The organism is Actinoplanes sp. NPDC051405 (assembly GCF_055586185.1).
Genome location: NZ_JBVJIR010000003.1, coordinates 131,882 through 186,595 on the forward strand (window position 1 = coordinate 131,882; position 54,714 = coordinate 186,595).

A 54,714-nucleotide genomic window follows, 5' to 3' on the forward strand; every position below is an offset into this window, starting at 1 on the left:
CCCGCACAGCCGGCCTCGTGGCGAGGGGGAGGCCCCCCCCCCCCCCCCCACCCACCCCCCCACCCCCCCCCCCCCACCCCCCCACCCCCCCCCCCCCCCACCCCCCCCCCCCCCCCCCCCCCCCCCCCCAAAACCTGTGCTGGCCGCGCTGGGGGATTTGCTTCAGGCTGCTAGGCGCAGGTCGGCCTGGTCTGCTTGGCGGCGGATTGTGCGCCAGCGGGATGCGCTGATTCCCAGTTGCGCCGCCAGGTCGGCCTCGGTGATTTCCGGATGGGCGGCCTTGATCTTCGCGGCTGCTTCCAGGGTCTGGGCCGGGGTTCGGCGGGGCTTGGCCGAAGGCTTCGCGGCCTTGGTTGATGCCGTGACCCTGCTCTGGCGGGTCAGGGCGGGGGCGAAGTCGGAGACTTCGGCGCCGCGGGTTTTCGGCAGGGTCTTTCGCGGCAGGGCTGCGGCTACTTCGGCCAGGGCTGCCGTTGTCGTGGGGCCGCGGCGGGCGTTGGCGGCCGTGGGCACGGGGATCAGGCCGGGCACGCTCAGGCTGTCGTCGCGGCCATCGTTCGGGGCCACGTGAGTGGCGGCCACGTGACTGGCGGCCACGTGGGTGCCGGCCGGGGGAGTTGTTGGCCGGGTGGTTGTTGCTCGGGCTTCGGTTTCGAGGGCGGTTATGCGGCCGGCCAGTTCGACGAGGCAGATGCTGGCTACGACGATCAGGCCGTCCACTGACAGCGGCAGGAGGTAGGGGGAGGCGCCCGTTTCGCCGTAGCGGGCTGCTACGCCGGCCATGTGCCAGTAGGAGACCCAGGCCGCGATGCCCGCGATGGTTGCCGTGGCGATCAGGCGGGCGAAGGCCAGGGAGCGGCGGTGGACCGGGACCCGCGAGATCAGCTCGACCGTCAGCAGCAGGGCCAGCGGCGGCCAGGCGGCGATCGCCTGGCTGATCGGGTTGTCCAGGGCGTGCAGAATGTTCGCGACCACGGAGGCCGCGACGCCCAGGACCAGGGTCGCTCGCACGGCCCAGCGGACACGGCGAAGTTGCGGGAGTACCACCGGACGCTCCTTGCCAGCTCGAAACGAAGAACCGGGACCCGTGCGGGACCCGGCCGATCATCCTGTCGCGTCGATGTTTCGGTACGGCATCGATGAGCGCAACCCGATAGACCGCGTCGCGTTCGTGTCAGGAGCGATGCGAACGTGTGACGCGGCCTATCGGCGTGTCAGTTTGACTTCTTTTCGACCTGGCCCCGCAGCTTGATGAACTCCTTCTTGGCGTCGCTCAGCGAGGTGAAGTACCAGAACACCAGGCCGGAGCTGCCCTCGTCCGCCCAGCCGCACATCGACAGGGGTGCCCCACCGGCGTTGCCCTTGGCGCACTTGGCCACGCCGCCGAGCGGTCCGGCCGGGATGCTCGCCACACCGGTCAGGTTCAGCTCGGAGACCCCCGGCCCGGTGAAGGCGCTGTCCAGCTCCTTCTTCGGGTTCGGCACCAGCGTCTTGGCCGCCACCACCACGACGATGTCCTGCTTCGCCGGCGTGCCGTAGAGCGCACCGACGGTCTGGGTGGCGCCGGGCACCAGCGCGAGACTGCTCTCGAGCTGCTCGACCCGGTCCGCGAAGGCCGGGTCGGTCACCTTGGGCCGGCCGCCGAGCGTCTTCGGCTCGACGATGCTGATGGTGGCCGTGGGCGTCACCGGCTCGGTCGGCCGGGTCGGCCGGGTCGGCTGGGTCGTCGGGGCGGCCGAGGAGATGGCGTCGGCGATGCCCTCGGCGGTGTTCCGGCCGGCCAGATAGACGGCGGTGCCGCCACCGACGCAGAGGACCAGCACCAGCGCGATCGACACCAGGGTGATCGGCAGCGCCCGTGACTTCTTCTTCGGCGGCGGGAAGCCGGGCTGCGGATAGCCGGGCTGGGGGTAGCCCGGCTGCTGGTAGCCGGACTGGGCGTACTCCGGCTGGTTGTAGTCGACCTGGGTGTAATCCGGCGGGGGGTACGACGGCGGCCCGTAGGCCGGCTGCGGGGGATAACCCGGCTGCGGAGGCACGGAGGCGGGCACGTCGGGGTTCGGCTGGCCCGGGTACGGCTGGCCGGGATACCCCGGCTGGCCCGGGTACGGCTGACCCGAGCCCGGCGGACTGGACCAGGGCTGCTCACCACCCGGCGGCTGCCCCGGATAGGCCTGCCCGGAGTAGGGCTGCCCGGACTGCGGCTGGCCCGGATAACCCTGCCCAGGCTGGGGCTGGCCGGGCTGCGGCTGGCCTGGATAGGCCTGCCCAGGCTGCGGTTGGCCGGGGTAGGGCTGTCCGGGCTGGGACTGGCCAGGGTAGGGCTGGCCCGAGTAGGGCTGGTTCGGCGGCTGCGACATCAACGCTCCATCGATCGGGCTACAGCACGTCGGAGCCTAGTCGCCGGCCGGGGCCGGTGGTCATCGGCGTACCGGCTGGTTGCCGCTGGTACGGAAGACGTCCCCGCGCCAAGGGGCAGGCACGGGGACGTCGGTTCCGTCACGGACAGCGCGTCAGGCGGGCACGCTCGCCACGCCCGGCGGCAGGAAACGCTTGCCGGTCACGCGTTCCGAGGTGCCGCTTCGGTCCAGGTACGGCGTCACGCCGCCCAGGTGGAACGGCCAGCCGGCGCCCAGCAGCATGCACAGGTCGATGTCCTGTGCCTCGGCCACGACGCCCTCGTCCAGCATCAGCCGGATCTCCTGCGCCAGCGCGTCCAGCGCCTGGCGGCGTACCTCGTCGCCGGTCAGCGGGGCGGAACCGCCCTCGACCAGCTTGACCACCTCGGGGTTGATCTCGTCGTCGACCATCAGCGGCAGGCCGGCGTCGACGATCTTGCGGAGGTTGGGGCTGTCGCCGAAGCGGTCCGGGAAGGCCCGGTGCAGCGTCTCGCCCACGTGCAGCCCGACCGCCGGGCCGACGAGCTGCAGCAGCGCGATCGGGCGCATCGGCAGGCCCAGCGGGTCCAGCGCCGTGTCGACCACGTCCAGCGGGGTGCCGGCGTCGATCGCGTTGAAGACCTCGCTGGTGAAGCGGGTCAGCAGCCGGTTGACCACGAACGCCGGGGCGTCCTTGACCAGCACCGACGACTTGCGCAGCTCCTTGCCGACGGCGAACGCCGTGGCCAGGGTCGCGTCGTCGGTGCGCTCGCCCTTGATGATCTCGAGCAGCGGCAGCACCGCGACCGGGTTGAAGAAGTGGAAGCCGACGACCCGTTCGGGGTGCTCGAGGTCGGCCGCCATCTCGGTCACCGACAGCGAGGACGTGTTGGTCGCCAGAATCGCCTCAGGGGTGACGATCTTCTCCAGCTCGGCCCAGATCTGCTTCTTCAGGTCGAGGTTCTCGAAGACGGCCTCGATCACGAAGTCGGCGTCGGCGAAGACGGACTTGTCGACCGAGCCGCTGACCAGGCCGCGCAGCTTGGCCGCGGTGCCCTCGTCCATCCGGCCCTTGCCGACCATCTTGTCGATCTGGCCGCGGACGTAGTCGACGCCCTTGTCCACCCGGCTCTGGTCCAGGTCGGTCATGACGACCGGCACCTGCAGGCGCCGGGCGAACAGCAGGGCCAGCTGCGAGGCCATCAGACCGGCGCCGACGATGCCGACCTTGGTGACCTTGCGGGCCAGCGACTTGTCCGGCACGCCCACCGGGCGCTTGGCGCGGCGCTGCACCAGGTCGAACGCGTACAGGCTGGCGCGCGACTCGTCGCCCATGATCAGGTCGGCGAGCACCTGGGTCTCGGCGGCAGTGCCGTCCTCGAACGAGGCGTCCTTGGCCAGCGCGAGCAGCTCGAGGGCCTTGTTGGCCGACGGGACCGCGCCGTGCAGGCGCTCGTCGAGCTGCTGCTTGGCGAAGAAGAGCACGCCCTCCCACATGTCCTTGTCGACTTCGGGGCGCTGAGGCGTGACCTCGCCCTTGACGACGCCGGTGGCCCACTCCAGCGAGCGCTCGAGGAAGTCGGCGGCCTCGAAGAGCTCGTCGGCGATGCCCAGCTCGCGGGCCTGCTTGGGCCGGAGCACCTTCTGGGTCAGCGGGTTCTGCAGGATCACCTGGGCCGCGCCCGGTACGCCGATCAGGTTGGGCAGCAGCTGGCTGCCGCCCCAGCCGGGGATCAGGCCGATGGCGACCTCGGGCAGGCCCAGCGCCGCGGCCCCGGTCGACACCGTGCGGTAGTGGCAGTGCAGCGAGACCTCGAGGCCACCGCCGAGTGCCGCGCCGTTGATGAACGCGAACGTCGGGATGCTGCTGCTCCTGAGCCGGGCGAAGACCGCGTGCCCCAGCTCGCCGAGGGCGACAGCCTGCTCCCGCTGAGTGATGAACGGCATGCCGGTGATGTCGGCGCCGACGCAGAAGATGTACGGCTTGCCGGTCAGCGCGATGAACGCCGGCTCGGCCTCGGTGGCCTTGGTGATCGCCTCGTCGAGCGAGCGCAGCCCGGCCGGGCCGAAGCTGTTCGGCTTCTTGTAGTCCAGGCCGTTGTCGAGGGTGATCAGCGCGGCGGGCTTGTCCAGCCCCGGCACTTTCACGAGACGCAGCAGCGCCTTGGTCACGACCTCGTTCGGGTAGTCAGGCAGAGCCGTGGTCACTTGTCCGCACCTTCCCAGTGGGGGTTCTCCCAGATCACAGTGCCGCCCATGCCGATGCCGATGCACATGGCGTTGATGCCGTACCGCACCTCGGGGTGCTCGGTGAAGTGCCGGGCCAGCTGGGTCATCAGCCGCACGCCGGAGCTGGCCAGCGGGTGGCCGATGGCGATCGCGCCGCCCCACGGGTTGACCCGCGGGTCGTCGTCGGCGATGCCGAAGTGGTCGAGGAACGCCAGGACCTGCACGGCGAAGGCCTCGTTGAGCTCGAACAGGCCGATGTCGTCGATGGTCAGGCCGGCCAGGCGCAGTGCCTTCTCCGTGGACGGGATCGGGCCGTACCCCATGACCTCGGGCTCGACGCCGACGAAGCCGTAGCTGACCAGCCGCATGGCGACCGGCAGGCCCAGCTCGCGGGCGGTGTCCTCGCTGGCCAGCAGGGCCGCGGTGGCGCCGTCGTTGAGGCCGGCCGCGTTGCCCGCGGTGACCTTGCCGTGCGGGCGGAACGGCGTCTTGAGAGTCGCCAGCTTGGCCATCGAGGTCTCCCGCGGCGCCTCGTCGGCGGTGGCCAGGCCCCAGCCCTGCTCGGCGTCGCGCACGGCCACCGGGACCAGGTCGGGCTGCAGCTTGCCGTTCGCGTACGCCTTGGCGGTCTTCTCCTGCGAGGCCAGGCCGAACGCGTCGGCCCGCTCCTTGGTGATGCCCGGCAGCCGGTCGTGCAGGTTTTCCGCGGTGGCCCCCATGACCAGGGCGGACGGATCGACGAGCTTCTCGGCCAGGATCCGCGGGTTGGGGTCGACGCCCTCGCCCATCGGGTGCCGGCCCATGTGCTCGACGCCGCCGGCGATCGCGACGTCGTAGGCGCCCATGGCGATGCCGCCGGCGACGTTGGTCACCGCGGTCATGGCACCGGCGCACATCCGGTCGATGGCGTAGCCGGGCACGGTCTTGGGCAGCCCGGACAGCAGCGCGGCGGTCCGGCCGATGGTCAGGCCCTGGTCGCCGATCTGCGTGGTGGCGGCGATGGCCACCTCGTCCACCCGCTCGGGCGGCAGCTGCGGATTGCGCCGCATCAACTCGCGGATGCAGCGGATCACCAGATCGTCGGCGCGGGTCTCGGCATACATGCCGCCCGCCTTGCCGAACGGGGTGCGGACGCCGTCGACGAAGACGACCTCACGGCTTACTCGGGGCACAACAAGCCTCCTTGCAGGCGGGGACTCCATGCTACTCGCCGGTAACATTGTTGCCTACCCGGCTCCTGCTTTGAAGCTATGTGAGAGACAAATCAATTTCACGCGGTCGCCTGGGACCCAGGAACAAGAGCAAGATCAATTTCCGGTCGTGCCTGGTTGCATGGTGCTGACCGTCGCTCCCGCCGAGACCGGTCGCTGCGCTCCCTGCCAGGTGCGGGACCACTCACCCTCGCCCGCGCAGCGGGCACCCCCCGGCTACGCCTCCACCTCACGCGCCCGCGCGAAGCCTCGCCTCACGCCTCGCCTCGGCGGGGAGATCTTGGTAGAGAATGGCCGCCATAGGGGCCGATTTTTACCAAGATCTGCTGATTGTCCCCGTTGCAGAGCCTGCCGGGTTGAGACGGGGAGTAGGCGCCGCGGGGACTGGTCGCCACGGCACGTAAGCACGCCTACAGGTGATACAGGGCACTTCTGGCGATTGCCGGCTGCTTGCAAGGCGAAAAACGCCTGCCGCGACCGGCAAGCGGTCGCGGCAGGCGATGTGTGGATCAGTCGGTCGGCGGCGGTGGGGCGACCGGGGGCGGCTCCGGGAGGACCTTGGCGATGCCGTCGGCGATCAGGCCCACCTGCCAGTTCCGGGCGCCGAAGCCACGCAGCGTGTCCGCCACCGTCTGCGGTGTCACGTCCTGCGGCGGTGACCACGCCAGCCGGCGGATGAAGTCCGGGCTGATCAGGTTCTCCGGGGGCAGGGTGTGTGCTTCGGCCGTACCGATCACGACCTGCCGGCAGCGCTGCAACCGGGCCGCCGCGACCGGGTCCCGCTCGGCCCAGCGGTGCGGCGGGGGCGGGCCGTCGACCGGCACGTTCACCGGTAGCTCGTCGTCCGGCAGGGCGCGGGCCGCGTCCAGGGCGTCCAGCCACACCCGGGCCAGCCGGCGCACCGACCGGCCGCCGAAGCCCGGCAGGGCCAGCAGCGCGCGTTCGTCCTTCGGGTCAAGCTCGGCCGCGGCGATGATCGCCGAGTCGGGCAGCACCCGGCCCGGTGCCGAGTCACGGCGGGCCGCCACACCGTCGCGGGCGTACCAGAGGGCGCGGACCCGGGACTGGGCGCGGGCGCCGCGGACCCGGTGGATGCCGGAGGTGCGCCGCCACGGGTCGGGCCGGCTGCGCGGCGGCCGGTCTGCGCTGGCCACCAGGGCCGCGAACTCCTCGGCGGCCCACGCCGACTTGCCCTGCCGCTCCAGCTCGGCGGCCAGCAGATCACGCAGGTCGGTGAGCAGCTCGACGTCCAGGGCGGCGTACGTCAGCCAGGACTCGGGCAGCGGCCGGGTCGACCAGTCCGCCGCCGAATGGTGCTTCTCCAGCGAGTAGCCGAGCAGCTGCTCGGTGAGCGCGGCCAGCCCGACCCGCTCGAAACCGGCCAGCCGGGCGGCCAGCTCGGTGTCGAACAGCCGGCGCGGCTTCATCCCCACCTCGGCCAGGCAGGCCAGATCCTGGCTGGCCGCGTGCAGCACCCACTCGGTCTCGGCCAGAGCCTCGTCCAGGGTGCGCAGGTCGTCCAGTGGCATCGGATCGATCAGCACCGTGCCGGCACCGGCCCGGCGCAACTGCACCAGGTAGGCCTTCTGGGTGTAGCGGTAGCCGGACGCGCGCTCGGCGTCGACCGCCACCGGGCCGGAGCCCGCGGTCATCCGCGCGACCACTTCGGCCAGCTCAGCGGCGGTCTCGACCGGCCGGGGCGTGCCGTCGCGGGGTGCGGTGAGGGGAACGGAAGTGCGGGCAGGTTCGCTCTCGGGACCGCCAGACATCGGGTCGGGCGGCACGGCGTGCGGTCCGTCCCCTGCTTGGTCCGGCGCGTCCCGACGGCGCAGGGGTGCTTCGTCGGTCACTCCGTAACCGTACGGGGGTACCGCCCCCGGTGTGCGCAGCCGGGTCCCGGCGCGTCGGGCCTCGATCCACTCGGGCCTGTTTCAAGAAAGCCCGCGCACGCCCGTCCGCGGACCCCTTCCCGTCCGTACTAGACACCGGAGCGTCGATACTCGGGAGGCCCGCGCCGCATGACGACCGCCTACGACCCCTTCGGGGTGCCGGGCCCGCGCCGGCCACCGCAGGATCCGCTGCTCAGCCTGCCCGACCACCCCTCGGGCGAATGGGCCACCGCGCACCGGCCCGAGCCCCGGTTCGGTCATCCGCGCCCGGCGAGCCGGTTCGGTGCGCCGTACCTGCCGTCGCCGGACGGCGCGGCCGCGTACCCCGTGGTGGCCGATCCGGCGACCGAGCCGGCCGTGCTCAACGGCCGCGGCCGCAGCCGCCTGATGACGATGCTCCTGGTCCTGGTGCTGCTCCTGGTCGCCGGCTGGCAGGCCTGGCAGCTCGACCGGGTGGACAGCCGGCTCGGCGCCAGCGCGGAGCAACTGGCCGGCGCGCTGCAACGCCAGGACCAGCTCACCGAGCGGGCGGACAAGCTCGAGCAGAAGCTCGCCGCGGTCTTCGACCCCGAGGCGATCTCGTCGTCGGTGCTGCCGAGCGTCTTCCGGGTCCGGGCCGGCAACTTCACCGGTACGGCGTTCTCGGTCGGCGACAAGGCGGCGGAAGGCCAGGCCAACCTGCTGACGAACTTCCACGTGGTCGAGTCGGTCTGGAACTCCGGCGCCCGCAAGGTCTTCCTGGAACGCGGCAAGGACGAGGTGACCGCGACCATCGTCAAGGTCAGCAAGGGCAACGACCTGGCCCTGCTGCGCGCCAACCGCAAGATCGCCGGGCTGGAGACCGCGCCGGCCACGGTCAAACCGGGTCAGCAGGTGGTGGTGGTCGGCGCACCGCTGGGCCTGGAGGACACGGTGACGACCGGGGTGGTGAGCGCGTACCGGCCGGACGACTCGGAAGGCCCGACGATCCAGTTCGACGCCCCGATCAACCCGGGCAACTCCGGCGGTCCGGTGGTGAACAGCGCGGACGAGGTGATCGGGCTGGCCACGGCCAAGGCCCGGGACGCGGAAGGCATCGGCCTGGCCGTCCCGATCAAGACCGCCTGCGACACCTTCAAGGTCTGTTAGTTCGCGCCCGCTCGTTGGCGGTTGCCGAGGGCGGTCACGCCGGGTGGGGGCAGGCCGGCGGTGGAGGCGAGCATGGTGCACCAGCCCTGCAGGTGGGCGCCCAGGTCTTCCGAGGTCGGGGTCCAGGAGGCGCGGATCTCCAGGTCGGCTGTCGGGGCCGGGCCGGCCAGCTCGCCGAAGCGGGTCGACGTCGTCTGGGTGATCGTGCCGCCGATCGCCGTGTACGCCGCCGCGTGCTGCTCCAGACCGTCGGTGAGCCAGGTCCACGCCACCGCCGGCAGCAGCGGGTCGCCGGCCATGTCCGACTCCAGTTCCGCCGTGATCAGCGTGACCAGCCGCAGGTTGCCCTGCCAGGCGTCGTGACCGGCCGGGTCGTGCAGCAGGATCAGCCGGCCGCTGGCCACCTCGTCACCGTCGCGCAGGACGGTGGCGCTCAGGGCGAAGCCGTACGGGGCCAGCCGCTGCGGCGCCGCGATCTCCTCGAGCAGGATCTCCTCGCGGGGCGCGGCAGCCCGCAGCCCGGTGACGGCGCGGGTGAACGCCTCGGGTGCGGCGGACGTGGGACCCATGCCTCGAAGCCTATGCCGATCACCGCGGTACCGGCCCGCGCGGCGCGCCGCACGACGCCGTTCACTCACGTGGCACGATGTCGCGGGTGACCACGATCCTCGAAGATTCGGCGTTCGTCCGGGCCTGCCGCGGCCTGCCGGTGCCGCACACGCCCGTCTGGTTCATGCGACAAGCGGGCCGCTCGCTGCCCGAATATCGCAAGATCCGCGCGGGGGTCGGGATGCTGGAGTCCTGCCGCCGGCCCGATCTGGTCACCGAGATCACCCTGCAACCGGTACGCCGGCACGGCGTCGACGCCGCGATCCTGTTCAGCGACATCGTGGTGCCGCTGGCGGCGGCCGGCGTCGACCTGGACATCGTGGCCGGCACCGGCCCGGTGGTGGCCGAGCCGATCCGGACGGCCGCGGACGTGGCCCGGCTGCGCCCGCTGGAGCCGGCCGATGTCGGCTACGTCGACGAGGCCGTGCGCCTGCTGGTGCCCGAGCTCGGCCCGATCCCGCTGATCGGGTTCGCCGGGGCACCTTTCACCCTGGCCAGCTACCTGATCGAGGGCGGACCGTCCCGGACGTACCTGAAGACCAAGGCCATGATGTACGGCGAGCCGGACCTCTGGCACGCCCTGCTGGCTCGGCTGGCCGACATCACGCTGGCGTTCCTGCGGGTCCAGGCCGGGGCCGGGGTGAGCGCGGTCCAGCTCTTCGACTCGTGGGCGGGCGCGCTGTCCGAGGCTGACTATCGCCGGTATGTGCTGCCGCACTCGGCGAAGGTGCTGAGTGGGCTGGCCGACGCGGGGGTGCCGCGGATCCACTTCGGGGTGGGCACGGCGGTGCTGCTGCGGGCGATGGGCGAGGCCGGCGCGGACGTGGTCGGGGTGGACTGGCGGACCCCGCTGGACGAGGCGACGACGCTGATCGGGGCGGACAAAGCGGTCCAGGGCAACCTGGACCCGGCGATCCTGTTCGCGCCGTGGGAGGTGGTGGAGCGCGAGGCCCGCCGGGTGCTGACCGAGGGCAAGGCGGCTCCGGGCCACATCTTCAACCTCGGCCACGGCGTCATGCCGGAAACCGACCCCGACGTCCTCACCCGCCTCGTCGAGCTGATCCATACGGACTGAGCCTCGGCGAAGGTGCGTGCCGTGCCTGTCACATCGAAGTACCCCGGTGGCCGCGGAGCATCGTGACCTGACAATGTTGGTTCCGTGCGGAAGCGGGTTGCGGTCGTCGGCGGCGGGATCGCCGGGCTGGCTGCTGCCGTGCGGATCCGGGACCGGGCGCCCGCTGATACCGAGATCATCATTTACGAGCAGTCCGGGCGGCTCGGTGGCAAGTTGCGCACCGGGGAGCTGGCCGGCAGCACCGTCGAGCGGGGGGCCGAGTCCTTCCTGATCGGCGGGCCCGATGGTGGCGAGTCCGCGGCCGTGCGGTTCGTGCGGCGGCTCGGGCTGGGTGATCGCATCGTGCACCCGTCCGCCATTCCGGCTGCCCTGGCGATCGGTGGCGTGTTGCAGCCGGTGCCCAAGGGGACGCTGGTCGGCGTACCCGGGGATCTGAGCCTGCTCGGCGCGGTCGCGCGGCCGGCCGCCGGCCTGGACCGCGACGAGGGCCGTCCGCTGCTTGATCCTGGCGCCGACGTCGCCGTGGGTGCACTGGTCCGGGCCCGGTTCGGTGACGAGGTCGCCGACCGGCTGGTCGACCCGATGCTGGGCGGCGTGTACGCCGGCCGCGCGGACCGCCTCTCCCTGGCCACCACCATGCCCGCCCTGGCCCGCACCGCCCGCACCGAGCACACCCTGACCGCTGCCGTGCGCGCCGCTCAGGCCGCCGCCGCGCGCGTGCCCGGCCGGCCGGTCTTCGGCGCGGTCGACGGCGGGATGACCCAGCTGGTCGCCGCCGCGGCGGCCGCCACCGGCGCGCGGATCAGCCTGGGCCTGCCGGTCCGCGAGATCGCCCGCACCCCGCACGGCTGGCGGCTGCTGCTGGGCCCGGTCCCGGCGCCGCAGACCGACGATGTCGACGCCGTCGTGCTCGCCGTGCCGGCCAGGCCCGCCGCCCGCATGCTCGCCGGGGTGGACCTGTCCGCCGCCGCCGAGATCGAGGCGCTCGACTACGCCGGCGTCGCGCTGATCGCCATGGCGCTGCCGCCCGGCACGCCGCTGCCCGACCTGTCCGGCTTCCTGGTGCCGCCGACCGAGGGCACCCTGGTCAAGGCGGCCACGTTCTTCACCCACAAGTGGGCGCACCTGCGCCGCGAGGGCGGTCCGGTGATCATCCGGGCCTCGCTGGGCCGGGCCGGCGAGGAGCAGCGGCTGCAGCCGCCCGATCCCGTGCTGGCCGCGACCGCCCATGCCGAGCTGGGCCGGCTGCTCGGCGGCGAGCTGCCGCCGCCGGTGGAGACGTGGGTGCAACGCTGGGGTGGCGGCCTGCCGCAGTACGCCCCGGGGCATCTCGACCGGGTGGCCCGGGCCCGGGCGGCGCTCAGCGACCGGCCCGGCCTGGTGCTGGCCGGCGCCGCGTACGACGGGGTGGGCATTCCGGCCTGTGTGGCCAGCGGCGAGAGCGCCGCCGACGACGTCCTGAAACACCTGGAGGAGCGATGACCGCCTGCACCGAGCATCACCGAGCGAGTGCGGCCGACGGCCGCGACTGCGAGGGCCAGAAGGGCATCGCAAAGGAGGCACAGCGATGACCGATCAGCCGCAGACCAATGCCGCGCGGGTCAAGGAACTGAACGCGACGATCCGTTACACCATGTGGTCGGTCTTCAAGGTCGCGTCGCCGCTGCCGGCCCTGCGCGAGGACCTGGCCGGCGAGGTCGACGCGCTGTTCGAGCAGCTGCTCGGCAAGGACGTGGTGGTGCGCGGCACGTACGACGTGGCCGGCCTGCGCGCCGACGCCGACATCATGGTGTGGTGGCACTCGGAGTCGCCGGACGCGCTGCAGGAGGCGTACGGGCTCTTCCGCCGGACGGCGCTGGGCCGCCACCTGGCACCGGTCTGGTCCCAGATGGCGCTGCACCGCCCGGCCGAGTTCAACAAGAGCCACCTGCCGGCGTTCCTGGCCGGCGAGGAGGCCCGCCCGTACATCTGCGTGTACCCGTTCGTCCGGTCCTACGAGTGGTACCTGCTGCCCGACGAGGAGCGGCGTTTCATGCTGGCCGAGCACGGCAAGATGGCCCGCGGTTACCCGGACGTGCGGGCCAACACGGTTGCCTCGTTCGCGCTGGGTGACTACGAGTGGATGCTGGCGTTCGAGGCCGACGAGCTGCACCGCATCGTCGACCTGATGCGTGACCTGCGCGCGTCGACCGCGCGCCGGCACGTCCGCGAGGAAGTGCCGTTCTACACCGGTCGCCGCCGTTCCGTCACCGAGCTCGTGGCTGCCCTGCCCTGAGACCTCTTCATGGGTACGTGGGGGATGCCGTCCTCCAGATACTCGGGTCCGGTCGGCACGAAGCCGAAGCGGCTGTAGAAGCCGGTGAGATACGCCTGCGCCTCCAGCGTGCTCGGCCGGTTGCCGATCACCTCGAGCGCGTGGGTCATCAGCCTGCTCGCGTAGCCGCCCTGGCGCGCGTTCGCGGCGGTCACCACGCGGCCGATCCGCTCGGTGCCGCCGTCGTCGAGGATTCGCAGGTAGGCCAGGATCTCGTCGCCCCGGGCCAGCCACACGTGGCGGGTGCCGGGCTCGTCGTCGCGCCCGTCCAGCTCCGGGTACGGGCATTTCTGCTCCACCACGAACACGTCGACGCGCAGCTTCAGGATCGCGTACAGGGTGGTGGCGTCGAGGTCGCGGAACGACGCCACCCGGATCTCGTCTCGGGGCTCCGGATGCATGAGTCGGATTTTAGGCGTCACCGGAACGCACCCTCACGCGTTGGTGCAGGAGGAGCCGTGCACTCTGGAGGCGAGAATGATCAAGCGAAGCAAGCTCTTCGGCGACAAGACCCGGGTGACGTTCTGCCTGCCCAAGGACGCCCCGGCCGGGCCGGTGAGCGTGGTGGGCACGTTCAACGACTGGGAACCGGGCCTGCACGAGCTCAAGGACCGGCGGGACGGCACCCGGACGGTCACCGTGCGGCTGGAGCCGGGTCATTACCGCTTCCGGTATCTCGCCAGCGACGGGGTGTGGCTGGACGATGAGCACGCCGACGCGGTCGGGCCGCACGGCAGTGAAATTGTGCTCTGACGTTTCGTTCGGCTGCGCCCGGGCAAGCCTTTCCGGAATAGTTGACGCTACAAGCAACTACGGAAGGGGCTTTTGTGGCTAACGTGAAGCTCGCAGTCGTGTACTACTCCTCGACCGGCACGGTCCACGCCATGGCGGAGCGGATCGCCCAGGCGGGGGAGAAAGCGGGCGCCGAGGTGCGCCTGCGTCAGGTGGCGGAGCTCGCGCCGCAGGAGGCCATCGCCTCGAACGCGGCGTGGAGCCAGCACTTCGACCGCACCAAGGACGAGCCCAAGGCGACCGCCGACGACATCGTCTGGGCGGACGCCGTGCTGTTCGGCACGCCCACCCGGTACGGCAACGTGGCCAGCCAGCTCAAGCAGTTCCTGGACACGCTGGGGCCGCAGTGGGGGCAGGGCCTGCTCGCCGACAAGGCGTACGCCGGCTTCACCGCCTCGATGACCGCGCACGGCGGCCAGGAGTCGACGCTGCTCGCGCTGTACAACACGATCCACCACTTCGGCGGCGTGGTTGTCGCCCCGGGTTACACCGATCCGCTGAAGTTCGCGGACGGCAACCCGTACGGCGTCTCGCACGTCACCGGTGGCAACAACGACAACCCGCTGGGTGACTCCGAGAACGCCGCCCTCGACCACCTGGCCCAGCGCATCGTCAAGATCGCCGGCAAGCTCAAGGACTGACGACACCCGTACCGGTTACAGCCCTTACGTCCGCGGCCGTGACTTGGCACACTGTGCGGCGTGAAAAAGTTCGAGGCTGATCTGACCAACGCCGTATGGCGCCGCAGCGGCGGTACCGCGCAGCCGGGTGCCGCCGCCGTGGAGGTCGCCCTGCTGGACGGTGGCGTCGCCGTCCGTGACTCCCGTAAGCCCGACGGCGACGTGCTCTTCTTCACGCCGGACGAATGGGACGCTTTCGTCGGCGGCGCCAAGGACGGCGAGTTCGACCTGTAGCGTGGCCTGGACGGACATTCCTCGGTATCCGGATATCAACCTGAAAAGGGTTCATTTCTGGGTAGCCTGCCGGTATGACCATTCACGAGAGTTCTGACCTGCTCAAAAAGGTGGAGCGGTACGAGGCCGCCGTGCATGAGCTCGAGGCAGCCCACGAGGACGTCAAGGACGTGCTCATGGAGTCCATCCTGTTCGCCCGCTGGCAGCAGCTCGGCACTCAGCTCGGTTTCTCCGCGGTCGACCCGGCCAAGCAGCGCGAGGAACCGAACCGTGACCTCCAGCAGCTGAACCAGCAGATCTCCGCCATGAGTGAGTCCTGGGCCCATTGACGGCGGCGATGTGACCTCCGCCGCCTGGGTCCCTCTCGGCTCCGGGGCGGCGGAGGCGCTAGCGTGGCGCCATGGTCGACACCCAGTACGAAGAGCTGCTGCGCCGGGTCCTCGAGACCGGCATCCCGAAGGCGGACCGCACCGGCACCGGCACGGTCAGCCTCTTCGGTGAGCGACTGCGCTACGACCTGTCCCAGGGCTTCCCGCTGATCACCACCAAGCGGGTGCATTTCAAGTCGGTCGCGGTCGAGCTGCTCTGGTTCCTGCGCGGCGACAGCAACACCCAATGGCTGCGCGAGCGCGGCGTGACCATCTGGGACGAGTGGGCCGACGAGAACGGCGAGCTGGGACCGGTCTACGGCAAGCAGTGGCGGTCCTGGCCCACCCCGGACGGTGGCCACGTCGACCAGATCAGCGAGCTGCTCGCCACGCTGCGCCGCGACCCCGACTCGCGCCGCATGATCGTCTCGGCCTGGAACGTCTCCGAGCTGCCCGAGATGGCCCTCGCGCCGTGCCACGCGCTGTTCCAGTTCTACGTCGCCGACGGCCGGCTCTCCTGCCAGCTCTACCAGCGCAGCGCCGACATGTTCCTGGGCGTGCCGTTCAACATTGCCAGCTACGCGCTGCTGACGCAGATGATCGCGGCGCAGACCGGGCTGATCCCCGGCGACTTCATCTGGGTGGGCGGCGACTGCCACATCTACGCCAACCACGTCGAGCAGGTGCGCGAGCAGCTCAGCCGGCCCGCGTACCCGTTCCCGAAGCTGGAGATCGCGCCGGCGGAGTCGCTCTTCGACTACACCTACGAGCACTTCTCGGTGGTCGACTACCAGCACCACCCGGCTCTGCGCGCGCCGGTCGCGGTATGACCGACTGCACCGGAGCGAGCGTGCCAGTGCAGGGCCAGGAGGGCATGCCGGGGGAAGGCTCAGTATGACGATCCACATGATCTGGGCCGAGGCGCGTGGTGGCGTCATCGGCGCCAAGGGGGCGATCCCCTGGCACGTGCCCGGCGAGCAGAAAATTTTCCGGGAGCGCACGATGGGCGCGACCGTGGTGATGGGCCGGGCCACCTGGGATTCGCTGCCGGAGCGCTTCCGGCCGCTGCCCGGCCGGCGCAACGTGGTGCTGACCCGGCAATCGGGCTGGGCGGCCGCGGGCGCCGAGACCTTCGGCTCGGTCGGCGAGCTGCTGCGGGTCCACGACGACTTCTGGGTGATGGGCGGGGCGGCGGTCTACACCGCGCTGCTGCCGCACGCCGGGCACATCGTGCGGACCCGCATCGACCTCGCCGTCGAGGGGGACACCTTCGCCCCTCGGCTGGGGCCGGAATGGCAGCTCACCGCCGGTGCCGACACCAGGACATCGAACACCGGCGTGCATTACACCGTGGAGGAGCTCACTTCGGGTCGAGCTTGATCGACAGGCTGTTCACGCAATGCCGCGTGTTCTTGGCCGTCATCATCTCGCCGCGGAAGACGTGGCCCAGGTGGCTGCCGCAGCGGGCGCACTGGATCTCGGTGCGGACCATGCCGAGGCTGCGGTCCTCGATCTCCTTGATCGCGCCCGGGATGGCGTCGTCGAAGGACGGCCAGCCGCAGTGCGAGTCGAACTTGGTGTCACTCGGGTACAGGGCGGCGCCGCAGGCCCGGCACTCGTAGGTGCCCTCGGTCTTGGTGTCGACGTACTCGCCGCGCCAGGCCGGCTCGGTGGCGCCCTGGCGCAGCACCCGGAACTCGTCGGGGCTCAGGCGGACCCGCCACTCTTCTTCGGTGGTGGGCAGGGTGGTCTTGTCAGTTGCCATGCTCCAAAGGTACGTCGGTACGGCAGCGGCGCACCGCCAGTGCGCCGACGGGCCGGGCCGCAGCCGTTGAACGGTCATGGATGCGACCCGTTTCAGCCCCACCTGGCAGCAGGCCCTCGCCCGTGGCATGTACCTCGGCGTGCTGGGCGCGGTGGTGGGAGTGTCGGCCGGTCTCCTCGCCACGATGGTGGCCCTCGCCTGGACCGCGGCCGCCGCGCCACCGGCCTGGGTGTGGCCGGTGCTGGCGTTCGGTCCGCCGCTGGCCGGGGCGCTGGCCGGGGTGCTGTTGCGGCCGCGGCTGGGCACCGAGATCGACGCCGGCGGCATCCGGACCGTGACGCCGTTCGGCGCGGGGGTGCAGCCGTGGAGCCGGGTCGTGGATCTGCGGGCCGAGCGCCGTGGCGCCCGCACGGTCGTCTCCGTCTACCTGGAGTCCGGCGCCAGCGTGCAGTTGCAGGCGCCGTACAGCGGTGAGCTGTTCGCCGCCGATCCGCAGTTCGAGCTCAAGCTCTTCGCGCTGTCCCACCTGTGGCGCAGTCACCGCTTCGGTGGCCTGCCGAGCTGAGCCCGTTCACCTATTCGGTGGGGACTCGCCGGAGGGGCAATGCCACCAAATCCGGCATTAGCCGCTAAGCTCCCACCGGACCAAGACGGACTTACCGCAACAGAACGGATTCCCTTCATGAGTTTGACGCGCCGGTTGGCCGCTGGACTGCCCGCGGCCGGCGTCACCGTCCTCGCCGCTCTGGCCCTCACCGGGGCCCCGGCCGCCGCGACGGGCGACGAGTCCGCCGCTCGCGCCAAGCAGCCGGCCGTGATGACCACGCCGTGTTCCGAGGTGCAGCGTGGCGACAAGTGCGACTACGGCTACACCGACGACGAGAAGCCGGGCGACAACACGCCGGGCGACACCGGTGCCACGCCGGACGACAACGGCACCGGGCCCACCCGCGGCAGCGGTGGCTACGGCGGCGAGAGCCCGACGCCGTCGCCGAGCCCCTCGACGCCGACCGCCAGCGTCGACACCGTCCCGCCGGGCGGCGAGAGCCCGGCCACCTCGCCGGCGCCGAGCCGGAGCACCCCGGGCGGCGTCAGCGCGGGCGGCACGCTCCCGCTGACCGGCGCGCCGATGGGTCTCACCATCGCGCTCGGCGGCCTGATGGTCGCGGGCGGCGCGGCCGCCGTGTACTACGGCCGGCGTCGTCGCAGCGCCTGAGCAGCGCCAACTGCCTCGTAAGGCCGTCCCCGGGAACATCCGGGGGCGGCCTTCGCCGTTGCGGGCTTAAGGTCTTGGCATGGCATCGTCGAAGTCACCCGCCGTCGAGGTCGAGGTCGCCGGCCGGCCGGTACGGCTGAGCAGTCCCGACAAGGTCGTCTTCCCGCAGCGGTGCTACACCAAGCGGGACGTCTTCGAGTACTACCTGGCGGTCGGTGACGGCATCATGCGCGCGCTCGACCACCGCCCGACGACACTGCAACGCTTCCCCGACGGCATCGAGGGGGAGATGTTCTTCCAGAAGCGGATCTCCACCCGCGGCGTACCGGCCTGGGTCGAGAGCGCCACGATCACCTTCCCGAGCGGGCGTACGGCCGACGAGCTCTGCCCCGCCGACCTCGCGCACGTCGCCTGGGCCGCGCAGATGGGCACCATCGTCTTCCACCCCTGGCCGGTGCGGGCCGCGTCCCCGGACCAGCCGGACGAACTGCGCATCGACCTGGACCCGCAGCCGGGCACCGACTTCGGCGACGTGATCACCACCGCCGGGGTGGTGCACGAGGTCCTGGATGAACTGGGCTGGACCGGCTACCCGAAGACCTCCGGCGGCCGGGGTGTGCACGTGTACGTGCGGATCGCCCCGACCCACTCCTTCGTGGACGTGCGCCGGGCGGCGATCGCGCTGGCCCGCGAGGTGGAGCGCCGCAGCCCGGAGCGGATCACCACGGCGTGGTGGAAGGAGGAGCGCGGCGAGCGGGTCTTCCTGGACTACAACCAGACGGCCCGGGACAGGACGATCGCGTGCGCGTACTCGCTGCGCGCCAACGGCCGGGCCACCGTCTCCACGCCGGTGACCTGGGCCGAGCTGCCCGACGTCGAGCCGGACGACTTCGACCTGCGGACCGTGCCCGAGCGGTTCGCCAAGGTCGGTGACCCGCACGCCGGGATCGACGACGTCGCCCACGACATCGCGCCGCTGCTGGAGTGGTCGGCGCGGGACGAGCAGGCCGGGCTAGGCGACCTGCCGTACCCGCCCGACCACCCGAAGATGCCCGGCGAGCCGCCGCGGGTGCAGCCCAGCCGCAAGAACGAGGCGAACTGGTGACCGGCTAGAGCGCGAGTTTGAAGCCCTCGTGCGAGGCCTGGAAACCCAGCGAAGCGTAGAAGCGGTGGGCGTCGGTGCGGCGCTTGTCCGTGGTCAGCTGGGCCAGGCCGCAGCCGCGTTCCCGGGCCCGCTCCAGCGACCAGGCCATCATCGCCCGGCCGATGCCGCGGCCGCGCAGGTCACCGCGCACCCGGACCGCCTCGATGGTCATCCGCTCGGCGCCGCGCCGGCTCAGCGACGGGATGAAGGTGAGCTGGCAGGTGCCGACGACCGTGCCGTCCTCGTCCGCCACGATCAGCTCGTTGCGCGGGTCCGCGTCGATCGCCTCGAAGGCCGCCCAGCCGGCCGCGTCCACCGCCTCGGGAGTGAGGCCACCGGCGGCCTCGGCGCCGGGTGGGCCGGACGGCGGCGCGGCGCCGGCCTCGCGGGAGCGGGCGATTTCGTCGTCGGTGAGCAGCTCGAGGATCGCCGGGACATCGGCGCGGGTCGCGCTGCGGAAGATCACGTGGGCCACGCGGCCATCCTGACACGCCCGACGGGCTGAGCCGCCGACTGGCCACGGCCGGGCACGATGACCGCATGCGACTGCTGTTGGTCCCGGTGCGGGGGATCTACCGCGGGCTGGTCTGGCTCGCCAACTCGCCGCCCACGTTGATCCTGTCCTATTCGCTGCTCATCACGATGTGCAGCGTGATCTACCACTTCGTCGAGGACGTGTCCTACGGCGACGCCCTGTGGTGGGCGGTGGTCACCGCCTCGACGGTCGGCTACGGCGACATCTCGCCCAAGACGGGCGTGGGCCGCGTGATGGCCGGCCTGCTCATCTCGCTCATGGTGCTGATCGTCGTCCCGCTGATCACGGCCCAGTTCGCCAGCAAGCTCATCGTCGATCACGACGCGTTCCAGCACGACGAGCAGGAGGAGCTGAAGAACAACCTGCGAGAGGTGCGTCAGCTGCTGGCGGAGCTGGCCGCCCGCGAGGGGATCACCGCGGAGGGCAGCGCAGCCCCTCCTTCGGCATCTCCAGACCGATGAGGTAGCCGTCGACCGCGTCGACGATGCACTTGGTGCTGGGATACGCCGTGTGTCCCTCACCCTCCCAGGTGAGCACCTGCCCGGTGCCGAGCATCTTGGCCAGCTCGGCGGTGTTCTCGTACGGCGTCGCGGGGTCACCGGTGGTGCCGACGACCACGATCGGCGGCGCGCCGGTGGCCGCACCGGCCGGGTACGGGTCCCGGGCGCCCGGCCAGAAGGTGCACGGCAGCATGCCCATCGCCAGCGCCGCACCGAACAGCGGGTACTTCTTGCGCCACTCGCCCTGCAGCTGGCGGATCTTCTCCACCGTGGGGGCGCCGGCGGTGTCCGCGCAGTTCACCGCGAGGTTGGCGTCGAACAGGTTGGAGTAGCTGCCGTCCGGCTTGCGGTCGGCGTACTGGTCGGCGAGGTCGAAGATGTCGCTCGCGTCGCCGGTCTGCAGGCCGTCGACCGCCTTGGCGAGCTGCTGCCAGCCGGACTCGGTGTAGAGCGACGAGATCACCGCCACGAAGATCCAGCCGGGGGTGGCCTCGCGGCCGTCGGGGCCCTCGACCGGGGACGCCTCGGCCTTGGCCAGGGCGTCGGTGACCGCGCCACGGGCGTCCGGGGCGATCGGGCACTTGGCCGCGTTGGTCTTGCACCAGGTGGTGAAGTTGGTGAACGCCCGCTCGAAGCCCTTGGCCTGCGCCTCGGAGCCGGCGATGAAGTCCTGCTTGGGGTTGATCGCGCCGTCGAGCACCAGCGCCCGCACCTTGTCCGGGAAGAGCTGGGCGTACGTGGCGCCGAGCAGGGTGCCGTAGGACAGGCCCAGGTAGGTCGTCTTCTGGTCGCCGACAGCCGCGCGGATCGCGTCCATGTCGCGGGCGGCCTGCTCGGTGGAGAAGAACGGGAGCTGGGGGCCGTACTTCTGGCCGCAGCCCTCGGCGACGCGCTTGTTGAGCGCGACGACCTCCTGGAACTCGGCCTCGCTCTCGGGATCCGGCGCCGCCGCGAAGGTGGCGTCCTGGTCCTTGCTGCTGATGCACTTGATCGGGTCGGAGCGCCCGACGCCGCGTGGGTCGAAACCGACGATGTCGAACCGGTCGGTCACCTCGGTGGGCAGCCCGCCCAGCGCCTGGCCGAAGGAGACGTAGACCGAGTAGTCGATGCCCGAGCCGCCGGGGCCACCGGGGTTGACCAGCAACGAGCCGATCCGGTCGTGCTGCGTGGCCGAGCGGATCCGGATCATCGCGACGTCGTAGGTCTCGCCGGACTGCGGGGCCGCCCAGTTGCGCGGCACGGCCACCTTGGCGCAGTCGTAGGTCATGCCGGAAGCGGCCCGGCCGACCAGCTGCTCGGGCACGTCCGGGCAGGGCGTCCACTGCGCCTGGGTGCCGGGCACCGCGGGCGGCGCCTGGCTGCCGGTGGTCACCGGCGCGGCGCCGTCGGGGTCGTCGGGGGCGAAGACCGGCAGCGTGCAACCGGCGGTCGCGATGACCGCGGCGACCAGTGCGGCCAGGACCAGGCGGGGGGTACGCGGCACAGTGCGCGGCCTTTCTCGATCGGCTCTTGCTCGCACGAGGCTAGCCGAGAAGTCTGACAACCTTGCTCAGCGGCTCGTCAGCACATCGGCGAGCTGGAACCGCACCGGCCGTTCCAGCTGCTCGTAGGTGCACGTGCGCGGCTCGCGGTCCGGGCGCCAGCGCTCGAACTGGGCGGTGTGCCGGAAGCGCAGGCCCTCCATGTAGTCGTAGCGGACCTCGACCACCCGTTCGGGGCGCAGCGGCACGAAGGACAGGTCCTTGCCGTTGTTCCAGCGGCTGACCTCGTTCTTGCGCGGGGTGCGCTCGCCCTGCTCGTGGGCGGCCCAGTTCCACGGGTGCCCCTCGAAGGTGGTGACCAGGTGCTGCATCTCGGTGAAGAGCTCCTCGCGGACGGCCATCGGGAACGAGCCGATGACCCCGACCGAGACCAGCACGTCGCGCTCGTCGTAGAGGCCGAGCAGCAGCGAGCCGATCCGGTTCTCGCCGGACTTGTGCACGCGGTAACCGGCCACGACGCAGTCCGCCGTACGCTTGTGCTTGATCTTGGTCATGACCCGCTTGTCCGGCTCGTAGCCCAGGTCCTTGCCCTTGGCGATCAGCCCGTCCAGCCCGGCGCCCTCGAACTCGCCGAACCACCGCCGCGCGGTCTCCAGGTCGTCGGTCGCCGGCGTCACGTACACCGGGGGTTTCGCCTCGGCCAGGCACTGCTCCAGCCGGGCCCGGCGCTCGGCGAAGGGCCGGGTGGTCAGATCCTCGTCGCCCAGCGCCAGCAGGTCGAAGGCGACGAAGCCGGCCGGGGTCTGCTCGGAGAGCAGCTTGACCCGGCTCGCCGCGGGGTGGATGCGCTGCTGGAGCGCCTCGAAGTCGAGGGTGTTGCGCTCGGTGTCGGCCACGATGATCTCGCCGTCGATCACCGCCCGGGCCGGGAAGTTGGCCAGTACCGCCTCGACCACCTCGGGGAAGTAGCGGGTCATCGGCTTCTCGTTGCGGCTGCCGATCTCGACCTCGGCGCCGTCGCGGAAGATGATCGACCGGAAGCCGTCCCACTTGGGCTCGTAGAGCTGGCCGGCGGGGATGTCCGCGACCGGCTTGGCCAGCATGGGCTTCACGGGCGGGTTGATCGGCAGGTCCATCGGCCCAGTCTCCCCGTTCGGGGCGGGAAAGGAAGCCCGGACGCACCGGTCCGTCACGTTCGCCGGACGGATCGCCGGGTATGGGTGGCCCATGACCTCACGTGTGGTGGTGCTGACCGGTGCGTCCAGCGGGATCGGCAAGGCGGCCGCGCTGGCCTTCGCCGCGCGCGGAGACCGGCTGGTGCTCGCCGCCCGGGGCCTGGCCGATCTGGAGAAAGTGGCCGCGAGCTGCGGCGGGAGTCCGCTGGTGGTGCCGACCGACATCAGCGTCCGGGCGGAGGTGGAGGAGCTCGCGGAGGCCGCCGTCGACCGGTTCGGCCGCATCGACGTCTGGGCGGACACCGCGGCGGTGATGGCCTACGGCAAGTTCGAGGAGGTGCCCGCCGACGTCTTCGACCAGGTGGTCACGACCGACCTGCTCGGCTCGGCCAACGTCGCCCGCGCGGCGCTGGGAGTGTTCCGGCGCCAGGGCGCGGGAACGCTGATCCTGTGCGGCTCGCTGCTCGGGCACATCACCGCGCCGTACATGTCGGCCTACGTGACCTCGAAGTGGGGTCTGCGCGGCCTGGCCCGGACCCTGCGGCAGGAGACCCGCGACGCGCCCGGCATCAACGTCTGCCAGCTGGTGCCGGGCAGCGTGGACACGCCGATCTACACGAGCGCGGCCAACTACGCGGGTTTCGTGGGCCGCCCGCCGCCGCCGGTGGACTCCGCCGAGCGGATGGGCGCGGGGATCGTGCGGCTGGCCGACCGCCCGCGCCGGGAATTGTCGGTCGGCGCGGCCAACAGGTTCGCTGAGCTGGGCTTCAAGACCATGCCACCGGTCTACGACGCGCTGGTCGGGCCGATGATGGGCCGGCTGGGCCTGAGCCGCCGCCGGGCCGTGCCGGACGCGGGCAACGTCTTCCGGCCCGCCGGCCGGGTCGAGGGTGGACCGGCCCGCTGGGGCCGGCTGCCGGTCGCGGCGCTGGCCGCCACCGCGACGGTGCTGGCCTCGACCACCGTGGCCGCCGGCGTTCGCCGGCTGCGCCGCGGCTCTTGAGTCTTCCCCAGGGGCGGGGTGCACACTCGTCCCCATGACCGTGCGGGACCTGCGGGGGCTGACGATCGGCGAGTTCGGCCGCCGGTCCGGCCTGTCCGTCAAGGCGTTGCGCCTCTACGACCTGTCCGGCCTGCTGCCACCGGCCGAGGTGGACCCGGTCAGCGGCTACCGCCGGTACGCCGTCAGCCAGCTCGACCGGGCCCGCCGGATCAGTCTGCTGCGCCGCCTCGACATGCCGCTGGCCGTCGTCGCCGAGGTGCTGGCCGGCACCGACGATGAGGCGGTGGTACGGCTCGACCGCTGGTGGGCGGCGCAGGAGCACGCCACGGCGGCGAAACGGGGCAGCATCGGCTGGCTGCGCGTCCAGCTCGCCGCGGCCACCCAGCCCGCCCTGGCGTACGAGGTGCGCCGGCGTACGGTGCCGGACACCAAGGTCGCGTCCATCCGGCAGGCCACCGACCAGCAGAGTCTCGCCGGCACGATCCACGAGCTGCAGTGGCGGGTACGCGACCAGCTGGCCGGCGCCACCACCACCGCCGAGCACTGGGTGATCTACCACGGTTTCGTGACCCCGGACAGCGAGGCCACGGTCGAGGTCTGCGTGCCGTTCACCGGGCCGGCCGAGCCGGCGGGCCCGATGGTGATCCGGCTGGAGCCCGCACACACCGAGCTCTACACCACGGTCGCCCGCGACGACTGCTTCTATCCGCGGATCATGCAGGCCTACGACACCCTGGCCCGGCACGTCGACGCCAAAGGCCTGGTGCTGAGCGCGCCCGTCCGCGAGATCTACCTGGCCGAATGGCACACGATCGCCGGCACCGACCCGTTCGTGCACGTCGCCCAGCCCGTGGGCCCTTGACCGGGGGTTGAAAGATCTGGTCCATGAAGATCCGGTTCACCGTCCTGGCCGTGCTGCTCGCGCTGGCCGGCGGCTTCCTCGGCGCGGTCGCCGGTTCGCGGCTGGGCTGGGAGGCGGCGCCCGCGTTGCCGGCCGGGGCCGAGGCCGAGAAGCTGAAGGCCGTGATCTTCCCCGGGCTGCGGGTCTGGGGCGGCGGGGACGCCGAGCTGTTCATCGCCCAGCCGGACGGCGAGGGCATCCAGTACGGCAACGTCGACTACTGGGTGCGGCACACGCCGGCCACCCGGGACATCCGCACCTACACCGAGGGAGTCCGGAGCCGGCTGGCCGCCGCCGGCTGGGACCTCGACGATGTCGTCGTCGACGACTCTCCCGACTCGGTCACCGAGGCGCATTCTGTCTCCTTCTGGGCCTCCCGCGGCGACCTGACGCTCGAGTTCGACGACTTCTACTGGCCCGGCCGGCCCTCGTACGACGCCGACGGCGCGGCCATGGTGCGGCTCTACCGCGCCGAACCGGCCGTGGTCACGGCGGCTACCTGGGCCGGTGCCGCGCTCGGCGCGTTCCTGGTGCTGCTGCTGGGCCGGTGGGCGGGCGCCCGCGTGCGTGGCCGTCCCGCGCGACGGGTGGCTGTGGTCGTGCTGTCCTGGAGCGCGTTGTTCTTCCTGCTGCCCGCGGTTCTACTGACCGTGGCCAACGCGGTGGCCGACGGCCCGCCGATCGAACCGTGGTGGATGTACCTGACCTACCTGGGCGGCCCGCCCGCGCTGCTCGGGGGCATCCTCGCCGCCGTGGCGCTGATGGTCGCCGCCTGGCCGCTCCGGCCGGAGCTCGCCGCGGTTTCGGCCTGGATGCGCGGGCACCCGTGGATCGCTGCCGCGCTCGTGCTGGTTGTCCTGGCCGGCACGGTCACCGCCGGCCGGCGTGAGCTCCGCCCGGGCGGGCCCGCCACGACCGGCTGCCGGCCGGCCGGACCACCGGCCGAGCCGCCGCCCGCGAAGGTCCGGCTCAGTCGTGAGGCCTTCGTGTACGTGGCCCAGCAGTCCACGCCGGAGCAGCGCAACCTGATCGAGGCCGCCATCGGCCGGGTCATGGCGGCCGGCCCCGGCAACTTCTACTACGACCCGCTCGGCCCGGAGTTCCGCGCGGCGTACTGCGGGAACGCGCTGCTGGATCCTGAGGCCGGTCGCTTGCTGCCGTACCTCTTCGCCGTTGATCTTTCCAGCCCGGGTGCGTTCCCGGCGCTGGTGGCCGAGGTGCAGGGGATGCCCGGCGTGGTCGCCGTGCGGCACGCCCTACCGGACGAGTAGTTCGACCAGCCGGTCCAGCTCCGCCGACGGGTCCGCGGCCAGGCCCATGTGCACCGGACCGGCCTGCAGGATCGTGCTGCGCGGAGCGACCATCCAGCGGAAACGCTCGCCCTGCTTCATCTCGCGGGCCGCCCCGCCGTCCGCGCCGCCGGCACAGGTGATCTCCCAGGACTGCAGCGACGCGCGGATGCCGTCCAGGTCGGCGTGGGGATCCAGCGCGAGCAGGCGGGGCTCGTGCAGGTGGGTGCGGGCGGCCAGGAAGTCGAGGCGCTGGCAGTACAGGACCACGCCGACGTTGATGAACTCGCCGCGCTCGACCCGGGGGACCGCGCGGACGATCGCGTACTCGTAGGGGACCCTCATGCCGCGACTCCCGGCAGCCAGGCGGCGGGATCGGCGGCCCGGGCCACCAGGTGGTCGAGGTAGGCGCGGCGGGCCTCGGCGGCCGAGGCGAAGTCGAACTCGGCCAGCCACCCGTCCGGGACCAGGTCGATGACCTCGGCCAGCAGCGCGGGCGTGAGCTGGGCGGCCAGCTCCGGGCCGGCGGTCGCCAGGGCGGTCGCGTACGGCTTCAGCACATGGTCGTCCCACTTGTACGCCCGATGCACCACGTTCGCCGCACGCGGCCAGTTGTGGTGGAAGTAGAGGGTCGCGCCGTGGTCGATGAGCCAGAGCCCGCCGTGCCAGATCAGCAGGTTGGGGTTGCGCCAGCTGCGGTCCACGTTCTCCACGAACGCGTCGAAGGCCAGCGTGCGCGAGGCCAGCTCGGCGTCGACCGGGTGGGCCACCGGGTCGTAGCCCAGCGCCCCCGGCAGATAGTCCATCCCCAGGTTGGCGCCGGCGCTGGCCTTGATCAGCTCCTGGACCTCCTCGTCGGGCTCGGCCCGCGCGACGACCGGGTCGAGCTGGGTGACGACGAGCTCGGGCACGGGCAGGCCCAGCCGGCGGGCCAGCTCACCGGAGACGACCTCGGCGACCAGCGCCTTGGGGCCCTGGCCGGCGCCGCGAAACTTGACCACGTACGTGCCGAGGTTGTCGGCCTCGACGATGCCGGGCAGCGAGCCGCCCTCCCGCAGCGGAGTGACGTAACGGGTGGCGATGACCTCGGACAGCACGCCGCTCACCCTAGTGCGTGCAGGTGGCGGGCCACCCAGTCGCGGTACCAGCGCAGCGGGCGGTTGCGGTCGTGGACGATGAGGCCGTACTGCAGGGGCGACTGGAGCACGTAGAGCGAGTCGCGGAGGTCCTCGACGTCGGGCCGGCCGAGCCGGTCCGCCATGGTCTCGGCCAGCAGTGTGGCGCCGGCGAGCCGCTGCTGGTTCAGCTCCCGCAACAGGGCGGCGATCTCCGGGTCGCTGTCGGCGGCGCCGTGCACGACCGCATAGATCGGGTACGACCGCTCGGCCACCTCGGCGAACGCGTCGGCCATCCGCTCGACCACCTCGGCGAAGGTGCCGGCCTCGTGGATGCGCCGCAGCACCGGCCGGTCCCGCAGCGGGCGGTCGTCGGTGTCACCCGCGATGGCGGTGTCGACGGCCTCCTTGAGCAGGTTGACCTTCGACCGGAAGCCGGAGAAGACGGTCGGTGCGGACACGCCGGCCTCCTGGGCGATCCGGGCGACGGACGTGCCGGCGTACCCGTGCTCGACGAACAGCCGGCGGGTCACCACCAGCACCCGGTCGCGGGTCTCGCGGGCCTGGATCTGTCGGCTTCTGGCGTCGTACCGCCTGCGCCCTTGTCCGGCCGTCGTCATTGGCTTAGCTTAAGCCATATTCGATATAACCGAAGTTAAACGAAAGGCGGAGCGGTGGACATCGCTTACAAGGTCAGCGGGGAAGGTCCGGCTGTGCTGCTCATCCACGGCGGCGCGGAGGACGCGTCGATGCTGGATGCGCAGGCAGAGGCGATCGCGGCGCGCGGCTTCCGAGTCATCTGGTACGACCGGCGCGGCACCGGGGGCAGCACCCGCGACGACTGGCCCGGCGGCGGCGCCGACCAGCACGCGGACGATGCGGCGCGGCTGCTGACCGAGGTCGGCGCGGTCGGGGCCACGGTGCTCGGCTTCAGCTCCGGTGGCACGGTCGCGCTGGCGCTGGCCGCCCGGCATCCGTCGGTGGCCGGCGAGGTGATCGCCTGGGAGCCGGCCGCGCTCGGGGTGCTGCCGGACGGGCCGCAGCTCCAGGCGGCGATCAACGCGCCCGGGGAGGAGTATCTGGCCGAGCATCCCGGCGACTGGGTGGGCGCGTTCCATGTGGTGCTGGATGTGCTGTCGCAAGGCCGCGCCGATCACTCGGCCCCGCAGGTCGTGGCGATGGCGGCCAACGCCGAGGCGATGCTGCGCGACGACGGGCACCACATCGTCGGCCGGGGCTTCGGGCCCGGCGAACTGCCCGCGGAACTAGTCACCGTCGCGGTCGGCGAGGAGCCGGATCCGCTGCACGAGGCGATCGCCGCCACGATCGCCGGACTGGTCGGCCAGAAGCCCGTGGTGGTCAAGGGCGCGGACGACCACGAGGTCTACGTCTCGCGACCGGAGATCCTGGCCGACTGGCTCGCCGCCCGGCGGGTGTGACTCAGGCGTCCGGGCCGCGGCGGCGCAGGTCCTCGACCTTGGTCATGGCGTCGCGCAGCTCGGTCAGCCATTCCTCGGTGTGCTCGCCGACCAGCTTGACGCACCAGGCCAGCGCCTCGGAGCGGCTGCGGGCCACCCCGGCGTCGACCAGCGTGTCGAGCACCTGCCGCTCGGGCTGGCGCAGCCGGGTCATCACCGGCGCGGAGAGGTGGGTGAACAGCTCCTCGGTGTCGCCGCAGCGCACACCCCAGCTCACCTTGCGCTGGTAGCGGTGCTCGACCTGGAGGGCGACCTTGATCCGGCCGTCGCGGGTGTCCTCGCGGAACTGGTGGATCCGCCCGGACTGCGCGGCGGAACGGTCGGCGTCGGTGGCGTCGGCGCCCAGGTCGGGCGTGGGCACCCGGCCCCAGATGATGATCTCGTCGCGGTCGACGACGACCTGGGGTGGTTCGGTGAACCAGCCGTCGGGCGTTGCCCCGGTGATCCAGGCGGCAGCGTCATCGGCGGCTGGTGGCTCGGTGCGGGCCCCGGAGGGTGGACGGAAACGCATGAGAACCTCCAAGCGAAGCGATGATTACATGCTTACACCGTTGCGTCGCTTGCGCCAGGAAACGCGTTCAGCTCTCAGAGGACAAAGGCATCGGTCCACAGCTGCCGGGAACGCCCGGACAGGGCGTCCATCAGCGCCACGGCCTGGCTGTCGGTCAGGGCGGCCACGAAGTCGATCACTGCTCGGCCACGGGCCCGGTAGACCCGGTCCGGGGTCCCCTCCGGCAGCTCCGCCTCGGCCAGCTCCACCAGGTCCCGGATCCGCCGCGGGAGGCGCTCGGTCTCGTCCGGGTCGGCCAGCCAGGCCAGCAGGGCCTCCACCAGCGAGCCCAGCAGCCGGGCCTGGCCCCGCTGGTGCAGTGCCAGGTCGGGGCGGGCCAGCACGAACCTGTTCTGCACGAACTTGAGCACCTGCACCTCGTGCCACTGGGCCGGGGCCAGCAGGACGTGCCCCGAACGCACGGCCGGCGTGTCGGTGACCTCGATCGACTCGACCAGGCGCCGGGTCCAGTTCGCCGAGAACGCGGCCACCTGCGCCTCCGCGTCCAGCGAGCCGTCGAAGGCCTCGGCCAGCAGGCCGTCCACCAGCTCCGCGCGGACGTGCTCGACCGCCGCGGCGAACGCCTCGTCGTCGCTGATCCAGCTGTCCTTGCGGTGCAGCTGGCGGCGCAGCGCCTCGATCGAACTGCCCGGGCGGCGCTGGGCGAGGGTCAGGTCTTCGTCCGGGACCTCCCGGAACGACGAGCGCTGCCACGCCATCAGTTCCGCCGCCACCGAGCCCTGCTGCAGCACCCCGACCCGGTGCACGTCCTCGAGGTCGTGGATCGCGTACGCGATGTCGTCGGCCGTGTCCATCACCGAGGCCTCGGCGGTCTGCTGCCAGTCGGCGACCCGCCCGGCGAACGGCAGCCGGGCCTGCACCATGTCCTCGACCTCGGTGGTGTACGCGCCGAACTTCAGCGAGCCGCCGTCCGGGTCGTCCGGAGGCGCCGCCGCACCGCGCGGCGGCGGGTCCATGAACCGGGGATGCGGCGCCGGGTGGGTCCGGCGGGTCCACGGGTACTTGAGGATGGCCGCGCGGGTGGCGGCCGTGAGGTTCAGCCCGATGGTGGCCTGGCCCCGGATCTCGGTGCTGGTGACGATCCGGTACGACTGGGCGTTGCCCTCGAAGCCGTCGCGCAGCCCCAGCCGCTGCCGGGCGAGCTGGTCCAGCACCCGCTCGCCGAGGTGGCCGAACGGCGGGTGCCCCAGGTCGTGGGCGAGCGCCGCGGCCTCGACCACGTCGGGATCGCAGCCGCCGAGCTTGTCCAGCACGTCGGCGTAGCGGGGGTCCGCGCCCAGGCGTTCCGCGATCGCCCGGCCCACCTGGGCCACCTTCAGGCTGTGTGTGAGCCGGTTGTGCACCAGCAGGCCGGCGCCGCCGGGGCTGATCACCTGGGTCACGCCGCCGAGGCGGGCGAAGAACGGCGAGCTGACGATCCGGTCCCGGTCGACACGAAAGGGGCTGGTGGCGAGGTCACCGGGGGCGACGAGGCTGTCGCCGAAGAGGCGCCGGGCGCGTGGATCGTCCATGCGCCCGACGCTAACGCACCGGACTACCGGGACTGGAGCGCGTCCAGGGCCACCGACATCGCGGCGACCAGCCGGCGGTCCAGCTGCGGGTCGTGGATCGTCACGACATACTTGTCGCGCAGGCCCCACTTCTTGACCACCGAGAACGCCGGGCGGCCGTTCAGCAGGAACTCGAAGTGGTACGGCAGCCAGGACAGCGAGTCGACGAAGCGGCGCAGGATCGCGACGGTCAGGTTGGTCTCCCGGCCGATCATCTCGCCGTAGCCGGGCTGCTCCAGGTGCCACGTCGAGCGCAGCAGGGATTCCTTGAAGTTCTTCCGGAACAGGCCGATAGGACTACCGGCGGAGTCCGTGATGTCGTAGGTGGCGCCGAGGTCGAGAACCTGGCGGGCCTTGAAGCCGAGGACGGGAGTGGTCTTGGTGTCGTCGGTGTAGAGAGTCACCTGCTCCTTGAACGCCATCCGCTTCTGCTGGGCGAACGCGAGCACGCCGGCCTCCGATCCGTCCGGGGCGACGGCGTGGACCTCGTACTGGTTGACCATCAAGCGGACGCGCTGACGCACGATGAGCTGCTGCTGGGTCTGAAGGGTGTCGACAGTCACGGCGGCAGTGTGACATACCGGTGCCCGGGGCCTGTCCAGCTGAGGAGATCCTCAGCACGACGGTGGCGCCGGGTGCCGGTGGGCGGTCAGACTTGCAGCCGGACAGAACTGACACGGAGGATCACGCATGGCGAAACAGGCAGACGGCCGTCGGGGGCGCACCGGGGCATTGGTGGCCTTGGCACTGGGGGCCGCTGCGGCCTGGGCCGCTCGTGACATCCCCGCGCAGATCGGCGGCCGCAAGATCGGGGCCCGCGCCGACGGTGAGCGCGGCGAGCGGTACACCCGTTCCCCGCAGTTCTCCGACGGCAAGTTCCGCAACACGGTCCCGGCGACCATGGTGACCGCGGGCTCGATGCCCCGGATCCTGGCCGCGACGCTGACCGACCGCGACCGCCGGCACCCGAGCCAGCCGATCCCGGTGCTGCGCCCCGAGTTCGGCGGCGACCCGGGCGGGCTGCACGTCACCTGGTTCGGCCACTCGTCGGCCCTGGTCGAGATCGAGGGCCGCCGGGTCCTGCTCGACCCGGTGTGGAGCGAGCGCTGCTCCCCGTCCCGGCTGACCGGCCCGAAGCGCCTGCACGAGCCCCCGCTGGCGCTGCGCGAGCTGCCGCCGATCGACGCGGTGCTGATCTCCCACGACCACTACGACCACCTCGACATGGACTCCATCCGCAACCTGGTGGACCTGCAGGCGGCGCCGTTCCTGGTGCCGCTGGGCGTCGGCGCGCACCTGGAGCGCTGGGGCGTACCGGCCACCCGGATCATCGAGCTGGACTGGGACGAGCGGGCGACCGTGGCGGGCATCGAGTTCATCGCGACCGCCGCCCGGCACTTCTCCGGCCGCGGCTTCAGCCGCGACGAGACCCTGTGGTCGTCCTGGGTGATCGCCGGGCCTACCCGCAAGGCGTTCTACTCCGGCGACACCGGCTACTTCCCGGGCTTCGCGCGGATCGGCGAGGAGCACGGCCCGTTCGACGTGACGCTGGTGCAGATCGGCGCCTACGGCGACGCCTGGCCGGACATCCACATGGTGCCCGAGGACGGCGTCGCCACCCACGTGGACGTGCAGGGCGGTCTCATGATCCCGGTGCACTGGGGCACGTTCAACCTGGCGCTGCACGACTGGCCGGAGCCGGCCGACCGCACCTGGCGCGAGGCCAAGGCGCGCGACGTGCGGCTGGCGGTCCCGCGGCCGGGCGAGCGGGTGGACGTCGACAACCCGCCGGCCGTCGACGGCTGGTGGCAAGCTATCGCCTGAGGGTCAAGATCAAGAGCTTGAACCTCATGTCGTAGGTCCGTGCGTGGTGCTGACCGTCGCTCCCGCCGATTGCCGACTGATTGCATGGTGAGAACCCGCCGCCCTTGAGGGCGGCGGGTTCCTTTTTTGACGCCTTGCCTTAGGTAATAGGTATTAGCGTCTTGACCGGCGGGCTCGAATCGACTGACGATGTCACGCAGCCGCAACTAATGCGTATTACCTTCGTAACCGAGGGGAACAGATCGTGACTGTGACGCGGAGGCGCGTGACGCAGCAGGACATCGCCAGGATGACCGGGGTCAGCCAGGCCACCGTCTCGCTGGTGCTCAACGGGCGGGACGACGCCGACGTCCGGATCGCCCCCGAGACCCGGGAACGGGTGTTGCAGGCCATCCGCAGCACCGGCTATGTCGCCGACCCGATTGCCCGCCGCCTCGCCGCCCGGCACAACCGGATCCTCGGCGTCTTCACCTACGAGTCGGTCTTCCCGGCCGGGCTCGGCGACTTCTACCACCCGTTCCTGGCCGGGATAGAGGAGTGCGCGGAGCAGGTCGGCTGCGATCTGCTGCTGCTCACCAGCGCGCCGGTGATCGACGGCCGGCGCCGGATCTTCCACCAGGACAACCGGTTGCGGCTCGCCGACGGGTGCGTGCTGTTGGGCCGCTCGCTGGACCCTGCCGAGCTGGCCCGGCTGCTCGCCGAGGGGCAGCCCTTCGTCAGCGTCGGCCGCCGCGACGACGCCGGCGGCCCGGTGCCCTACGTCGGTGCTGACTATCCAGGGGCCACCGCGGCCCAGGTGCGCGCCGCTGTCGCGCTCGGGCACCGGCGGCTCGCCTACGTGGGTGAGGGCGCCGGTCCGGAGTCGCACGCCGACCGGTTGCGCGGCTTCAACGCCGCGGTGACCGAGACCGGGGTCGACGGACGGCACCTGACCATCGCCGGGTCGTCGCAGGCGGTCGCCCGGGCCGATGCGGACGGCCGGGGCCAGGCCGTCGCTGGGTCCTCGGCTGCGGCGGTGCTGGACGCGATCCTCGCCGACGGGCGTACCTGTGTGTTCGTCGAGGAGTTCGCCGACGGGGTGGTGCTCGCCCAGCTCGCCGCCGAGCGCGGTCTGCGGGTGCCCGAGGAGTTGTCGTTCGTGGCCCTCGGCGACCCGACCCGGCCGGCCGCGACCGACATCGACTTCACCGGCTACCGGATCCCGCGCCGGGAGATGGGCTGGCAGGCGGTGGAGGTGCTGGCCGCCATGCTGGAGGGGACCACCGCGGTGACCCAGCGGATCCTGCCCTGCGAACCGGTGGCCGGCGCGACCCTGGCGGCGGTGGCGCATGCGTGAACTGCGCGCGGACGTCGTCGTCATCGGCGGCGGACTCGGCGGGGTCGCGGCCGCGCTCGGTGCCCTGCGGGCCGGGCGGTCGGTGCTGCTGACCGAGGAGTACGAGTGGCTGGGCGGCCAGCTGACCAGCCAGGCAGTGCCGCCCGACGAGCACAGCTGGGTCGAGCAGTTCGGTGTGACGGCGAGCTACCGCGCGCTGCGTGACGGCATCCGGGAGTACTACCGGCGGCACTACCCGCTGACCGAGCGGGCGCGGCGTACCCCGGACCTCAATCCCGGCGCCGGGCACGTGAGCCGGCTGTGCCACGAGCCGCGGGTCGCCGTCGCGGTCATCGAGGCGATGCTGGCGCCGTACCGTGGGTCGGGTTTGCTCCGGGTCCTGATGGGTTTTGTGCCCATCGCGGCGGAGACCGACGGTGATCGGGTCACCGCGGTCACGGTCCGCGGGCCGGGCGAGGAGCTGGTGCTGAGCGGTCCGTACATTCTGGACGCGACCGAGACCGGTGAGCTGCTGCCGCTGACCGGCACCGAGTACGTCACCGGGTTCGAGTCGCAGGCCGAGACCGGGGAGCCGAACGCGCCCGACGTCGCCGACCCGGGCAACATGCAGGCGTTCTCGGTCTGCTTCGCGATCGACCACGTGGACGGCGACCACACCATCGACCGGCCCGCGGCGTACGACTTCTGGCGCGACTACCAGCCGCCGTTCTGGGGCGCGAAGATGCTCTCCTGGCAGACGCCGAACCCGCGCACGCTGGCCACCTCCACCCGGTCGTTCACCCCGAACCCGGACGACGACCCGTGGCTGGTCCAGGCCGACCAGCGGGTCAACCCCGGTGACGGCAACCTGTGGACGTTCCGGCGCATCGCGGCCCGGCGCACGTTCACCGACGGTTCCTACCCCAGCGACATCTGCCTGGTGAACTGGCCGATGATCGACTACTTCGAGGCGCCGATCATCGACGTGCCGGATGCCGCCCACCACGTGCGGCGGGCCCGGGAGCTGTCCTACAGCGTCCTCTACTGGCTGCAGACCGAGGCGCCGCGCCCGGACGGCGGCACCGGCTGGCCCGGGCTGCGGTTGCGCGGCGACGTCACCGGCAGCGCCGACGGGCTGGCCCAGGCGCCGTACATCCGTGAGTCCCGGCGCATCCGTGCCGAATACACGATCGTCGAGCAGGACCTGTCGCTGGCCGTACGCGGCGACAAGGGTGCGGTCTCGCACGCCGACTCGATCGGCGTCGGCATGTACCGCATCGACCTGCACCCGTCCACCGGTGGCGACACCTACATCGACGTCGGCTCCTGCCCCTTCGAGATCCCGCTCGGCGCACTCATCCCGCGGCGGGTGGAGAACCTGCTGCCCGCCGGCAAGAACATCGGCACCACCCACATCACCAACGGATCCCACCGCCTGCACCCCGTCGAGTGGAACGTCGGCGAGGTCGCCGGCATCCTCGCCGACTTCTGCCTGACCCGCGCGGTCACCCCGCGCGCGGTCCGCAACACCCCGGCCCTGCTGGCCGACTTTCGCCAACGCCTGACCGCCGACGGCGTCGAGCTGCGCTGGCCCGACATCAGCGGTTACTGAGGAAGGACCCCCACCGATGAAAGCAAGGGCACTCATAGCGGCAACGGTTCTGCTCGGCGGACTCGCGGCGTGTGGCAGCGACTCCACCTCCGACGGACCGCTCACCCTGCGGATGACCACCTGGTCCGCCAACGAGGCACACGTCAAGCTCTTCACCGAGATCGCCGCGGAATACAAGACCACCAATCCCGACGTCACCGTCCAGTTCGACGCGCTGCCGTTCGAGAACTACACGACCACGCTGACCACGCAGATCGCCGGCGGCAACGCACCCGACCTGGCCTGGATCCTGGAGGGGTCGGCGCCGGACTTCGTCTCCTCGGGCGCGCTCGCGCCGCTGGACGGAAAGGTCGAGAAGGAGTCCGACCTGGCCCCGGCGGCCACCAAGCTGTGGCAGGCGGACGGCAAGCTTGCCGCGTACCCGTTCTCGACCTCGCCGTTCGGGGTCTTCGTCAACACCGACCTGGTCAAGGACCTGCCCACCGGGGACAAGTGGACGTGGGAGAACGCGATGGCGGCCGCCGCCGGCGCGGCGAAGGCCAGCGGCAAGCAGGGACTCGTCGTCCGGGACTTCGACTACAAGGCCTGGGACAACCTGGCCAGCATCTTCCACGGCTGGGGCGCCGAGGCGTGGAGCGCCGACGGCAGGACCTGCGGCTTCAACCAGCAGCCGATGGTCGACGCGATGACCTTCATCCACAAGGCGATCTTCACCGACAAGGCCATGCCCGGCCCCGGCGTCGCCGCCGACTTCTTCGCCGGTGAGTCGGCGATGACGATCACCCAGATCTCCCGGGCCTCCCTGCTCAAGGAGGCGAAGTTCAAGTGGACCCTGGTGCCGCTGCCGGCCGGCCCCAAGGGTGAGTACGCGGTCATCGGCCAGGGCGGGCTCGGCGTGCTGAAGAAGGGCAAGAAGGCCGAAGCGGCCGCCGACTTCCTGGCGTTCTTCACCAACGAGGCCAACTCGGCCAAGCTCGCCCAGTTCTTCCCGCCGCCGCGCCGCTCGCAGCTCACCGCGGCCACCCTGGCCAAGTCCAACCCGCTGCTCAAGCCCGAACAGCTCCAGGAGGTCGTCATCGACGGCATCTCCACCGGCGTGGTCAAGCCCAGCCACCGCGACAGCGCCGAGATCGGCCAGGCGGTCCGCTCCGCGCTGGACCCGCTGTGGAAGACCGACGCCCAGGTCAAGCCGGTGCTGGACGGGGTCTGCGCGGCGATCCAGCCCCTCCTGGCGAAATGAGCACCCTCACCGCGGTGCGGTCCTCGGCCGAGGAGACCCGGCCGAGGCCCGCGTACTGGACGACCCGGCGGCGTGACCGGCTCACCGCCTACCTGTTCATCGCGCCGCAACTGCTCGGCACGGTCGTCTTCGTGCTCGTCCCGCTGGTGCTGGTCGGCTGGTACAGCCTGCACGAGTGGAACGTGCTGGCCGACACCTTCGACTTCGTCGGCACGGACAACTACCAGCGGCTGCTCGACGACCCGAGGCTGCCGTCGGTGCTGCGGGCCACGCTGCTCTTCTCGGCCGGCCTGGTGCTGCTCAACCTCGCGCTGGCGTTGCTGCTCGCCGTCCTGCTGAACCAGAAACTGCGCGGCACCACCGTCTTCCGGGTCCTGTTCTTCTCTCCGGTGGTGGTGTCGCTGGTGGCCTGGACCATCGTGTGGCACTTCATGCTCCAGTCCAACGGCGGCATCAACGGGCTGCTCGACACCATCGGCGTGCAGGGCCCGAACTGGCTGCGTTCCGGCGGCACGGCGATGGCGGCGGTGATCGTGGTGCAGGTCTTCAAGAACGTCGGGCTCAACATGGTGCTGTTCCTGGCCGCGCTGCAGGGTGTGCCACAGGACCTCTACGAGGCTGCCCGGGTCGACGGGGCCAGCCGGTGGACGGCGTTCCGGCGGATCACCCTGCCGCTGATCAGCCCGACCATCCTGCTCACCTCGATCATCACGGTGGTCGGCTCGTTGCAGGTCTTCGCCCAGATCGCCGTGCTCACCCAGGGCGGGCCGGGCACGTCCACCACGGTGCTCGTCTACTACCTGTACCAGCAGGCGTTCCAGTTCCACACCTTCGGTTACGGCGCGACGCTGTCGGTGCTGCTCTTCGGAATCGTCCTGCTGCTCACCGTCGTGCAGTGGCACCTGCGCAAGAGGTGGGTCTTCCATGAGCAATAGGGCCAAGGTCGCGCTGTACGCCGTCCTGCTGGTGCTCTGCGTCCCGTTCGTCTTCCCGACCTGGTGGATGGTCACCTCGTCGCTGAAGCCGAACGCGGAGATCTTCGCCTTCCCGCCGCGGCTGTGGCCCGACGACCCTTCCCTCAAGGCGTGGGGCGACGTGTTCACCATGCAGCCGTTCGCCCAGCAGTACTGGAACAGCGCGTACATCGCGGTGGTGGTCACGGTGGGCACATTGGTGGTGGCCTCGATGGCCGGCTACGCGTTCGCCCGGATCCGCTTCCCCGGCCAGAACGCCCTGTTCCTGGTGGTGCTGACCGGCCTGCTCATCCCCAGCGAGGTGACGATCGTCCCGCTGTTCCGGATGTTCAACGGGCTCGGGATGATCGACACCCACTGGCCACTGATCCTCGTACCGATCTTCGGTGCGCCGTGCGTGCTGGCGACCTTCATCATGCGGCAGTTCTTCATCACGCTGCCGGCTGAGCTGGAGGAGGCGGCGCGGATGGACGGCCTGGGCCGACCGGCGATCTTCCGCCGCATCGCGCTGCCGCTGGCCAAACCGGCCCTGGGCGCGGTCGCCATCTTCACGTTCCTGCACAGCTGGAACCTGTACCTGGAGCCGATCGTGTACCTCTCCAGCAAGCAGAAGTTCACCCTGCCGCAGGCGCTGACCCAGTTCACCGACGTCTACCAGGGACCACTGTGGAACGTACAGCTGTCGGCGGCCTCGATGACGGCGATCCCGGTGCTGATCGTCTTCGTGATCGCCCAGCGCCAGTTCATCGAGGGACTCGCCCACACGGGCCTCAAGGGCTGAGCCTCAGTCGTCGTACCAGGAACCGGCGGCGGCCCGGACCGTCCAGTCGCCGCCGGGCAGCGGGATGGTCAGGGTCACGTCGTCGGCGGTGACGTCCAAGGCCGGCCGGCCGGTGAGAGTCAGACCGTCCGGGGTGACGGTCAGGGGAGCGCAGCCCAGCGGTTCGCTCAGCACGATCACGACGATCGTGTCCCGGTCACCGCGCCGGGCGTCCAGGTGAATGACGGTTTCGCCGGCGGCGACATCCACGAGACGCAGCCGGCCGCCGGTGAAGTCCAGCTCGGCCGGCAACCGCCCGGCGGTGCCGACCGTGATCCGGCTCGGAGCCGGTGGTACGGCGGCGCCGGGCAGCTCGGGCACCTCGAGCGGCAGATGCCGGCCGACCATCCGCAGCAGGGCCCGGGCCTGGCTGTCCTCGATCTCCAGCATCGTACGGATCCGGCGTGCCGCCCAGCGGGCCCGCAGCGCCGTGGGGGTCACGCGGAAGAGCTGGGCGTTCAGCCCGCCGCAGAGGGTGCCCGCCGCGGCCAGCTCCCAGCGCCGCAGCAGGCCGGCGTAGCGCATCCGGCGCAACTGCCACATGATCGTGAGCTGCAGGATGCCCAGCACGTCGGCACCGCGCGCGGCGAGCTCGGGCAGCTCGGGCGCGTTCTCGGGGACGCCTTCCAGTGAGGCTTGAGCTGCCGCGGACTCGGACCAGTACGGGTCGTCCGGATACCAGCGGAAATCCCGGCCCGCGAATCCCAGTGCCGTGCCTGAGGCGGAAACGTCCAGACTGACCTCTTCCGACGTGGTCACGACGGTTGGCTGCCCCTCCAGCCGCGCCGAGCCGTGCGGGAAGACCCCGGACGTCAGCTCGCCGACGTGGAAGTACAGGGCCGGCGGGACCGGGCTGTCCGCGGGATGTCGCCCGCTGTCCGCGGACAGCGTGGGCCGACCGGCAGGCCGGTCTCCGTAGCCGGGCGGGACCGACCCGTCCGCGGGATACCGCCGGCTGGCTGCGGTGAGCTTGAAGGCCCCGCTGATCCGCTGCGGATCGCCGCCGCGCACGTCGATCCGGGCACCGGCGAGAGTGCCGCCGGTCAGGTCGTAGTCCGCGCGGATCAGCTCGGCGGCCTCGGCGGTCAACGGCTGCGGCACCGGGATGAGCCGGCCGTCCTGACTCCGGGACGGCCGATGGTCCCGCTCGGGACCGAGCAACGCGACCGGATCGTGCCCGAGACCGTCGAGATGATCGGCCATCCACCGCCGGTGCTCATCGCCGGCCGCGAACCCGAGCCGGCGCCACACAGCCCGCGCCGCGGACCGCCGGGTCCACGGAGGAGCGGTCCCCGCGGCCACGGCAGGCAGCAGATGGTTGTCCCACAGGTCGAACTGACCGATGAGGAACTCCCGATCGAGCGACCGGGGACGCGCGGCCGCCGCGGCCACGTCGGCGTACGTGCGATCCAGCAGCAAGCCTAGGGCGCCGGCCTCGTCAGCCCGCCCGGTCCACATCATGGAGGCACTCTGCCAGGTCCGGCAGCACCGGGCCACAGATCCGCATACCCGACATGCCCCGGGTTTTCCCCACCGGCTCCACCGGCTTCTGCCGGCGCGACCTCAATGGCCGGCGTCGTAGGCCGCGGCGGCGAACGTCAGGATCAGGAAGAGTGCGCCGAAGACCAGTGGCCGGGTGTGTCCCCAGGCGATCTTGCGCTTGGCCGGCAGGTCGCGCTTGACCGAGCGGACGTCACGCCAGGCGGCGTGGGCCCGGCCGATGCGGTAGCCGATGATGATGACGGTGGCGGCGGTCATGACCGTTGCGACGCTCACTGCGGAACTCTGGTGGTAAGGCATTGCCGTCCCCCTGGAGATGCGTAGCGGTGCCCGACGCCACTCAGTGTGGGGTCGCGGCACCGCACGGACCAGAGGATTAATCGGTCTTAAGAGCGATGAATCCGAATTAACGGTATGGAGGGCGACATAGGTCTTCTGTCGCCTATCCGATCCGCTGTTCCGGGACGCAGACCTTGACGGCGGCCGGGGCGACCTGCACGCGGATCTTCTTGACCGCTTCCCGGGCGCCACCGTCCAGCTCGTACATCAGCGGCTTCTTGAGCTTGACGTCGATGCGCCGGGCCCGGGTCATGTGCACGAACGGCGAGTCCTCGGAACGGCCCACGGCCATCCGGCCCATCGTGCGCGCCCACTGCGTCACGCCGCGGGCCGTCGCGACGCCGACGTCCAGCCAGCCGTCGTCCGGCTTCGCGTCGTCGAAGGCCTTGATGCCGCCGGTCACCGTGCTGACGTTGCCGACAAGTACGCAGCTGGCGTCGTCGGCGAACCACGGAGTGCCGTCCACCTTGATCGTCGCCTTGGGAGCCTCGGCGTTGAGGTGGCGCAGGCCGGTGTAGACGTACGAGAGCTTGCCCAGCCGGTCCTTCAGCTTGCCGTCCGCGTCCTGGATCATGGCGCCGTCGAAGCCGATGCCGGCCATCACCGCGAAGTGCTCGCCGTTGAGCACGCCCAGGTCCAGCTTGTGCCGCCGGCCGTGGAAGGCGATCCGGACCGCCTCGGCCAGGTCGTGCGGCACACCGAGGTTGGTCGCCAGCAGGTTCGCCGTGCCGGCCGGGATGATGCCGACCGGGACCTCGGCGCCACCCTTGGTGCGGGCGACGGTGTCCAGGCTGCGCTGCACCATGCCGTCCCCGCCCCACACCAGCAGCAGGTCCGGTTCCCGGGCGAGGGCCTTGCGGACCTGCTTGGGCGCCTTGCGGCTCTTGGGCACCTCGTGCCAGTCGAGCTCGTCGACACCCTCGTCGGTGATGAGCCGGCGCAGCTCGTCGAGCCCGCCGCCGAGAGTCTTGCGCCGGTGGGCGACCACGGCGACTTTCCGGGGATTCCGCATGGCACCGGCGTTTACCCGATGCCACACATTCCTACGCCCATGGCGGTGGGCGCGGCTCCGGACCGGCCCTCAGCTTCCGCGGATCATCTGGATCACGTGGTGGACGATGGCCACCACCGATGCCAGCACTGATCCGATGGCGGAGAGCAGACGAAGAACGGACCCGGGTCGGGTCCGCTTCGTCGCGATCATTGTGCGGGTGACGCCTCGGCGATGGGGCGTCAGGCGTTGCGCCTCGCGGCGCGCGAGCCGGTGCTCGACGCTGCGGGGCCGGGGTCGATTCCGTCGTGCCATCGGGCCGCTCCCTCCCGAACGAGCGGCACGACGATGCCCTTTTTAGCTACGTCTGGCCGCTATATCACCAGGATGAGGCATGGCGGGCGGCAGCACAAGACATATGGATGATAGCTAATTCGCAACCTGCTACCTGGCACCTCAAGAGGGAGGGGCGGCCGCGGTGGCCGCCCCTGCTCCCACGCCGCGGATCCTCAGTGCACGCTCTCGCGCATGCGCTGCTCGGCGGCCGCGCTGCGGATCACCATGAGCCGCAGCTCCAGCTCGTCCGACACCATCGACGCCAGGTGCTCCAGGGCGGTCAGCTGCCGCTTCGTCACCTCACGGGGTCGGTTGTCGATCACGTTGACGGTGCCCAGCCGGTAGCCGTCGTGGGTGCGGATCGGGGCCGCGGCGTAGAAGCGCAGGCCCAGCTCGCCGCGCACCAGCGGGTGCTCGAGCGTGCGCGGGTCGACCGCGGCGTTGTTGATCACGTAGACGTCGTCCTGGGCGATGACCGAGGCGCACAGGCCCGGCTCCTTGCCGACCTCGCGGACGCCGGTCAGGCCCTGGCAGGCGGCCAGCCAGACCCGGTCCTGCTCCACCAGGGACACCGTCGCGATGGGGGCGTCGAAGATGGCGCCGGCCACGAAGGCGATCCGGTCGTACGCGTCCTCGACCGGCTGATCCACCAGCCGGTAGCGGCGCACCGCCTCGAGCCGGCGCTGCTCCTCGGGGTCGACGCTGTCCAGGTATTCATAGGCGTTGCCCGATACGGGGCTGCTGTTCGTCATGGGACCCACCTCACGCAATGATCGCTCGCGGTCACTGAGAGCCTAGTGAAACCAGGCAGGTCATTCGCAATGGGCGCACCCGCCAAAATGGCCACGATGATCGCGGCGAGCGCGAATGTCGCACAAATTGTCAGGCGCGGTCAGTCCTCGTCGTCCTCTTCGGTACGAGGCAGCGCACGCAGCCGGACCCGGGTGATCGCCCGGCCGGTCACCTCGACCACCTCGGCGGTGAACTGCGGCAGGGTCACCACCTCACCCGGCTCGGTCGGGATGTGCCCGAGCACCGCGAGCACCATGCCGGCGACGGTCGTGTAGTCACCCTCGTCGTTGCCCGAGTTGTCGAAGCCGATGTCGGGCAGGTCGTGGATCGGGAACGACCCCGGCATCAGCAGTGCGCCGTCGGCCTCCTTGACCACCGACTGCACGTCCCGGTCGGTCTCGTCGTAGATCTCCCCGACGATCTCCTCGACCAGGTCCTCCATGGTGATGATGCCGTCGATGGCGCCGCGCTCGTCGACCACGAGGGCGATCTGCTGACGCTCCGAACGCATCTGGCGCAGCGCGTCGGAGACCCGCAGTGTCTCCGGCAGGAACAGCCCCGGCCGGGCCACCGCGTCGACCGGCCCCTGCGCGCCCACCAGGTCCCGCAGGTGCACGACGCCGAAGACGTCGTCCAGCCCGGCCGGCCCGACCACCGGCGCGCGGGAGTGCCCGCCGGCGATGAGCTGGCTCAACGCCTCCGGGGCGGCCAGCCCGGTCGCGAGGGTCAGCACGTCGCGGCGCGGCACCAGGATCTCCCGTAGGATCCGGTCGGCGATCTCGAACGCACCGCTGATGATGGTCCGCTGCTCGATCGAGAAGTCCTGCTGCGCCGCGACCATGTCGCGGATCTCCTCGGTGCTGACCTCCTCGCGCTGCGCCGACGGGTCACCACCGGCCAGCCGGACCAGCAGGTTCGTCGCGACGCTGAGCAGCCAGACCGCGGGCCGGGAGATCGTCGACAGGATGTCCAGCGGGCGCGCCACCAGCAGCGCCCAGCCCTCGGTGCGCTGCATCGCGATCCGCTTCGGCGCCAGCTCACCGATCACCAGCGTGACGAAGGTCAGCACGATGGTGACGATCACGATGGCGGCCGGCTCGGCGGCCGAACCGAGGAAACCGAGCGGCTCGACGAGCGGCCGGGACAACGAGACCGCGGCGGCCGCCGAGGCCAGGAAGCCGGCCAGCGTGATGCCGATCTGAATGGTGGCCAGGAACCTGTTCGGATCCCGGGTCAGCCGGCCCAGCACGCGGCCGCGCCGGGAGGCCCGTTCCAGCTTGTGCACCTGGCTGTCACGCAACGACACCAGAGCCATCTCGCTACCGGAGAAGGCCGCGTTGACCAGCACCAGCACCAGCACGAGCAAGACCTGCCCGCCTATGCCATCCACGACAGTTTCAGCCCTTCAGGCGTTCGGATCACGAGCCCCACAGGCTATAGACACTCGGTTACCGCCGCGCGGCGGCAGGCAGGAAAAACAGTTCAAACCCGCTTTTCCAGGTACGTGATCCCGACCGGCGCCGCCCCCGGCCCCCAGCCGGACTCGACGTACCCGAGGCCGCGGTACAGCCGTAGGTTGGCCGCACTGGTGGCGCCGGTGAACAGCTCGAAGCGGTCGACCCGGCCGGCCAGCGCCTCCTCGACGGCAGTGGTCAGGCGTCGCCCGAGCCCCTGTCCCTGCAGGTCGGGAGCCACGGAGAGACGGCCGATGTGCCCGGTGCGGTCGGTCACCCTGGCCCGTACCGACCCGACCAGCCGGTGCCCCAGCCGGGCCACGAGCACCACCGTGTCCGGGTCGGCGAGCACGGCCCGCACCTCGTCCAGGGTCTCGGTCAGCGGTGGCAGCGTGAACGAGTTGTTCAGCGCCCCCTCGGCCAGGAAAGCGGCCCGCTGCACGGTGAGCACCTCACCGGCGTCGGCCGGATCGGCCGCCGCGATGGTGATCTCCATCAGCTGACCTCGTCGGCCCAGACACGCCAGTCGTCCAGCACGCCGAACAGCGCGGGCGTCAACCAGCCCGGTGCGGACCGCTGGAAGACACCCGGCTCCATCCCCCCGGCGCCGTCCGGCAACGCGCCGACCAGGTGCGGAACCAGCTCGGTCAGGTTGGCCCAGTGCACCAGCTCCGGCTCGGCGGGCCACGCACCCAGCACCACCTTGGCCGGCACCCCCCGGCGATCCAGCGCCTCCAACGTCAGAGCGGTGTGGTTGAGCGTGCCCAGCCCGGCCCGGGACACCACGATCGTCCGGCCCCCGAGCGTGGTGGCGAGATCGGCGACGGTCCAGGCCTCACCCGAAGGACGGACGCCCATCGGCACCAGCAGACCGCCGGCGCCCTCGACGAGCACCAGGTCGTGCTTGTCGGCCTCGGCCCGGATCGCGTCCACGACCTCGTAGAGCTCCAGCGGCTCCATCCCGGCGACCTTCGCGGCGGCCAGCGGGGCCAGCGGCTCGGGATAGGACGCCAGGGTGCGCGCGGTGTGCGGATGCGCGAGCCGGGTGATCAGGTCGATGTCGGTGGGGCCGCCGTCGGCGGTGCCGGTCTGCCCGGGCTTGACCACGGCGACGCGCAGGCCGGCGGCCTGGGCGGCGGCCGCGATGGCCGAGGTGACGATGGTCTTGCCGACGTCGGTGTCCGTGCCGGTGACCAGGACGATGCCACGCCACTCGCCGGCCTCGGCGGGGCGGGCGGCGGAGCGGGTGGCCGGCTCGGGCTCGGCGGCGACGGTGGCCTGGATGGTCTCGGGGGAGAGATCGGCGTCGTCGGGGGAGGCGGGGCCTACGCCGGGTGAGACCGGCACCGGCATGGCCGGGCCGTCCGGTTGGGGGTCGGGTTGCGGATCGCCTGGTTGATGGCCCGGCTGAGGAGTGCCCGGCCGGGGGTCGCCCGGCTGGTGCCCCGGCGGCGGGGTGCCGGGGAAGCCGGGGTCCGGGACCGCCGGGGAGACCGGGCGGGGGTCTTCCTCCGGGGAGCGGGGCGGGGCTGTCTGGTCCCACGTCACGGTGCGCACTCCACGATCACGTCCAGGGCTCGCGCGAAGTCCGCTTCCGTGACGCCGGCGTTCAGGGTCAGGCGCAGCCGGGACGAGCCGTCCGGCGTCGACGGCGGTCGGAAGCAGCCCACGGCGATGCCCCGGTCGGCGCAGTCCGCTGCCCAGGCCACCGCCGCTTCCGGGCCCGGCGCGGGCACCGACAGCACCCCCGCCGCCGGCCGCGACACCTCGAACCCGGCCGCGCCGAGCCGCCGTGCGGTCAGCTCACCCCGCGCGGCGAGCACCGCCCGTCGGTCGTCCGCAGCCCGGGCCACCCGCAGCGCCGCGTGCACACCGGCCACCACGGCCGGCGGCGGCGCGGTGTCGTAGATGAACGTGCGCCCCGTGTCGATCAGGTGCCGGATCAGTGCCGCCGGACCCGCGACCACGCCACCCGCTCCGCCCAGGGACTTCGACAGAGTCGCCGTCACGACGACGTCCGGCCGGCCCGCCAGGCCTGCCGCCGCGACACCGCCCCCGCCCTCGGCGCCGAGCACACCCACCGCGTGGGCGTCGTCGACCAGCAGCAGCGCGTCGTGCGCGGAGGTCACCGCGTGCAGCTCGGCCAGTGGCGCGAGGTCGCCGTCCACGGAGAAGACCGACTCGGTGACGAACACGGCGGGCCGGCCGGGGTGGGCGTCGAGGATCGCCGCGAGGGCGGCCGGGTCGGCGTGCGGGGCGACGACCACCTCGGCGCCCGAGCTCTTGCAGCCGTCGATCAGCGACGCGTGGTTGTAGCGGTCCGAGACGAGCAGGGTCTGCGGGCCGGCCAGCGCGCGGACCGCACCCAGATTGGCCAGGTAGCCCGAGGAGTAGACCAGTGCCTGCTCGGCGCCGAGCCAGTCGGCCAGGTCGGTCTCCAGCGCGGCGTGGGCCCGGGTGGAGCCGCGGACCAGACGCGAACCGGTGGCGCCCAGGCCGTACTCCTGCAGAGCCCGGACCGACGCCGCGATCACCTCGGGGTGCACGGCCAGGCCGAGGTAGTCGTTGCCGGCCAGGTCGACGACCCGGTCGTCGGCCGGGCGCGGCCGCAAGGTCCTGGTCAGCCCGGCCTTGGCCCGCGTGCGGGCCTGGCGCTCGAGCGCCTCCTGCCAGCCCGCCAAAGCACCCTCGCCCTCATCGCCGGAACCCCGTCCGCCGGGCAAACTATCACCCGGCTCCGACATCCCGGCCGGGCGGAACGCCTTGTAGGGTACGGGCATGCCAGAGATCCTCGACCGGGCCCGGGCCCAGGTTCTTGCCGATGGTGCCGGGCTCGACGAGGCGGGGATCCTCGAGGTGTTGCGGCTGCCCGACCAGGATCTGCCGGAGCTGCTCCAGGTGGCGCACGACGTCCGGATGAAGTGGTGCGGCCCGGAGGTCGAGGTCGAGGGCATCGTGTCGCTCAAGACCGGCGGATGTCCCGAGGACTGCCACTTCTGCTCACAGTCCGGCCTGTTCACCTCGCCGGTGCGCGCGGTCTGGCTCGACATCCCCTCGCTGGTCGAGGCGGCCAAGCAGACCGCGGCGACCGGGGCGACGGAGTTCTGCATCGTGGCCGCCGTGCGCGGGCCCGACCAGCGGCTCATGGCCCAGATGCGCGAGGGCGTCAAGGCGATCAAGGAGGCCGTCGACATCCAGGTCGCGGCCAGCCTGGGCATGCTCACCCAGGAGCAGGTCGACGAGCTCGTCGACATGGGCGTGCACCGCTACAACCACAATCTCGAGACCTGCCGGTCCTACTTCCCGAACGTGGTGACCACCCACTCGTGGGAGGAGCGCTGGGGCACGCTCAAGATGGTGCGCGACTCCGGCATGGAGGTCTGCTGCGGCGGCATCCTCGGCCTGGGCGAGACCGTCGAGCAGCGGGCCGAGTTCGCCGCGCAGCTCGCCGAGCTGGACCCGCACGAGGTCCCGCTGAATTTCCTCAACCCGCGCCCGGGCACCCCGCTGGGCGACCGCCCGGTGGTGGAGGGCAAGGACGCGCTGCGCGCGATCGCCGCCTTCCGGCTGGCGATGCCCAGGACCATCCTGCGGTACGCGGGCGGCCGCGAGATCACCCTGGGCGACCTCGGCACCCGCGACGGCCTGCTCGGTGGCATCAACGCGGTGATCGTCGGCAACTATCTGACGACGCTCGGCCGCCCGGCCACCTCCGACCTGGAGCTGCTGCAGGAGCTGAAGATGCCGGTCAAGGCGCTCTCGGCGACGCTGTGACGGTCCTGGTGTATTGCGACCGGTGCGGCCAGACAGCCGCGGAGGGTGACCACTCGGCGTGCGTGGCGGCCCGTGAGCTGGAGCCGCCCCGTTTCTGCCCGGACTGCCGGCGCCGGATGAAGGTGCAGGTCGTGCCGACCGGGTGGACCGCAACGTGCGTCGAGCACGGGGTGCGCCGCTCCTAGGGTGACCCATCGGCGACGGCGGACCTCGGGAGGTCCGCCGTCGCCGCTCTCACCCGTCACCCGGAGGTGGCAGGAGTCTCATCGCTCGCCGACCGGTGACCCGCCACCGGCAGGGTCAGGGTCCGCAGAGCCCCGTCACGGTCGCCGCCGTCCGCGACGCCGAAGCGGCGCAGCGTGCGGAGCATCGCGACGTTGTCGGCACCGGTGTGCGCCACCAGGGCCGAGAAGTTCATCCGGGCCGCCCAGGCGGTCAGCCGGCGCAGCAGCACCGTGCCGATGCCCCGGCGCTGCCAGGCGTCCTGCACCAGCAGAGCCACCTCGCCGAGGTCGCCCTCGGTGAGCAGGTTGGCCATCGCGACGACCCGTTCCTCGCCGCTCGCCGGGTCGACGTGCAGGGCCAGCAGCGTCAGGCCGTTGGCCGGCTCGAGCATCCGGCGCAGACGGGCCTCCGAGGGCATCTGCCCGCCACCGAGATAGCGGCGCTGACGCGACAGCATGGAGCTGTGGGCGTGCATCCGCCGTACGCCTTCGACGTCATCCCCGGTCGCGGCGCGGATCAGCAGCTCGGCGCCGTCCGGCAGCAGCAGAGTGGTCTGGTCGGTGGTGCGGCGCACCAGGGCGCCGCTGACCTCGACCAGCGCCTGGGCCCGGGCGTACTCGGCGGGGGTGAAGGCCGGCGCGGGCCGCAGCACCTCGTAGCTGCCGCCGGCCGGGTCGATGAGCGTCATCCGCTCCTCGTCGAAGCCGTGCAGCACCACCGTGCCCTCGGGCCGCCAGCGCACTTCGGCCGCGTCGAGCAGGGTGACCAGGGCCTCGCCCAGCGAGTCGGGGTCGTGCACCAGCCGGCCGGCCAGCGCGAGGGCCCGGGTCGGCTGGTCGGCCAGGCCCTGGGCCTCGGCGCGGGTGACGAACGCGTCGCGGCCCCGGCCACGGGCGATCGCGGCCTGCAGCTCCTGCTCCGACATGGTGTCGGGCGCGTCGACCAGGAAGTCGTCGACCGCGCCGCCCTCGGTGGTGTGCACCTGGACGGCGAGAATGTTGACGGACCGCAGCGCGAGGCTCGCGGTCAGCACAGAGAGGTAGCCCGGCTTGTCCTCGACGGTTGCCCTGATGCGCCACAGCGCCATGCTCGGCACTCCCTCTCCCGGATCGACTCCCTGACTAAGCGTGCCTCGCCGGTGTTACCTGCGCATTGCTTCAGCTGGGACGGCTATGAGGGTTCAATCACAGCCGTGGCGACCGACGGCACACCGGCCCGGTCGAGGCGGTCACCGAGGATCACGGCAGCCGCGCGGACCAGCTGGGCGATCCGGTCCACCTCGGTGATGTGGAAGGCGGCGGCGGGCAGATCGTCGTCGTCGGCCCGGGCGATCACCAGGACCAGGCCCGCGCGGCCGAACGGGGCCACCGCGTACCGGGTGCCGTCGGATCCGGTCATCGGCCGGGCGCGCAGCGGGGTGACCTCGGGCAGGAGCAGGGGGGACGGGGCGCGCCAGCTCGCGTACGTCACCGCGGGCTCGCTGCCGGTCGGCAGGCGCAGGGACGGCTCGTCGGCCGGGACCGGCCGGGGCGCGGCGGTGCGCGCGGCCCAGTCGGCCGGCACGATCGCGGCAGCGGCCCAGTCGGCGGCCAGCAGCCCCGGTACGGCGTCGACCAGCGTGGCCAGCCCGTCCGCCGGGTTGGCCGCGACCTGGGCCAGCAGCTCGGCGTCGTGACCGCCGGAGACCGGTGCGCCGATCGCCCGCCAGACGCCGTCGACCTGCACACCGGGGATGGCGGCGAGGCCGGCCAGGAGTCGTTCGACGCGGGCGGCACCCGGCCAGACGACGGTGAAGTCGTCCACGGCCCGCCCGCCGAGCCGCTCCAGCACGACGACCTGGACGATGTCGGCCCCGGCGACGCCGAGCGTGCGCGCGACCTGACCGAGGGCTCCAGGGCGGTCCGGCAGAGTGACCCGTACCCGCAGCAACATGCAACTCCTCCCGTCTGGAGAACGGCACGGCAGTGCCGTCCCAAGCGCCAACATTGCCCAAGCGGCGTTTCGCACCGGTTGCGGCGCCGTGTCCCGGCCGTCAAGGCACAGAGATATGCCCGGAATCACACTTCAGGGTAGGACGGGTCAGGCGGAGGCGCGACGGACCAGATGGGTGTCGAGCAGAACGTGGGAAATCTCCACCGGCTCGCGGCGGATCCGGCACACCAGCAGCTCGGCCATGCGCCGGCCCATCTCTTCGACGGGCTGGTGGACCGTGGTCAGCGGGGGCTCGCACTGGCGGGCCACCGGTGCGTCCTCGAAGCCGATGACCGCCACGTCCTGCGGCACGCGCAGGCCCGCGTCGCGCAGGGCGCGCAACGCTCCGCTGGCCATGAGGTCGGAGGCGACGAAGACGGCGTCGAGGTCGGGCTCACGGTTGAGCAGGGCGCGCATCGCCTTGGCCCCGCCGGCCTCGCTGAAGTCGCCGTACGCCACCAGCTCCGGCCCGCTCACCGCCGCGCGGTAGCCGGCCAGCCGGGCCCGGCCGACCTCCATGTCCTGCGGCCCGGCGATCGTGGCGACCCGCCGGGCGCCGTTGCCGATCAGGTATTCGACCGCTTTGCGGGCGCCGGCGGAATTGTCGACGTCGACCAGGAAGTCACTCTCGGCGGCGCGCGCGGAGCGGCCGCCGAAGACGAACGGCATGCCGCGCTCGCGCAGCACGGCCGGCAGCGGGTCGTCGTCGTGCAGGGAGAGCAACAGGACGCCGTCGACGTGCTGGCCGGTCAGGTGGTGCTCGACCCGCTCGCGCTGCTCGGGGGACGCGGCCATCGCCAGCCACAGCTGCAGCGGTGTCTCGAGCAGGGCCGCATTGATGCCGCGCAGCACGCCGGCGAAGAACGGCTCGCCGAAGACGCGCTCCTGCGACTCGGAGACGACCAGCGCCACCGAGTCCGTCCGCTGGGTCACCAGGGAGCGCGCCGCCCGGTTGGGCACATAGCCCAGCTCCTGGATGGCGGCCTCGACGGCGGCCTTGGCCTGCGCGCTGACCTGCGACGACCCGTTCAGGACGCGCGATGCGGTGCCGCGGCCGACGCCGGCGCGCGCCGCGACGGCGTCGAGCGTCGGTCGACCCGGTGCACGGACGGGTTGCCTGGTCATCCGGGCATTATCGCCCTCAGGACCGCCGATGTCTCGCCCGTGGGCTGTCTAGATTTGACCTTGCCCGGTTCCGGGCTGTCCGCACGACGCCGGGCGCCTAGGGTTCAGGGATGATCTGTCACGCTTGCCGCGAGCGCCGTCACGAGGACTGCCGGGGCGGGTCGTGGTGCGACTGCCAGCACCGTCCCGTCGAGCCGACTCCGCCGGTCACGGGCCCGGCGTCACCGTGATCGACGTCCATGACGCCGACCTGGCCGCCTGCTATCCGCGTCGCCCGGAGCCCACCCTGCGGGTGAATTTCGTGGCCAGCATCGACGGCGCCGTGACGGTGAACGGCAAGTCCGCCGGCCTCGGTGGCCCGGGCGACAAAATGATCTTCGACACACTGCGGATGCTCTGCGACGCGCTGGTGGTCGCGGCGGGCACGGTCCGCACCGAGAACTACGACGCGTTACGGATGACCGGGCCGGCGCGGGAGTGGCGCCGGGCGCACGGGCTGAGCGAGTTCCCGCTCATGGTGGTCGTCTCGGGCTCTCTGGAGCTGGACCCGGAGCAGCTCGTCTTCTCGGATGCGCCGGTCCGGCCGCTGATCGTCACCCACGCCGGAGCTCCCGCCGGCCGCCGGGCGGCCCTGGCCGAGGTGGCCGACATCATCACCGTGGGTGAGGAATCGGTCGACCTCGCCGCGGCGGTCCGCGAGCTGCACGCGCGGGGCGCGACCCAGCTGCTCTGCGAGGGCGGCCCGCACCTGTTCGGGGCGATGATCGCCGCCGATCTGGTCGACGAGCTGTGCCTGACGGTCTCGCCCCGGCTGGTCGCCGGGGGCGCCGGCCGGATCGCGGCCGGGCCCGACGGCCCGCCGCGGGAGATGTCGCTGGCCGGCATCCTGGCCGACGGGGACATGCTTTTTCTCCGGTACGCCCGCAGCCGCTAGAAGTTGTGGACAACCCTGTGGATGACCCCTAGAAGTTGTGGACAACGCGTGCCAACCGACGTGCCGTCCGTCGTTTGTCATACGTCTGGTGCAACATGATCGGCGTGTCTGACGAAGTGGTCGAAGTAAGCGAACCGGTCGGGCGTGTCCTCGGCACCGCCGACGCCACCCCGTTGCAGTTCTGGACGGCGGTCACGCCGGGCAGCTACCTGCAGCTCGACGACGTCGTGGTGACCAAGCGCGAGCTGCCCGGCCGCGAGCCGGTGACGATCGCCGGCGTGGTGACCCAGGTCCGCGCCCGGCACGAGGGCGCGCAGTTCGACTCCGACGTCTTCGCCATCGCCGAGGGCACCCTGCCGGCCCTGGTGCAGGAGGCGGCCGAGATCACCACCACCCGGGTCGACCCGGAGCTCTACGTGCCGCCCGCACCCGGCGCCGTCGTGCACCGGGCCTCCGGCGCCGCGCGCGACGCGGCCCTGCACTTCGACCGGATGGAGCGGCGGGTCCCGATGGGCACCGGCCGAGACGGCGTGCCGGTCTTCCTCAACGCCGACTTCCTCGACGGCACCCGCGGCGCCCACGTGTCCATCTCCGGCATCTCGGGCGTGGCCACCAAGACCAGCTTCGCCACCTTCCTGCTCTACTCGGTGTTCCGGTCCGGGCAGCTCGGCGGCGACGCGGTCAACGCCCGCGCCCTGATCTTCAACGTCAAGGGCGAGGACCTGCTCTTCCTCGACCACCCCAACACCAAGCTCGACGAGGCCACCGAGGCGGCGTACGCGCGGCTCGGCCTGCCCGCCACCCCGTTCCCCGACGTGCGGGTCTACGCGCCGCCGCGGGCCGGTGACTCCTCCGGGGCGCCCGACGTGCAGAGCCGGCTCACCGGGGTCGACAGCTTCTATTGGACGCTCGAGGAGTTCTGCTCCAAGCGGCTGCTGCCGTACGTCTTCGCCGACGCCGACGACGAACGCCAGCAGTACACGATGGTCGTCCACTCGGTGACCGCGCACCTGGCCCGGCACGCGGTGCCCGCCGAGGGTGGCATCAGCATCGACGGGCGGCGACTGTCGTCGTACGGCGACCTCGTGGACCACGTCGTCGACCAGCTCACCGACGACGAGACCCGTTCCACCTGGGCCGGCAGCGCGGTCAACATGGGCACGGTCAACGCGTTCGCCCGCCGGCTGATCGGCAGCAAGCGCGACCTGGCCCGGCTCATCCGCGGCGACCTGGCCGCCCGCCGCCCGCACCAGATCAAGACTGCCGAGAGCGCCCAGGTCACCGTCGTCGACCTGCACAATCTGCCGGACCGCGCGCAGCGCTTCGTGGTCGGCGTGACCCTCAAGACGGAGTTCGACGACAAGGAGAAGTCGGGCACCGGCCGCCCGCTGTTGTTCGTCGTGCTCGACGAGCTCAACAAGTACGCCCCTCGCGAGGGCTCCTCGCCGATCAAGGAGGTGCTGCTAGACATCGCCGAGCGTGGCCGCTCGCTGGGCGTGATCCTGATCGGCGCGCAGCAGACCGCCAGCGAGGTGGAGCGCCGGATCGTCACGAACTCGGCGATCCGGGTGGTCGGCCGCCTCGACCCGGCCGAGGCGTCCCGCCCGGAGTACGGCTTCCTGCCCCCGGCGATGCGCCAGCGGGCCCTGCTGGCCCGGCCCGGCACGATGTTCGTCAACCAGCCGGACATCCCCGTCCCACTGTGTGTCGAGTTCCCGTTCCCGGCCTGGGCCACCCGCAAGTCCGAGTCGGGACCGCCCCCGGCAGCCACGATGCGCTCGATCGTGCAAGGGGTCGACCCGTTCGCGGTGGTCGGCGGCCGCGGCGGTTCGTCCGACGACGACATCCCGTTCTAGCCTTCCAGGGCGCCTCCGGCGCACGTCAACACCAAACGGCGAAAGATAGAGCGATGCGCATCTTGCACACGTCCGACTGGCATGTGGGGAAGGTCCTGAAGGGCCGGACCCGGCACGAGGAACACATCAAGGTGCTCGGCCAGGTCGTGGAGATCGCCCGGGCCGAGCAGCCCGACCTCGTGATCATCGCCGGTGACCTCTACGACACGGCCGCGCCCTCGCCGGACGCCGTCCGGGTGGTGACCCGGGCGCTGTCCGCCCTGCGGCAGACCGGCGCCACGGTGATCGCGATCGGCGGCAACCACGACAACGGCCAGGCGCTGGACGCGCTGCGCCCGTGGGCCGAGGCGGCCGGGATCACGCTGCGCGGGTCCGTACGCGACAAGCCCGACGACCTGATCCTGACCGGGACGACCGCCGGCGGTGAGCGCTGGCGGCTGGCCGCACTGCCGTTCCTCTCCCAGCGTTACGCGATCCGCGCCGTGGAGATGTACGAGCTGACCGCGGCCGAGGCCAGCCAGACGTACGCCGACCACATCGCCCGGCTGATCGCCCGGCTCGCGGAGGACTTCGGCGAGCCCGGCGTGGTCAACCTGCTCACCGCCCACCTGACCGTGGTCGGCGCCAGCGCCGGCGGCGGCGAGCGCGAGGCCCACACCGTCATGGGGTACGCGGTCCCGGCCACCGTCTTCCCGCCCGGCACGCACTATGTCGCCCTGGGTCACCTGCACCGTTCCCAGGCGGTCATCGGCCCCTGCCCGGTGCGCTACAGCGGCAGCCCGCTCGCCGTCGACTTCGGCGAGGAGGAGAACATCAGCTCGGTCGCGATCGTGGACGTCTCGGCCGAGAAGGCGGCGAAGGTCCGCGATGTGCCCGTGAACTCGGCCAAGACGCTGCGCACCGTGCGCGGCTCACTCGACCAGCTCGCCACGGTGAACCTTCCGGATGCCTGGCTGCGTGTATTCGTCCGTGAGACGCCACGGGTCGGGCTGCGCGAGGACG

At 71.7% G+C, this 54,714-nt stretch carries 57 protein-coding genes (1 of these 57 running past the window's edge); 29 read left to right on the forward strand and 28 right to left on the reverse strand.

The window, feature by feature from the left end:
• Positions 1-162: 162 nt before the first annotated feature.
• From ACZ6S4_RS08365 to ACZ6S4_RS08385, 5 genes are all read right to left on the reverse strand, one after another.
• Positions 163-1,047, reverse strand: coding sequence for a DUF2637 domain-containing protein (locus ACZ6S4_RS08365; RefSeq protein WP_465474250.1), 885 nt, complete (start codon positions 1,045-1,047; stop codon positions 163-165).
• A gap of 167 nt (positions 1,048-1,214) precedes the next feature.
• Complete coding sequence (locus ACZ6S4_RS08370) at positions 1,215-2,360, reverse strand: hypothetical protein (protein WP_465474251.1); 1,146 nt, start codon at positions 2,358-2,360, stop codon at positions 1,215-1,217.
• Positions 2,361-2,513: 153 nt separating this feature from the next.
• Complete coding sequence (locus tag ACZ6S4_RS08375; RefSeq protein WP_465474649.1) at positions 2,514-4,574, reverse strand: 3-hydroxyacyl-CoA dehydrogenase NAD-binding domain-containing protein; 2,061 nt, start codon at positions 4,572-4,574, stop codon at positions 2,514-2,516.
• Positions 4,575-4,582: 8 nt separating this feature from the next.
• On the reverse strand, positions 4,583-5,779 hold the full coding sequence (locus tag ACZ6S4_RS08380) for a thiolase family protein (RefSeq protein WP_465474252.1): 1,197 nt from the start codon (positions 5,777-5,779) through the stop codon (positions 4,583-4,585).
• A 548-nt stretch (positions 5,780-6,327) separates the two neighbouring features.
• A complete protein-coding gene (locus ACZ6S4_RS08385; RefSeq protein WP_465474253.1) occupies positions 6,328-7,668 on the reverse strand; it encodes a ribonuclease D in 1,341 nt (446 codons plus the stop codon).
• Positions 7,669-7,836: 168 nt separating this feature from the next.
• Between ACZ6S4_RS08385 and ACZ6S4_RS08390 the strand changes: the two genes are divergently transcribed.
• Positions 7,837-8,835, forward strand: coding sequence for a S1C family serine protease (locus tag ACZ6S4_RS08390; RefSeq protein WP_465474254.1), 999 nt, complete (start codon positions 7,837-7,839; stop codon positions 8,833-8,835).
• On the opposite strand, the gene ACZ6S4_RS08395 is transcribed toward ACZ6S4_RS08390, so the two are convergent.
• Positions 8,832-9,404 carry a DUF3000 domain-containing protein gene (locus ACZ6S4_RS08395; protein WP_212987669.1) on the reverse strand — a complete coding sequence of 191 codons (573 nt, stop codon included), beginning with the start codon at positions 9,402-9,404 and terminating at the stop codon, positions 8,832-8,834. The genes ACZ6S4_RS08390 and ACZ6S4_RS08395 overlap by 4 nt on opposite strands.
• An 86-nt stretch (positions 9,405-9,490) precedes the next feature.
• Between ACZ6S4_RS08395 and hemE the strand changes: the two genes are divergently transcribed.
• The 3 genes from hemE (at position 9,491) to hemQ (ending at position 12,794) form a co-directional block, all read left to right on the forward strand.
• Complete coding sequence (gene hemE, locus ACZ6S4_RS08400) at positions 9,491-10,519, forward strand: uroporphyrinogen decarboxylase (protein WP_465474255.1); 1,029 nt, start codon at positions 9,491-9,493, stop codon at positions 10,517-10,519.
• An 84-nt stretch (positions 10,520-10,603) separates the two neighbouring features.
• The gene (gene hemG / locus ACZ6S4_RS08405; RefSeq protein ID WP_465474256.1) at positions 10,604-12,001 is read left to right on the forward strand and encodes a protoporphyrinogen oxidase; all 1,398 of its coding nucleotides are present in this window, start codon (positions 10,604-10,606) and stop codon (positions 11,999-12,001) included.
• A gap of 85 nt (positions 12,002-12,086) precedes the next feature.
• A complete protein-coding gene (hemQ, locus tag ACZ6S4_RS08410; protein WP_360826708.1) occupies positions 12,087-12,794 on the forward strand; it encodes a hydrogen peroxide-dependent heme synthase in 708 nt (235 codons plus the stop codon).
• Here the strand turns inward: hemQ and ACZ6S4_RS08415 are convergent.
• Positions 12,743-13,234 carry a GNAT family N-acetyltransferase gene (locus ACZ6S4_RS08415; protein ID WP_465474257.1) on the reverse strand — a complete coding sequence of 164 codons (492 nt, stop codon included), beginning with the start codon at positions 13,232-13,234 and terminating at the stop codon, positions 12,743-12,745. The genes hemQ and ACZ6S4_RS08415 overlap by 52 nt on opposite strands.
• Positions 13,235-13,310: 76 nt before the next feature.
• Between ACZ6S4_RS08415 and ACZ6S4_RS08420 the strand changes: the two genes are divergently transcribed.
• The 6 genes from ACZ6S4_RS08420 (at position 13,311) to ACZ6S4_RS08445 (ending at position 16,287) form a co-directional block, all read left to right on the forward strand.
• Positions 13,311-13,586, forward strand: coding sequence for an isoamylase early set domain-containing protein (locus ACZ6S4_RS08420; protein WP_465474258.1), 276 nt, complete (start codon positions 13,311-13,313; stop codon positions 13,584-13,586).
• A gap of 74 nt (positions 13,587-13,660) precedes the next feature.
• Positions 13,661-14,266: an NAD(P)H:quinone oxidoreductase gene (gene wrbA, locus ACZ6S4_RS08425; protein WP_465474259.1), complete on the forward strand. Its 606-nt coding sequence runs from the start codon at positions 13,661-13,663 to the stop codon at positions 14,264-14,266.
• A gap of 60 nt (positions 14,267-14,326) precedes the next feature.
• Positions 14,327-14,539, forward strand: coding sequence for a DUF397 domain-containing protein (locus ACZ6S4_RS08430; protein ID WP_360549554.1), 213 nt, complete (start codon positions 14,327-14,329; stop codon positions 14,537-14,539).
• Positions 14,540-14,613: 74 nt separating this feature from the next.
• Positions 14,614-14,868 carry a hypothetical protein gene (locus ACZ6S4_RS08435; protein ID WP_212987662.1) on the forward strand — a complete coding sequence of 85 codons (255 nt, stop codon included), beginning with the start codon at positions 14,614-14,616 and terminating at the stop codon, positions 14,866-14,868.
• Between the two features lie 71 nt (positions 14,869-14,939).
• The gene (locus ACZ6S4_RS08440; protein WP_465474260.1) at positions 14,940-15,737 is read left to right on the forward strand and encodes a thymidylate synthase; all 798 of its coding nucleotides are present in this window, start codon (positions 14,940-14,942) and stop codon (positions 15,735-15,737) included.
• Positions 15,738-15,801: 64 nt separating this feature from the next.
• Positions 15,802-16,287, forward strand: coding sequence for a dihydrofolate reductase (locus tag ACZ6S4_RS08445; RefSeq protein WP_465474261.1), 486 nt, complete (start codon positions 15,802-15,804; stop codon positions 16,285-16,287).
• Here the strand turns inward: ACZ6S4_RS08445 and msrB are convergent.
• Positions 16,268-16,672, reverse strand: coding sequence for a peptide-methionine (R)-S-oxide reductase MsrB (gene msrB / locus ACZ6S4_RS08450; protein WP_465474262.1), 405 nt, complete (start codon positions 16,670-16,672; stop codon positions 16,268-16,270). The two genes, ACZ6S4_RS08445 and msrB, sit on opposite strands and share 20 nt — an antisense overlap.
• A gap of 76 nt (positions 16,673-16,748) precedes the next feature.
• Between msrB and ACZ6S4_RS08455 the strand changes: the two genes are divergently transcribed.
• The 3 genes from ACZ6S4_RS08455 to ligD all read left to right on the forward strand — a co-directional run bounded on the left by ACZ6S4_RS08455 (position 16,749) and on the right by ligD (position 18,993).
• Positions 16,749-17,237 (forward strand): PH domain-containing protein, encoded by a 489-nt coding sequence (locus ACZ6S4_RS08455; RefSeq protein ID WP_465474263.1) that lies wholly within the window; start codon positions 16,749-16,751, stop codon positions 17,235-17,237.
• A gap of 117 nt (positions 17,238-17,354) precedes the next feature.
• Positions 17,355-17,888, forward strand: a complete 534-nt coding sequence (locus ACZ6S4_RS08460) for an LPXTG cell wall anchor domain-containing protein (protein WP_465474264.1) — start codon at positions 17,355-17,357, stop codon at positions 17,886-17,888.
• Positions 17,889-17,967: 79 nt separating this feature from the next.
• The gene (ligD, locus tag ACZ6S4_RS08465; RefSeq protein WP_465474265.1) at positions 17,968-18,993 is read left to right on the forward strand and encodes a non-homologous end-joining DNA ligase; all 1,026 of its coding nucleotides are present in this window, start codon (positions 17,968-17,970) and stop codon (positions 18,991-18,993) included.
• Positions 18,994-18,997: 4 nt separating this feature from the next.
• On the opposite strand, the gene ACZ6S4_RS08470 is transcribed toward ligD, so the two are convergent.
• On the reverse strand, positions 18,998-19,507 hold the full coding sequence (locus tag ACZ6S4_RS08470) for a GNAT family N-acetyltransferase (RefSeq protein WP_465474266.1): 510 nt from the start codon (positions 19,505-19,507) through the stop codon (positions 18,998-19,000).
• 65 nt (positions 19,508-19,572) lie between these two features.
• Between ACZ6S4_RS08470 and ACZ6S4_RS08475 the strand changes: the two genes are divergently transcribed.
• On the forward strand, positions 19,573-20,028 hold the full coding sequence (locus ACZ6S4_RS08475; RefSeq protein WP_465474267.1) for a potassium channel family protein: 456 nt from the start codon (positions 19,573-19,575) through the stop codon (positions 20,026-20,028).
• Here ACZ6S4_RS08475 and ACZ6S4_RS08480 read toward each other — a convergent pair.
• The gene (locus ACZ6S4_RS08480; RefSeq protein WP_465474268.1) at positions 19,979-21,550 is read right to left on the reverse strand and encodes an alpha/beta hydrolase; all 1,572 of its coding nucleotides are present in this window, start codon (positions 21,548-21,550) and stop codon (positions 19,979-19,981) included. The two genes, ACZ6S4_RS08475 and ACZ6S4_RS08480, sit on opposite strands and share 50 nt — an antisense overlap.
• A 66-nt stretch (positions 21,551-21,616) precedes the next feature.
• The gene (locus tag ACZ6S4_RS08485) at positions 21,617-22,684 is read right to left on the reverse strand and encodes an ATP-dependent DNA ligase (RefSeq protein ID WP_465474269.1); all 1,068 of its coding nucleotides are present in this window, start codon (positions 22,682-22,684) and stop codon (positions 21,617-21,619) included.
• 91 nt (positions 22,685-22,775) lie between these two features.
• Between ACZ6S4_RS08485 and ACZ6S4_RS08490 the strand changes: the two genes are divergently transcribed.
• Genes ACZ6S4_RS08490 through ACZ6S4_RS08500 form a run of 3 tightly spaced genes read left to right on the forward strand, consistent with a single transcriptional unit; the run spans position 22,776 to position 25,898 of the window.
• On the forward strand, positions 22,776-23,726 hold the full coding sequence (locus tag ACZ6S4_RS08490; RefSeq protein WP_465474270.1) for an SDR family NAD(P)-dependent oxidoreductase: 951 nt from the start codon (positions 22,776-22,778) through the stop codon (positions 23,724-23,726).
• A gap of 34 nt (positions 23,727-23,760) precedes the next feature.
• Positions 23,761-24,588, forward strand: coding sequence for a MerR family transcriptional regulator (locus tag ACZ6S4_RS08495; RefSeq protein WP_465474271.1), 828 nt, complete (start codon positions 23,761-23,763; stop codon positions 24,586-24,588).
• A gap of 23 nt (positions 24,589-24,611) precedes the next feature.
• Complete coding sequence (locus ACZ6S4_RS08500; protein ID WP_465474272.1) at positions 24,612-25,898, forward strand: hypothetical protein; 1,287 nt, start codon at positions 24,612-24,614, stop codon at positions 25,896-25,898.
• Here the strand turns inward: ACZ6S4_RS08500 and ACZ6S4_RS08505 are convergent.
• Genes ACZ6S4_RS08505 through ACZ6S4_RS08515 form a run of 3 tightly spaced genes read right to left on the reverse strand, consistent with a single transcriptional unit; the run spans position 25,884 to position 27,651 of the window.
• A complete protein-coding gene (locus ACZ6S4_RS08505; protein WP_465474273.1) occupies positions 25,884-26,261 on the reverse strand; it encodes a DUF3037 domain-containing protein in 378 nt (125 codons plus the stop codon). The genes ACZ6S4_RS08500 and ACZ6S4_RS08505 overlap by 15 nt on opposite strands.
• The gene (locus ACZ6S4_RS08510; protein WP_465474274.1) at positions 26,258-27,013 is read right to left on the reverse strand and encodes a HipA family kinase; all 756 of its coding nucleotides are present in this window, start codon (positions 27,011-27,013) and stop codon (positions 26,258-26,260) included. Before ACZ6S4_RS08510 ends, ACZ6S4_RS08505 begins: the two co-directional genes overlap by 4 nt.
• Positions 27,014-27,018: 5 nt before the next feature.
• Complete coding sequence (locus tag ACZ6S4_RS08515; RefSeq protein WP_465474275.1) at positions 27,019-27,651, reverse strand: TetR/AcrR family transcriptional regulator; 633 nt, start codon at positions 27,649-27,651, stop codon at positions 27,019-27,021.
• Between the two features lie 54 nt (positions 27,652-27,705).
• Between ACZ6S4_RS08515 and ACZ6S4_RS08520 the strand changes: the two genes are divergently transcribed.
• Complete coding sequence (locus ACZ6S4_RS08520; RefSeq protein ID WP_465474276.1) at positions 27,706-28,470, forward strand: alpha/beta hydrolase; 765 nt, start codon at positions 27,706-27,708, stop codon at positions 28,468-28,470.
• Position 28,471: 1 nt separating this feature from the next.
• Here ACZ6S4_RS08520 and ACZ6S4_RS08525 read toward each other — a convergent pair whose 3' ends face one another.
• The 3 genes from ACZ6S4_RS08525 to ACZ6S4_RS08535 form a co-directional block, all read right to left on the reverse strand.
• On the reverse strand, positions 28,472-29,020 hold the full coding sequence (locus ACZ6S4_RS08525) for a hypothetical protein (protein WP_465474277.1): 549 nt from the start codon (positions 29,018-29,020) through the stop codon (positions 28,472-28,474).
• A 74-nt stretch (positions 29,021-29,094) separates the two neighbouring features.
• Positions 29,095-30,591, reverse strand: coding sequence for a deoxyguanosinetriphosphate triphosphohydrolase family protein (locus ACZ6S4_RS08530; RefSeq protein WP_465474278.1), 1,497 nt, complete (start codon positions 30,589-30,591; stop codon positions 29,095-29,097).
• Positions 30,592-30,614: 23 nt separating this feature from the next.
• A complete protein-coding gene (locus tag ACZ6S4_RS08535) occupies positions 30,615-31,193 on the reverse strand; it encodes an LURP-one-related family protein (protein ID WP_465474279.1) in 579 nt (192 codons plus the stop codon).
• Between the two features lie 127 nt (positions 31,194-31,320).
• Here ACZ6S4_RS08535 and ACZ6S4_RS08540 point away from each other — a divergent pair, with 127 nt between their 5' ends.
• From ACZ6S4_RS08540 to ACZ6S4_RS08565, 6 genes are all read left to right on the forward strand, one after another.
• Positions 31,321-32,454 carry an MBL fold metallo-hydrolase gene (locus tag ACZ6S4_RS08540; RefSeq protein ID WP_465474280.1) on the forward strand — a complete coding sequence of 378 codons (1,134 nt, stop codon included), beginning with the start codon at positions 31,321-31,323 and terminating at the stop codon, positions 32,452-32,454.
• 265 nt (positions 32,455-32,719) lie between these two features.
• A complete protein-coding gene (locus ACZ6S4_RS08545) occupies positions 32,720-33,790 on the forward strand; it encodes a LacI family DNA-binding transcriptional regulator (RefSeq protein WP_465474281.1) in 1,071 nt (356 codons plus the stop codon).
• On the forward strand, positions 33,783-35,381 hold the full coding sequence (locus ACZ6S4_RS08550; protein WP_465474282.1) for an FAD-dependent oxidoreductase: 1,599 nt from the start codon (positions 33,783-33,785) through the stop codon (positions 35,379-35,381). The genes ACZ6S4_RS08545 and ACZ6S4_RS08550 overlap by 8 nt, the downstream gene beginning before the upstream one ends.
• Positions 35,382-35,397: 16 nt before the next feature.
• Positions 35,398-36,621: an ABC transporter substrate-binding protein gene (locus ACZ6S4_RS08555; protein WP_465474283.1), complete on the forward strand. Its 1,224-nt coding sequence runs from the start codon at positions 35,398-35,400 to the stop codon at positions 36,619-36,621.
• A complete protein-coding gene (locus ACZ6S4_RS08560; RefSeq protein WP_465474284.1) occupies positions 36,618-37,556 on the forward strand; it encodes a carbohydrate ABC transporter permease in 939 nt (312 codons plus the stop codon). Before ACZ6S4_RS08555 ends, ACZ6S4_RS08560 begins: the two co-directional genes overlap by 4 nt.
• The gene (locus tag ACZ6S4_RS08565; protein ID WP_465474285.1) at positions 37,546-38,376 is read left to right on the forward strand and encodes a carbohydrate ABC transporter permease; all 831 of its coding nucleotides are present in this window, start codon (positions 37,546-37,548) and stop codon (positions 38,374-38,376) included. Before ACZ6S4_RS08560 ends, ACZ6S4_RS08565 begins: the two co-directional genes overlap by 11 nt.
• Before the next feature lie 3 nt (positions 38,377-38,379).
• Here the strand turns inward: ACZ6S4_RS08565 and ACZ6S4_RS08570 are convergent, their stop codons facing one another.
• The 8 genes from ACZ6S4_RS08570 to ACZ6S4_RS08605 all read right to left on the reverse strand — a co-directional run bounded on the left by ACZ6S4_RS08570 (position 38,380) and on the right by ACZ6S4_RS08605 (position 46,508).
• Positions 38,380-39,876 (reverse strand): hypothetical protein, encoded by a 1,497-nt coding sequence (locus ACZ6S4_RS08570; RefSeq protein ID WP_465474286.1) that lies wholly within the window; start codon positions 39,874-39,876, stop codon positions 38,380-38,382.
• 102 nt (positions 39,877-39,978) lie between these two features.
• Entirely contained in the window at positions 39,979-40,191 is a 213-nt protein-coding gene (locus tag ACZ6S4_RS08575; RefSeq protein ID WP_360549498.1) for a hypothetical protein, read from the reverse strand.
• Between the two features lie 166 nt (positions 40,192-40,357).
• On the reverse strand, positions 40,358-41,266 hold the full coding sequence (locus ACZ6S4_RS08580; RefSeq protein ID WP_465474287.1) for a diacylglycerol/lipid kinase family protein: 909 nt from the start codon (positions 41,264-41,266) through the stop codon (positions 40,358-40,360).
• Positions 41,267-41,754: 488 nt separating this feature from the next.
• Complete coding sequence (locus ACZ6S4_RS08585; protein WP_465474288.1) at positions 41,755-42,333, reverse strand: GAF domain-containing protein; 579 nt, start codon at positions 42,331-42,333, stop codon at positions 41,755-41,757.
• Positions 42,334-42,473: 140 nt separating this feature from the next.
• Entirely contained in the window at positions 42,474-43,763 is a 1,290-nt protein-coding gene (locus ACZ6S4_RS08590; protein ID WP_465474289.1) for a hemolysin family protein, read from the reverse strand.
• 92 nt (positions 43,764-43,855) lie between these two features.
• On the reverse strand, positions 43,856-44,323 hold the full coding sequence (locus ACZ6S4_RS08595; RefSeq protein WP_465474290.1) for a GNAT family N-acetyltransferase: 468 nt from the start codon (positions 44,321-44,323) through the stop codon (positions 43,856-43,858).
• On the reverse strand, positions 44,323-45,030 hold the full coding sequence (gene bioD / locus ACZ6S4_RS08600; RefSeq protein ID WP_465474650.1) for a dethiobiotin synthase: 708 nt from the start codon (positions 45,028-45,030) through the stop codon (positions 44,323-44,325). The genes ACZ6S4_RS08595 and bioD overlap by 1 nt, the downstream gene beginning before the upstream one ends.
• 341 nt (positions 45,031-45,371) lie before the next feature.
• Positions 45,372-46,508: an 8-amino-7-oxononanoate synthase gene (locus ACZ6S4_RS08605; RefSeq protein ID WP_465474651.1), complete on the reverse strand. Its 1,137-nt coding sequence runs from the start codon at positions 46,506-46,508 to the stop codon at positions 45,372-45,374.
• Positions 46,509-46,605: 97 nt separating this feature from the next.
• Here ACZ6S4_RS08605 and bioB point away from each other — a divergent pair, with 97 nt between their 5' ends.
• Both bioB and bsaP read left to right on the forward strand, forming a co-directional pair.
• A complete protein-coding gene (gene bioB / locus ACZ6S4_RS08610) occupies positions 46,606-47,601 on the forward strand; it encodes a biotin synthase BioB (protein ID WP_465474291.1) in 996 nt (331 codons plus the stop codon).
• On the forward strand, positions 47,598-47,786 hold the full coding sequence (bsaP, locus tag ACZ6S4_RS08615; RefSeq protein ID WP_465474292.1) for a biotin synthase auxiliary protein BsaP: 189 nt from the start codon (positions 47,598-47,600) through the stop codon (positions 47,784-47,786). Before bioB ends, bsaP begins: the two co-directional genes overlap by 4 nt.
• Before the next feature lie 56 nt (positions 47,787-47,842).
• Here the strand turns inward: bsaP and ACZ6S4_RS08620 are convergent, their stop codons facing one another.
• From ACZ6S4_RS08620 to ACZ6S4_RS08630, 3 genes are all read right to left on the reverse strand, one after another.
• On the reverse strand, positions 47,843-48,913 hold the full coding sequence (locus ACZ6S4_RS08620) for a GNAT family N-acetyltransferase (protein WP_465474293.1): 1,071 nt from the start codon (positions 48,911-48,913) through the stop codon (positions 47,843-47,845).
• Between the two features lie 83 nt (positions 48,914-48,996).
• Positions 48,997-49,758, reverse strand: a complete 762-nt coding sequence (locus ACZ6S4_RS08625; RefSeq protein ID WP_465474294.1) for an ACT domain-containing protein — start codon at positions 49,756-49,758, stop codon at positions 48,997-48,999.
• A gap of 147 nt (positions 49,759-49,905) precedes the next feature.
• Complete coding sequence (locus ACZ6S4_RS08630) at positions 49,906-50,922, reverse strand: LacI family DNA-binding transcriptional regulator (RefSeq protein ID WP_433721272.1); 1,017 nt, start codon at positions 50,920-50,922, stop codon at positions 49,906-49,908.
• A gap of 226 nt (positions 50,923-51,148) precedes the next feature.
• Between ACZ6S4_RS08630 and ACZ6S4_RS08635 the strand changes: the two genes are divergently transcribed.
• From ACZ6S4_RS08635 to ACZ6S4_RS08645, 3 genes are all read left to right on the forward strand, one after another.
• Complete coding sequence (locus ACZ6S4_RS08635) at positions 51,149-51,856, forward strand: pyrimidine reductase family protein (RefSeq protein ID WP_465474295.1); 708 nt, start codon at positions 51,149-51,151, stop codon at positions 51,854-51,856.
• 95 nt (positions 51,857-51,951) lie between these two features.
• Positions 51,952-53,712 (forward strand): ATP-binding protein, encoded by a 1,761-nt coding sequence (locus ACZ6S4_RS08640; protein WP_465474296.1) that lies wholly within the window; start codon positions 51,952-51,954, stop codon positions 53,710-53,712.
• 53 nt (positions 53,713-53,765) lie between these two features.
• On the forward strand, positions 53,766-54,714 hold the 5' portion of the coding sequence (locus ACZ6S4_RS08645; RefSeq protein ID WP_465474297.1) for an exonuclease SbcCD subunit D. It continues 203 nt past the right edge of the window; only the first 949 of its 1,152 coding nucleotides appear in the window; the start codon lies at positions 53,766-53,768; its stop codon lies off the right edge, out of view.

What these genes read in the sequence shown, in the direction of transcription:
- ACZ6S4_RS08370 (WP_465474251.1), bottom strand. Translation starts at nt 2,360, where the DNA reads ATGTCGCAGCCGCCGAACCAGCCCTACTCGGGCCAGCCCTACCCTGGC.
- ACZ6S4_RS08390 (WP_465474254.1), top strand. Translation starts at nt 7,837, where the DNA reads ATGACGACCGCCTACGACCCCTTCGGGGTGCCGGGCCCGCGCCGGCCA.
- ACZ6S4_RS08395 (WP_212987669.1), bottom strand. Translation starts at nt 9,404, where the DNA reads ATGGGTCCCACGTCCGCCGCACCCGAGGCGTTCACCCGCGCCGTCACC.
- hemQ (WP_360826708.1), top strand. Translation starts at nt 12,087, where the DNA reads ATGACCGATCAGCCGCAGACCAATGCCGCGCGGGTCAAGGAACTGAAC.
- ACZ6S4_RS08415 (WP_465474257.1), bottom strand. Translation starts at nt 13,234, where the DNA reads ATGCATCCGGAGCCCCGAGACGAGATCCGGGTGGCGTCGTTCCGCGAC.
- ACZ6S4_RS08420 (WP_465474258.1), top strand. Translation starts at nt 13,311, where the DNA reads ATGATCAAGCGAAGCAAGCTCTTCGGCGACAAGACCCGGGTGACGTTC.
- ACZ6S4_RS08435 (WP_212987662.1), top strand. Translation starts at nt 14,614, where the DNA reads ATGACCATTCACGAGAGTTCTGACCTGCTCAAAAAGGTGGAGCGGTAC.
- ACZ6S4_RS08440 (WP_465474260.1), top strand. Translation starts at nt 14,940, where the DNA reads ATGGTCGACACCCAGTACGAAGAGCTGCTGCGCCGGGTCCTCGAGACC.
- ACZ6S4_RS08445 (WP_465474261.1), top strand. Translation starts at nt 15,802, where the DNA reads ATGACGATCCACATGATCTGGGCCGAGGCGCGTGGTGGCGTCATCGGC.
- msrB (WP_465474262.1), bottom strand. Translation starts at nt 16,672, where the DNA reads ATGGCAACTGACAAGACCACCCTGCCCACCACCGAAGAAGAGTGGCGG.
- ACZ6S4_RS08455 (WP_465474263.1), top strand. Translation starts at nt 16,749, where the DNA reads ATGGATGCGACCCGTTTCAGCCCCACCTGGCAGCAGGCCCTCGCCCGT.
- ACZ6S4_RS08460 (WP_465474264.1), top strand. Translation starts at nt 17,355, where the DNA reads ATGAGTTTGACGCGCCGGTTGGCCGCTGGACTGCCCGCGGCCGGCGTC.
- ligD (WP_465474265.1), top strand. Translation starts at nt 17,968, where the DNA reads ATGGCATCGTCGAAGTCACCCGCCGTCGAGGTCGAGGTCGCCGGCCGG.
- ACZ6S4_RS08475 (WP_465474267.1), top strand. Translation starts at nt 19,573, where the DNA reads ATGCGACTGCTGTTGGTCCCGGTGCGGGGGATCTACCGCGGGCTGGTC.
- ACZ6S4_RS08485 (WP_465474269.1), bottom strand. Translation starts at nt 22,684, where the DNA reads ATGGACCTGCCGATCAACCCGCCCGTGAAGCCCATGCTGGCCAAGCCG.
- ACZ6S4_RS08490 (WP_465474270.1), top strand. Translation starts at nt 22,776, where the DNA reads ATGACCTCACGTGTGGTGGTGCTGACCGGTGCGTCCAGCGGGATCGGC.
- ACZ6S4_RS08495 (WP_465474271.1), top strand. Translation starts at nt 23,761, where the DNA reads ATGACCGTGCGGGACCTGCGGGGGCTGACGATCGGCGAGTTCGGCCGC.
- ACZ6S4_RS08500 (WP_465474272.1), top strand. Translation starts at nt 24,612, where the DNA reads ATGAAGATCCGGTTCACCGTCCTGGCCGTGCTGCTCGCGCTGGCCGGC.
- ACZ6S4_RS08505 (WP_465474273.1), bottom strand. Translation starts at nt 26,261, where the DNA reads ATGAGGGTCCCCTACGAGTACGCGATCGTCCGCGCGGTCCCCCGGGTC.
- ACZ6S4_RS08515 (WP_465474275.1), bottom strand. Translation starts at nt 27,651, where the DNA reads ATGACGACGGCCGGACAAGGGCGCAGGCGGTACGACGCCAGAAGCCGA.
- ACZ6S4_RS08525 (WP_465474277.1), bottom strand. Translation starts at nt 29,020, where the DNA reads ATGCGTTTCCGTCCACCCTCCGGGGCCCGCACCGAGCCACCAGCCGCC.
- ACZ6S4_RS08530 (WP_465474278.1), bottom strand. Translation starts at nt 30,591, where the DNA reads ATGGACGATCCACGCGCCCGGCGCCTCTTCGGCGACAGCCTCGTCGCC.
- ACZ6S4_RS08540 (WP_465474280.1), top strand. Translation starts at nt 31,321, where the DNA reads ATGGCGAAACAGGCAGACGGCCGTCGGGGGCGCACCGGGGCATTGGTG.
- ACZ6S4_RS08550 (WP_465474282.1), top strand. Translation starts at nt 33,783, where the DNA reads ATGCGTGAACTGCGCGCGGACGTCGTCGTCATCGGCGGCGGACTCGGC.
- ACZ6S4_RS08555 (WP_465474283.1), top strand. Translation starts at nt 35,398, where the DNA reads ATGAAAGCAAGGGCACTCATAGCGGCAACGGTTCTGCTCGGCGGACTC.
- ACZ6S4_RS08560 (WP_465474284.1), top strand. Translation starts at nt 36,618, where the DNA reads ATGAGCACCCTCACCGCGGTGCGGTCCTCGGCCGAGGAGACCCGGCCG.
- ACZ6S4_RS08565 (WP_465474285.1), top strand. Translation starts at nt 37,546, where the DNA reads ATGAGCAATAGGGCCAAGGTCGCGCTGTACGCCGTCCTGCTGGTGCTC.
- ACZ6S4_RS08570 (WP_465474286.1), bottom strand. Translation starts at nt 39,876, where the DNA reads ATGATGTGGACCGGGCGGGCTGACGAGGCCGGCGCCCTAGGCTTGCTG.
- ACZ6S4_RS08580 (WP_465474287.1), bottom strand. Translation starts at nt 41,266, where the DNA reads ATGCGGAATCCCCGGAAAGTCGCCGTGGTCGCCCACCGGCGCAAGACT.
- ACZ6S4_RS08585 (WP_465474288.1), bottom strand. Translation starts at nt 42,333, where the DNA reads ATGACGAACAGCAGCCCCGTATCGGGCAACGCCTATGAATACCTGGAC.
- ACZ6S4_RS08595 (WP_465474290.1), bottom strand. Translation starts at nt 44,323, where the DNA reads ATGGAGATCACCATCGCGGCGGCCGATCCGGCCGACGCCGGTGAGGTG.
- bioB (WP_465474291.1), top strand. Translation starts at nt 46,606, where the DNA reads ATGCCAGAGATCCTCGACCGGGCCCGGGCCCAGGTTCTTGCCGATGGT.
- ACZ6S4_RS08620 (WP_465474293.1), bottom strand. Translation starts at nt 48,913, where the DNA reads ATGGCGCTGTGGCGCATCAGGGCAACCGTCGAGGACAAGCCGGGCTAC.
- ACZ6S4_RS08625 (WP_465474294.1), bottom strand. Translation starts at nt 49,758, where the DNA reads ATGTTGCTGCGGGTACGGGTCACTCTGCCGGACCGCCCTGGAGCCCTC.
- ACZ6S4_RS08630 (WP_433721272.1), bottom strand. Translation starts at nt 50,922, where the DNA reads ATGACCAGGCAACCCGTCCGTGCACCGGGTCGACCGACGCTCGACGCC.
- ACZ6S4_RS08640 (WP_465474296.1), top strand. Translation starts at nt 51,952, where the DNA reads ATGATCGGCGTGTCTGACGAAGTGGTCGAAGTAAGCGAACCGGTCGGG.